The organism is Pseudomonas sp. NPDC098747 (assembly GCF_044760045.1).
GTDB lineage: Bacteria > Pseudomonadota > Gammaproteobacteria > Pseudomonadales > Pseudomonadaceae > Aquipseudomonas.
Genome location: NZ_JBIWAL010000002.1, coordinates 154,717 through 211,908, shown reverse-complemented (window position 1 = coordinate 211,908; position 57,192 = coordinate 154,717). Strand labels below are relative to the sequence as shown.

47 protein-coding genes and 12 pseudogenes are annotated in these 57,192 nt (G+C 53.7%); 29 read left to right on the top strand and 30 right to left on the bottom strand.

Going from position 1 to position 57,192, the window contains the following annotated elements:
- Positions 1-150: 150 nt before the first annotated feature.
- The 4 genes from ACIQVE_RS01995 to ACIQVE_RS01980 form a co-directional block, all read right to left on the bottom strand.
- On the bottom strand, positions 151-687 hold the full coding sequence (locus tag ACIQVE_RS01995) for a bacteriocin immunity protein (protein WP_402803992.1): 537 nt from the start codon (positions 685-687) through the stop codon (positions 151-153).
- A gap of 174 nt (positions 688-861) precedes the next feature.
- On the bottom strand, positions 862-1,353 hold the full coding sequence (locus ACIQVE_RS01990) for a transporter suffix domain-containing protein (RefSeq protein WP_402803990.1): 492 nt from the start codon (positions 1,351-1,353) through the stop codon (positions 862-864).
- 625 nt (positions 1,354-1,978) lie between these two features.
- Complete coding sequence (locus ACIQVE_RS01985; protein WP_402803988.1) at positions 1,979-2,977, bottom strand: glycosyltransferase family 2 protein; 999 nt, start codon at positions 2,975-2,977, stop codon at positions 1,979-1,981.
- A gap of 456 nt (positions 2,978-3,433) precedes the next feature.
- Complete coding sequence (locus tag ACIQVE_RS01980; protein ID WP_402803986.1) at positions 3,434-4,054, bottom strand: DUF1120 domain-containing protein; 621 nt, start codon at positions 4,052-4,054, stop codon at positions 3,434-3,436.
- Positions 4,055-5,131: 1,077 nt separating this feature from the next.
- On the opposite strand from ACIQVE_RS01980, the gene ACIQVE_RS01975 reads away from it, so the two are divergent.
- From ACIQVE_RS01975 to ACIQVE_RS01945, 7 genes and pseudogenes are all read left to right on the top strand, one after another.
- A complete protein-coding gene (locus ACIQVE_RS01975; protein ID WP_402803985.1) occupies positions 5,132-5,482 on the top strand; it encodes a YgiW/YdeI family stress tolerance OB fold protein in 351 nt (116 codons plus the stop codon).
- Positions 5,483-6,266: 784 nt separating this feature from the next.
- Positions 6,267-6,863, top strand: coding sequence for an IS66 family insertion sequence element accessory protein TnpB (gene tnpB / locus ACIQVE_RS01970; RefSeq protein WP_402803983.1), 597 nt, complete (start codon positions 6,267-6,269; stop codon positions 6,861-6,863).
- 201 nt (positions 6,864-7,064) lie between these two features.
- Complete coding sequence (locus ACIQVE_RS01965; RefSeq protein WP_402803981.1) at positions 7,065-7,196, top strand: hypothetical protein; 132 nt, start codon at positions 7,065-7,067, stop codon at positions 7,194-7,196.
- 332 nt (positions 7,197-7,528) lie between these two features.
- Positions 7,529-7,861, top strand: coding sequence for an IS66-like element accessory protein TnpA (gene tnpA / locus ACIQVE_RS01960; protein ID WP_402803980.1), 333 nt, complete (start codon positions 7,529-7,531; stop codon positions 7,859-7,861).
- A complete protein-coding gene (gene tnpB, locus ACIQVE_RS01955; RefSeq protein WP_402803978.1) occupies positions 7,858-8,193 on the top strand; it encodes an IS66 family insertion sequence element accessory protein TnpB in 336 nt (111 codons plus the stop codon). The genes tnpA and tnpB (ACIQVE_RS01955) overlap by 4 nt, the downstream gene beginning before the upstream one ends.
- Before the next feature lie 68 nt (positions 8,194-8,261).
- Positions 8,262-9,846, top strand: a pseudogene (gene tnpC, locus ACIQVE_RS01950) (IS66 family transposase).
- 21 nt (positions 9,847-9,867) lie between these two features.
- A complete protein-coding gene (locus ACIQVE_RS01945) occupies positions 9,868-10,053 on the top strand; it encodes an IS66 family transposase zinc-finger binding domain-containing protein (protein ID WP_402804047.1) in 186 nt (61 codons plus the stop codon).
- A 405-nt stretch (positions 10,054-10,458) separates the two neighbouring features.
- Here the strand turns inward: ACIQVE_RS01945 and ACIQVE_RS01940 are convergent, their stop codons facing one another.
- From ACIQVE_RS01940 to ACIQVE_RS01925, 4 genes are all read right to left on the bottom strand, one after another.
- Positions 10,459-12,762 (bottom strand): hypothetical protein, encoded by a 2,304-nt coding sequence (locus ACIQVE_RS01940; protein ID WP_402803976.1) that lies wholly within the window; start codon positions 12,760-12,762, stop codon positions 10,459-10,461.
- Positions 12,763-12,786: 24 nt separating this feature from the next.
- The gene (locus ACIQVE_RS01935; protein WP_402803973.1) at positions 12,787-14,091 is read right to left on the bottom strand and encodes a hypothetical protein; all 1,305 of its coding nucleotides are present in this window, start codon (positions 14,089-14,091) and stop codon (positions 12,787-12,789) included.
- Between the two features lie 533 nt (positions 14,092-14,624).
- A complete protein-coding gene (locus tag ACIQVE_RS01930) occupies positions 14,625-15,263 on the bottom strand; it encodes a DUF1120 domain-containing protein (protein WP_402803971.1) in 639 nt (212 codons plus the stop codon).
- A gap of 475 nt (positions 15,264-15,738) precedes the next feature.
- The gene (locus ACIQVE_RS01925; protein WP_402803970.1) at positions 15,739-16,395 is read right to left on the bottom strand and encodes a DUF1120 domain-containing protein; all 657 of its coding nucleotides are present in this window, start codon (positions 16,393-16,395) and stop codon (positions 15,739-15,741) included.
- 389 nt (positions 16,396-16,784) lie between these two features.
- Here ACIQVE_RS01925 and ACIQVE_RS01920 point away from each other — a divergent pair, with 389 nt between their 5' ends.
- Positions 16,785-17,015, top strand: coding sequence for a DUF6500 family protein (locus ACIQVE_RS01920; protein WP_402803968.1), 231 nt, complete (start codon positions 16,785-16,787; stop codon positions 17,013-17,015).
- A 225-nt stretch (positions 17,016-17,240) separates the two neighbouring features.
- On the opposite strand, the gene ACIQVE_RS01915 is transcribed toward ACIQVE_RS01920, so the two are convergent.
- A complete protein-coding gene (locus ACIQVE_RS01915) occupies positions 17,241-17,522 on the bottom strand; it encodes a hypothetical protein (protein WP_402803966.1) in 282 nt (93 codons plus the stop codon).
- A gap of 144 nt (positions 17,523-17,666) precedes the next feature.
- Between ACIQVE_RS01915 and ACIQVE_RS01910 the strand changes: the two are divergent.
- A pseudogene (locus ACIQVE_RS01910) lies at positions 17,667-17,996 on the top strand (IS3 family transposase); the annotation flags it as partial.
- A gap of 1,208 nt (positions 17,997-19,204) precedes the next feature.
- On the opposite strand, the pseudogene ACIQVE_RS01905 reads toward ACIQVE_RS01910, so the two are convergent.
- From ACIQVE_RS01905 to ACIQVE_RS01895, 3 pseudogenes are all read right to left on the bottom strand, one after another.
- Positions 19,205-19,715, bottom strand: a pseudogene (locus ACIQVE_RS01905) (TniQ family protein); the annotation flags it as partial.
- Positions 19,712-20,618, bottom strand: a pseudogene (locus ACIQVE_RS01900) (TniB family NTP-binding protein). The pseudogenes ACIQVE_RS01900 and ACIQVE_RS01905, both read right to left, overlap by 4 nt.
- 101 nt (positions 20,619-20,719) lie before the next feature.
- Positions 20,720-21,912: pseudogene (locus tag ACIQVE_RS01895) on the bottom strand (transposase); the annotation flags it as partial.
- A gap of 186 nt (positions 21,913-22,098) precedes the next feature.
- Between ACIQVE_RS01895 and ACIQVE_RS01890 the strand changes: the two are divergent.
- The 8 genes from ACIQVE_RS01890 (at position 22,099) to ACIQVE_RS01855 (ending at position 24,930) form a co-directional block, all read left to right on the top strand.
- Positions 22,099-22,746, top strand: a complete 648-nt coding sequence (locus ACIQVE_RS01890; RefSeq protein ID WP_402803964.1) for a DUF1120 domain-containing protein — start codon at positions 22,099-22,101, stop codon at positions 22,744-22,746.
- A gap of 296 nt (positions 22,747-23,042) precedes the next feature.
- Positions 23,043-23,468 (top strand): hypothetical protein, encoded by a 426-nt coding sequence (locus tag ACIQVE_RS01885; protein WP_402803962.1) that lies wholly within the window; start codon positions 23,043-23,045, stop codon positions 23,466-23,468.
- Positions 23,408-23,755 (top strand): IS66 family insertion sequence element accessory protein TnpB, encoded by a 348-nt coding sequence (tnpB, locus tag ACIQVE_RS01880; protein WP_402803960.1) that lies wholly within the window; start codon positions 23,408-23,410, stop codon positions 23,753-23,755. The genes ACIQVE_RS01885 and tnpB (ACIQVE_RS01880) overlap by 61 nt, the downstream gene beginning before the upstream one ends.
- The gene (locus ACIQVE_RS01875) at positions 23,694-23,939 is read left to right on the top strand and encodes an IS66 family transposase zinc-finger binding domain-containing protein (protein WP_402803958.1); all 246 of its coding nucleotides are present in this window, start codon (positions 23,694-23,696) and stop codon (positions 23,937-23,939) included. The genes tnpB (ACIQVE_RS01880) and ACIQVE_RS01875 overlap by 62 nt, the downstream gene beginning before the upstream one ends.
- A gap of 12 nt (positions 23,940-23,951) precedes the next feature.
- The gene (locus tag ACIQVE_RS01870) at positions 23,952-24,152 is read left to right on the top strand and encodes a transposase (protein WP_402804045.1); all 201 of its coding nucleotides are present in this window, start codon (positions 23,952-23,954) and stop codon (positions 24,150-24,152) included.
- On the top strand, positions 24,079-24,375 hold the full coding sequence (locus ACIQVE_RS01865) for a transposase (RefSeq protein WP_402803956.1): 297 nt from the start codon (positions 24,079-24,081) through the stop codon (positions 24,373-24,375). The genes ACIQVE_RS01870 and ACIQVE_RS01865 overlap by 74 nt, the downstream gene beginning before the upstream one ends.
- Positions 24,376-24,603: 228 nt before the next feature.
- Positions 24,604-24,795 carry a transposase gene (locus ACIQVE_RS01860; RefSeq protein WP_402803954.1) on the top strand — a complete coding sequence of 64 codons (192 nt, stop codon included), beginning with the start codon at positions 24,604-24,606 and terminating at the stop codon, positions 24,793-24,795.
- Positions 24,796-24,798: 3 nt separating this feature from the next.
- Positions 24,799-24,930: a transposase domain-containing protein gene (locus ACIQVE_RS01855; protein ID WP_402804043.1), complete on the top strand. Its 132-nt coding sequence runs from the start codon at positions 24,799-24,801 to the stop codon at positions 24,928-24,930.
- A gap of 781 nt (positions 24,931-25,711) precedes the next feature.
- Here the strand turns inward: ACIQVE_RS01855 and ACIQVE_RS01850 are convergent.
- The 3 genes from ACIQVE_RS01850 to ACIQVE_RS01840 form a co-directional block, all read right to left on the bottom strand.
- Positions 25,712-26,038, bottom strand: a complete 327-nt coding sequence (locus tag ACIQVE_RS01850; RefSeq protein WP_402803952.1) for a hypothetical protein — start codon at positions 26,036-26,038, stop codon at positions 25,712-25,714.
- A gap of 6 nt (positions 26,039-26,044) precedes the next feature.
- Complete coding sequence (locus tag ACIQVE_RS01845) at positions 26,045-26,353, bottom strand: DUF1120 domain-containing protein (protein ID WP_402803950.1); 309 nt, start codon at positions 26,351-26,353, stop codon at positions 26,045-26,047.
- 894 nt (positions 26,354-27,247) lie between these two features.
- Positions 27,248-27,886 (bottom strand): DUF1120 domain-containing protein, encoded by a 639-nt coding sequence (locus tag ACIQVE_RS01840; protein ID WP_402803948.1) that lies wholly within the window; start codon positions 27,884-27,886, stop codon positions 27,248-27,250.
- 398 nt (positions 27,887-28,284) lie between these two features.
- On the opposite strand from ACIQVE_RS01840, the pseudogene ACIQVE_RS01835 reads away from it, so the two are divergent.
- Positions 28,285-28,449: pseudogene (locus ACIQVE_RS01835) on the top strand (IS5/IS1182 family transposase); the annotation flags it as partial.
- Between the two features lie 1,498 nt (positions 28,450-29,947).
- On the opposite strand, the pseudogene ACIQVE_RS01830 reads toward ACIQVE_RS01835, so the two are convergent.
- The 5 genes and pseudogenes from ACIQVE_RS01830 to ACIQVE_RS01810 form a co-directional block, all read right to left on the bottom strand.
- Positions 29,948-30,331: pseudogene (locus tag ACIQVE_RS01830) on the bottom strand (transposase); the annotation flags it as partial.
- Positions 30,310-30,480 (bottom strand): annotated as a pseudogene (locus ACIQVE_RS01825) (IS3 family transposase); the annotation flags it as partial. The pseudogenes ACIQVE_RS01825 and ACIQVE_RS01830, both read right to left, overlap by 22 nt.
- Before the next feature lie 181 nt (positions 30,481-30,661).
- Complete coding sequence (locus tag ACIQVE_RS01820) at positions 30,662-31,294, bottom strand: DUF1120 domain-containing protein (RefSeq protein ID WP_402803947.1); 633 nt, start codon at positions 31,292-31,294, stop codon at positions 30,662-30,664.
- Between the two features lie 344 nt (positions 31,295-31,638).
- The gene (locus ACIQVE_RS01815) at positions 31,639-32,250 is read right to left on the bottom strand and encodes a DUF1120 domain-containing protein (protein WP_402803945.1); all 612 of its coding nucleotides are present in this window, start codon (positions 32,248-32,250) and stop codon (positions 31,639-31,641) included.
- Between the two features lie 889 nt (positions 32,251-33,139).
- On the bottom strand, positions 33,140-33,424 hold the full coding sequence (locus tag ACIQVE_RS01810; protein WP_402803943.1) for a hypothetical protein: 285 nt from the start codon (positions 33,422-33,424) through the stop codon (positions 33,140-33,142).
- Positions 33,425-34,030: 606 nt separating this feature from the next.
- Here ACIQVE_RS01810 and ACIQVE_RS01805 point away from each other — a divergent pair.
- Positions 34,031-34,285: a hypothetical protein gene (locus ACIQVE_RS01805; RefSeq protein ID WP_402803941.1), complete on the top strand. Its 255-nt coding sequence runs from the start codon at positions 34,031-34,033 to the stop codon at positions 34,283-34,285.
- Here ACIQVE_RS01805 and ACIQVE_RS01800 read toward each other — a convergent pair.
- Positions 34,269-36,524 (bottom strand): putative bifunctional diguanylate cyclase/phosphodiesterase, encoded by a 2,256-nt coding sequence (locus tag ACIQVE_RS01800; RefSeq protein ID WP_402803939.1) that lies wholly within the window; start codon positions 36,522-36,524, stop codon positions 34,269-34,271. The genes ACIQVE_RS01805 and ACIQVE_RS01800 overlap by 17 nt on opposite strands.
- Complete coding sequence (locus ACIQVE_RS01795; RefSeq protein WP_402803937.1) at positions 36,505-39,456, bottom strand: chemotaxis protein CheB; 2,952 nt, start codon at positions 39,454-39,456, stop codon at positions 36,505-36,507. Before ACIQVE_RS01795 ends, ACIQVE_RS01800 begins: the two co-directional genes overlap by 20 nt.
- Before the next feature lie 434 nt (positions 39,457-39,890).
- Here ACIQVE_RS01795 and ACIQVE_RS01790 point away from each other — a divergent pair, with 434 nt between their 5' ends.
- From ACIQVE_RS01790 to ACIQVE_RS01765, 6 genes are all read left to right on the top strand, one after another.
- Complete coding sequence (locus tag ACIQVE_RS01790; protein WP_402803935.1) at positions 39,891-40,133, top strand: AbrB/MazE/SpoVT family DNA-binding domain-containing protein; 243 nt, start codon at positions 39,891-39,893, stop codon at positions 40,131-40,133.
- Positions 40,130-40,525, top strand: coding sequence for a PIN domain-containing protein (locus ACIQVE_RS01785; RefSeq protein ID WP_402803933.1), 396 nt, complete (start codon positions 40,130-40,132; stop codon positions 40,523-40,525). Before ACIQVE_RS01790 ends, ACIQVE_RS01785 begins: the two co-directional genes overlap by 4 nt.
- Before the next feature lie 207 nt (positions 40,526-40,732).
- Positions 40,733-40,915 carry a hypothetical protein gene (locus ACIQVE_RS01780; protein WP_402803931.1) on the top strand — a complete coding sequence of 61 codons (183 nt, stop codon included), beginning with the start codon at positions 40,733-40,735 and terminating at the stop codon, positions 40,913-40,915.
- A 13-nt stretch (positions 40,916-40,928) separates the two neighbouring features.
- Positions 40,929-41,189: a hypothetical protein gene (locus ACIQVE_RS01775; RefSeq protein ID WP_402803929.1), complete on the top strand. Its 261-nt coding sequence runs from the start codon at positions 40,929-40,931 to the stop codon at positions 41,187-41,189.
- Positions 41,190-41,305: 116 nt separating this feature from the next.
- The gene (locus tag ACIQVE_RS01770) at positions 41,306-41,557 is read left to right on the top strand and encodes an antirestriction protein ArdR (RefSeq protein WP_402803926.1); all 252 of its coding nucleotides are present in this window, start codon (positions 41,306-41,308) and stop codon (positions 41,555-41,557) included.
- Positions 41,558-42,059: 502 nt separating this feature from the next.
- Positions 42,060-43,091, top strand: a complete 1,032-nt coding sequence (locus ACIQVE_RS01765) for an ion channel (RefSeq protein ID WP_402803924.1) — start codon at positions 42,060-42,062, stop codon at positions 43,089-43,091.
- Positions 43,092-43,361: 270 nt separating this feature from the next.
- Here ACIQVE_RS01765 and ACIQVE_RS01760 read toward each other — a convergent pair.
- A pseudogene (locus ACIQVE_RS01760) lies at positions 43,362-44,614 on the bottom strand (IS256 family transposase).
- Between the two features lie 89 nt (positions 44,615-44,703).
- On the opposite strand from ACIQVE_RS01760, the gene ACIQVE_RS01755 reads away from it, so the two are divergent.
- Entirely contained in the window at positions 44,704-44,910 is a 207-nt protein-coding gene (locus tag ACIQVE_RS01755) for a hypothetical protein (RefSeq protein ID WP_402803921.1), read from the top strand.
- A 672-nt stretch (positions 44,911-45,582) separates the two neighbouring features.
- Here the strand turns inward: ACIQVE_RS01755 and ACIQVE_RS01750 are convergent.
- The 3 genes from ACIQVE_RS01750 to gltS all read right to left on the bottom strand — a co-directional run bounded on the left by ACIQVE_RS01750 (position 45,583) and on the right by gltS (position 48,403).
- Positions 45,583-46,230, bottom strand: a complete 648-nt coding sequence (locus tag ACIQVE_RS01750) for a DUF1120 domain-containing protein (RefSeq protein WP_402803919.1) — start codon at positions 46,228-46,230, stop codon at positions 45,583-45,585.
- Between the two features lie 531 nt (positions 46,231-46,761).
- Positions 46,762-47,046 carry a hypothetical protein gene (locus tag ACIQVE_RS01745; protein ID WP_402803917.1) on the bottom strand — a complete coding sequence of 95 codons (285 nt, stop codon included), beginning with the start codon at positions 47,044-47,046 and terminating at the stop codon, positions 46,762-46,764.
- 151 nt (positions 47,047-47,197) lie between these two features.
- Entirely contained in the window at positions 47,198-48,403 is a 1,206-nt protein-coding gene (gene gltS, locus ACIQVE_RS01740; protein WP_402803915.1) for a sodium/glutamate symporter, read from the bottom strand.
- 2,701 nt (positions 48,404-51,104) lie between these two features.
- Between gltS and ACIQVE_RS01735 the strand changes: the two are divergent.
- Together ACIQVE_RS01735 and ACIQVE_RS01730 are read left to right on the top strand one after the other, a co-directional pair.
- A pseudogene (locus ACIQVE_RS01735) lies at positions 51,105-51,590 on the top strand (IS3 family transposase); the annotation flags it as partial.
- 124 nt (positions 51,591-51,714) lie between these two features.
- Positions 51,715-51,927: pseudogene (locus tag ACIQVE_RS01730) on the top strand (IS3 family transposase); the annotation flags it as partial.
- A gap of 192 nt (positions 51,928-52,119) precedes the next feature.
- Here ACIQVE_RS01730 and ACIQVE_RS01725 read toward each other — a convergent pair.
- Complete coding sequence (locus ACIQVE_RS01725; protein ID WP_402803913.1) at positions 52,120-52,659, bottom strand: DUF1120 domain-containing protein; 540 nt, start codon at positions 52,657-52,659, stop codon at positions 52,120-52,122.
- Positions 52,660-53,695: 1,036 nt separating this feature from the next.
- On the opposite strand from ACIQVE_RS01725, the pseudogene ACIQVE_RS01720 reads away from it, so the two are divergent.
- Positions 53,696-54,498, top strand: a pseudogene (locus ACIQVE_RS01720) (IS5 family transposase); the annotation flags it as partial.
- Positions 54,499-54,888: 390 nt separating this feature from the next.
- Here the strand turns inward: ACIQVE_RS01720 and ACIQVE_RS01715 are convergent.
- The 3 genes from ACIQVE_RS01715 to ACIQVE_RS01705 form a co-directional block, all read right to left on the bottom strand.
- The gene (locus ACIQVE_RS01715; RefSeq protein ID WP_402803911.1) at positions 54,889-55,041 is read right to left on the bottom strand and encodes a hypothetical protein; all 153 of its coding nucleotides are present in this window, start codon (positions 55,039-55,041) and stop codon (positions 54,889-54,891) included.
- Positions 55,042-55,299: 258 nt separating this feature from the next.
- Positions 55,300-55,941: a DUF1120 domain-containing protein gene (locus ACIQVE_RS01710; protein WP_402803909.1), complete on the bottom strand. Its 642-nt coding sequence runs from the start codon at positions 55,939-55,941 to the stop codon at positions 55,300-55,302.
- Positions 55,942-56,308: 367 nt separating this feature from the next.
- The gene (locus ACIQVE_RS01705) at positions 56,309-56,935 is read right to left on the bottom strand and encodes a DUF1120 domain-containing protein (RefSeq protein WP_402803907.1); all 627 of its coding nucleotides are present in this window, start codon (positions 56,933-56,935) and stop codon (positions 56,309-56,311) included.
- Between the last annotated feature and the right edge of the window lie 257 nt (positions 56,936-57,192).

Below are 57,192 nucleotides of genomic sequence, written 5' to 3'. Positions count from 1 at the left end.
TTTGAGACATCTTCACGGTATAAAGTTGCGCTCCTGGTGCATTTGTATGCCTCCTCTCAGGTCAAAAATGGCGGTGCCAGCTCTTTAAGAGGTTTCATGCGCGATACATACCGGCTCGGCGATGGACTGAGCCAGCTAATATCTCAATGGTTAGATTTCGGATAACTCAAATCCCAGCAAACCATTTACACGGCAGAAGGTTTTAATGGTCTCGATGATTTCTTCGGCAGAGCCCTCGGCTTCATCTCCCGGGTAGAAAATAAGGTTAATGCCTCCGGGGTGCTCAGTTGATTTATCAAAGTGAAATACGAGCGCATCTAATCGGCTGCCTGAGGTGAAACGGTGGCTAATGCTGTTCAGGTAGTTTACAAGCTCAGTTTCAGTGTGTTGCGAAACTTGAGTATTCATATCGGTCACCTTGCACGAAGGTTGATTGCTGCGCCCGTTGAGCCTAAATTCGGAAACTTGAAGCGACACGATCCGAATTGGATGCGAAATTAGACGTCGGTATGCGATGCATCCTCGGAATACCGTCCGGTTGCGCTGCGGCGCTGTCGAGTTGGCAGTACAGAAAAGTGGGGCTTGCAGATAATACGGATAAGCTTGGTCGCGGTCGGGTCGTTGTGATGAGGCCTGATAGGACCAGGTATAGGGCTCGGCGCGACAACGCTGCGGTTTATTGTCCATCTAGTTGGGTCCATTGATGATCGCTGGCCTGGTGGATGTCGATGAGAGCTCGACGGTAAGGAGCCCCGCGTACGTACCTGGCGACTATCGAGAGTGTGACTGTTCCACGCTCTTTTCACGCTCTTGATGCGGAGGAGGGGGCGCTACATTTTCCGCAGACCCCTTTCCAATTTTTCAGTGGTCGGCGCGCTCTGTTCGAATAAACAGTGTACGAATTTTTTCCCAGAAGTCAGGCCCCAGAACAATAAAGCTAGCTATGAGCATCACGTCTCCCAGTAACTGAAGCTGCCAAAGCGCCGGCCGTAGCCCGGGCCAGAGCGTGTCGACGTAGGGCTCCAGAAACCCGCTTATCAGCGGCAGACAAAACATCACGATACCAATGCGATGTCTGATTGGTCCCACTCGGGTTTCTGCATTGGGGATGAATGAAGACAGGAATCCAAACATGCTACGTTTGAGTTGCTGGAAGCCTGCTTTGCCCATGACTGCGATGACAATGAGCAGCAGAACCTTGTTGCTGATAAACAACGTGCCTGTCAGCGCTGCGACCATAGAGGCTGAAACCCCTACCCAAGCGGCGATGGGTACCAAGAGCCAGCAACCAAGCATAAAGCCAACAATGGCAATGCCTACTTTGAAACGCCATCCAACAGTATGAGACACCATTTTTTCCTCGTGGCAGTGTGGTTATTGAGCCTGTAGCTGCAGATATGGAGCGTGCTTCCAGCTTAGCACTCGCTATTTGTCTGAGTGACCCCTGCATCGTAATTTTGGGGTTGGCCGATCCTGATGGGTGCACAGTGGGTCGTATTTTTCCTAATAGGCAGCGTTTATGATCCGGCTGTGTCGCTGAGGGTTGGTGGCCGCTCACTCAGGATCATGGCAGCGGCTGTGAGAAGGAACGGTTTAATCACCTCCTGCACGAAGGTCATTTCTGCTAAGAGACGGCGGGTTGTATTGGTGGTCAGAAAGATAACGACCATGTTTAGTAGGGCGCTGGATCTAGCCATCGAGCTTTGCGAGTATGTTGATTACCACGGTGCTTAGGAGCATTACCATGCCGATCCACATCGCGAACACGGCGATATTTTTTTCGCGAAAGTTGAATCCGATTAGAAGTAAGGCCATTCCGAGCAGAGTCGGAATGAGGAATATTGAGAGGGGTAAAATAGAAAGCACCGTGAAAACCTTGTAAAAAATTAAGCCTGGATGGCAAAAAATTGATGCATTCAGCGAGGGGCGCTAACGTCTGAGCCGCGGCTGAATGCGCCAGCCAGGAAAATGTCGGCCATCAATTGGAATGTCTTCGGCGAAAAATGCGTTTCAACTCAAAGCCCACTTTTTTGGCGAAGTAATGCCATTCGGGCAGGATCAGCAGCATACAGTCCTTGTTTCCCACGCCACATTCGCGCGAATCTCGGCGTGTGAGCGCAAAAAATTCACCAGGCAATCTCACTCGGTTGCGCACACATCCTTTGGTAGTCCAAGTGACTCCGCGCCGCATGTAAGAAGTGGCTACTTGATGTCGTTGAGGGAAACGATCAAGGTGAGCCTTGAGCACTGCCAAGGTTTCACGATAGGTTGCGTAGCTGCTAAGCACATGATGCTCGTCTTTTACACTATTGGTGATGGAACCTTGACGTATTCTTTGAAAATATCGATCTGACCGCGTTGCATAACAGAGTCTGCTGTGCAGGTATATGTTCATGCTGAACAATTGGTCCTCATGCGCACGCCCTTTAAAAGAGACGTCAAAACGGTCTGTCAGGGATTTTCTAAATATGTACTGCCAAGTCGCAGCTTTGTATTTGTTGTTCACGATGAGATCTTCGAGTAATTCACTGCGTTCTCGGTACCAGCCCTCTCGTGTGGGTGCCGTATCACGCCGCATATAACGACGCTCTCCTTGCGCATCAATAAACGATCTTTTGGAAAAATAATACAATTCTAAAGCGTTGTTCTGAATGAAAACATTTGCGAAATCATTAAACAGAGTGCGGCTGACAACGTCGTCCGGGTCGCAGAAAAAAATAAAGTCACCAGTAGTCGCCTTGAAACCAGCCGTCCTGGCCGCACCTACTCCCTGATTTTCTTGCGTTATAATCTTAATTTTAGGGTCGTGACCGTATTTCATATTTATCAGTGACAACGTCCCATCGGTTGAGCCGTCGTCAATTATTACGATTTCCCACGGTTGGACGCGCTGACCCAAGATTGAGCGCATTGTCTCAGTAATATAGTTTTCGACATTATACGCAGCGATGACTACTGATATCTTGGGCGTTAGCATATGGTCCATTCAATATTATGGTAGAAATAGGGGGGTATTGCTCAACTTTCAGTTAAAGGGAAAGATCACTGATGTGCGTTCGGTCGGTATTGCGGCCGTCCCATTCTCCGTCCGACTATTAAGCTACGCTGCGTAACGCCAATCGAGCCAAAGACCGAGGCTTGCGCCAATAACCATAGCCGAAGTCATCGCAGTTCCAGATCCGTTCAGCCCAAAGAGTTCGAGAAGAAGATTTCCAAGAAGTGCCCCGCCTATTATGGCTATCATTATATTTGGCTTCTTCAAAGTCACACCTAGATGGGCACAAAATTGTGCCATGGAAGAGTTAGCCATGACACGAAGTCCTGAGCCCTTCTCTCAACACTCAATCGCCCGTGACGACGTTATTCATGAAGCGTATTGCATTAAGCGGCCGGTATTGCACGCGGCCGCTCAACTGCTACATAAAGAAACGAATTACAGGTAAACCAGTTCGATGGTGGCGGAACCATTCAGAGTGATTTCACTGCTGGTATCGAAGGTTTTTTCCGGAAAGATAATGGGCTTAATCACGATCGGCTGATTCAGAAGGGTGACTGTTGCCGGGGCCACGCCTCCACTCGTACTCCATGAAGTTACGCTGGTGGCGTCGTGGAAAAGCACATCAGGGTTAGAAGCTCCCCACGTCACACCTGAGTCGGTACTGCGCAATACTGTCCCGGGAGCGCTATCGAGCGTCGGCGTCTGCAGTTGGACGTTGAACCAACCATACGAATTACCGTTAGCGTCCTGACCGAGACCGAAATCGTCGCCTTCCAGATCAGTAGAGACAGTGTTGTTAATCGCATTGATACCGACGAGCGTTGCGCTGGAGCATTGAACGGTCAAGTTTTTATTGACGGTAGGGAGGTAGGTCCGCTCAGTGGCCGAAAGATCTTTGGCGCTGATCGAGCCCAGATCGATATCGCCCCCGTCAATAGTGATATTGCACGCAGCCGGGGTAATGGTGCCGGTCACACGCAGGTCTACCGAGTTGGCGGCATTGGCGGCGTTGGCAGCGAAGGTCAAGGCGAGGGGCAGCAGCAAAAGCTTTTTCATGTGGGCTCCATCAATAAGCAGTGGTTTTGATGGGCCTATTGTGGTCGGCGTCCTGCCGGTGATGGAAATCAATCAGGCTTAAGAAGTATCAGCCGTAGGCGGTCAGAAAGACCATCTCGGCAGCTCTATGACGGGGCTGCAGTGCATTCGCGGGCGGGTAATTTTTATCAAAACTAGATTTGCCAGTAAATAATTCCACGCGAGCAGAGGTAGCGGAGGCTGATAAGGGGGCCAGGGTAATTAATCTGTCCAACCACGGCCGCATTTTTTAAAAGGGCTGTCGACTCCTTTTCGGGGGCGAGGGTTGGTGCTGCCCATCTGAGGCATTTATCACTTAGTAAGGTAGATGAGGCGCGTCCTATCATGCGGCACTTGGCGAGAAAAACACGGACACTAGGTTCACCTTGTTATGGAGTAGAGAGTCGCCTTTCGGGTGTGCCGGATAGTGCACATCTACTGCAACTTTGGTATGCGAATCCACATAGCGTTCCGAAAGGCATGGCCGGCGCGTGCATGGGCTATGGCCCTGGTGGCTTTAGTATTGCTGCGCATGCAGTCTTGATAACACTGGCGGCACCATTAGACTTGCGAAACGCCTGAAGGCCCTGCCTCCTAGACATATCCCTAGCGTGACGCCAGCTGAGCGGTGTGATGCCGTTGACGTTGTGGTAGAAGCAATCTCCGTCGCGTTGTCGCGCGACGGCCTGTACTTGCTCCAAGGTGTTGCACCGCGTCGCCACGATACAGGCTGGGTATCTACGGTGTTTCAAGCTGGCCGGGACCGCTTTCGAAAGATGCCCTGTCTCCACTGTCACTCCAAGAGGGGGCGACTGGATTCGCAGTGCGTTTCTAGCATCGCTCCTCGTCCCCAGCAATAAGCTCCGCCCTAGACTCAGTGTGTCTCCGTTACACGCGGGCTTCCAGGGACAATACGGTAAGGGACTGCCAGCTCCGGAACCATTACTAATTCAGGTTCCTTCGCAGTCTTGTTATTTATTCTGGTCGGAAATTGAATTTAAGCAACGGTTAAGCTTCGGCGTGCAAGCTGGTGGCTCAATTGATTACTGGATGATCCATGTGAAACGTTCTTACCTTGCTTTGCTAGTGTTGCCTCTCTTTGCCTCTGCTGCATTTGCGAATGGAGGCTACTCGGGGCCTAGCGCGAAGATGCCAGTGAACACCGCTGCGGAAGCATCCGCAGCTCGCGATGATGAAAAAGTTGTATTGGAAGGCAGAATTGTTAAGCAACTACGTAGTGATTTATACGAATTTAAAGACGCTACAGGCTCTATTACAGTAGAAATCGACGATGATCTGTGGCCGATGGCGGCTATCTCAGAGCGTAATCAGGTTCGTTTAGTCGGTGAAGTAGATCGCGAAGTTTTCGACCGACAAATTGATGTCGATCATATTGAGTTGATCAACTAAAACTGTTAGCGCATCGAGCGGAATATAACGAATATACATCACTCGGCCAGCGAATTACTGATTAAAGATCACGATGGCTATTTGTTTTATACATATTGGCTCGGTGCGCTCTAACTACCCAACTCTGCAAGCTTCTAATAACGCCAAAGGCTGGCACTACCCTGGCTCGTCACTCTAGAGGGTTGGTTCGCCAAGCCTTTATTACATTCAACGATAAATTCCCTCTACGCCGATGCTTCCCTCGCCACATTAGGGTGCGTTTTGCTGACGAGTCTACATTGTCGATCTTGTCTCGCTGAGATTGTTACGAGGCGCACCCCAAGGTCTTATATTAAGCTTCGACAGCTCTGTCCCTTCGGAATAAATATTAGTGTTCTTTAGCCTACGCACAGGGGGATATTTGTCTACCTCCTCCAGCAGAGCTGGTGTGTTCTGCTGTCCGCTGACCAGCAGTGCATTTTCAGATAATTCTTAGCGGTGAATAGTCTCGCCGGGAGCTAGCCTTTCCGTAGACATCTTCTGCTTTAAAAAGGATCGTATCGTGAGAGCATCTTGGCTGCCGCAGTAGTGACCCTGACCATGAGGTTTTTGGTACATGCAGCTGAAATTCAAGTTGGCGTGCGCGTTGTTGTACAGCCCGGTTGCGAAGTCATCGGACCTGTAGGCCCCTTGGGGGCTGCACACTCCGGGTTAATGGACTGTAAGCGCATGAGAATCGACGTCCTAGCAGCCCCTTTTAGTAGGTGACACGATTGCGTCCACAACCATGATTGCGGACGCATTAATGACCTTTATTGACCAGACCTACCTACCACTTAAAGTGGTCAAGGTCGGAGGCCGCGGCAAGCGGACCTTTGACCCTGATGGTAAGCGCCGCCTAATTGCCGCCTGCCGCCAACCCGGCGTATCCATCTCTTACATGGCGTTGCGGGCGGGAATCAACGCAAACCAACTGCGCAAATGGATCGGCAAATCTCCACCCTCGCGGGACTCAGCGTTTGTCCCCGTCAGCAGCATCGATAATTTCATTGATTCGGCGGGCAACCGTCTCAGCTTATCCCGAAAAGGCCAATCCATCACGATCTGCTGTAAACCCAGCATACCTGACGGCGCAGCTCCCCAATGGGGAATCCATCCAGCTCGAATGCGGCGAACACGATGTTGGCCTGGTCACGGCGCTTATCCAAGCGCTTGGAGCCATCTGATGCTGCGCTTGGACGAAGGCCTGAAGGTCTACTTGCATCGGGATGCCGTCGACTTCCGCAAAAGCATCAGTGGCCTGTCGGCATTGGTCGAGCAATCACTGGGATTCGACCCGTTTGCGCAGGCGGTCTACGTGTTTCGCAACCTCCTAGCTGACCGCATCAAACTGCTGGGCTAGAACCGTAAGGGTTTTTGTCTGCCGCTCAAACGACTGGAAGCTGATCGGTTTGCTTGGCCAAGAAGGAGGCCTTCGCGATACTCTCTGTCGAGCAACTGCACTGGTTGCTCGACGGCATCGATATCAATCCCGTACGTCGCCATCAGCCCCGGCATTATCAGCGGGACGTGGACCGATTTAATCATGGAGGTCTAATTCGCCATGATTTCGACGCCGATCACTATCTCTCCTAAAGAGCTCCTTCTGTTGCGTAACGCCGCCAACGAGCGCCACGCGCTCAAGAGCAAACTGCGCGTGGTGACCGTTCGCCAAGCGCGAGGTGCGAAGCACTGAGCAAAAGGATCTGTTCTTCAACAAAGCCGAAGCGCTGGGCCCTACGATAGCCACGCACCGGCGCAGGAGGAGTCCAGAGACATTAATGTGCCCGGCCATAAGCGCAAGAAGCCTGGCCGCAAGCCGCTCGATCCCAGGACCGAGTGTAGCTATTCGCCACGAATTGCCAGAAGCGGTACGCACCTGCCCGCGCGACGGCCATGCTTTGACCGAAATCGGCGTTGAGATGTAAGCGTCCGGCAAAGACATCTGTTTCCGCCCGCAAAGTCCGGAGATGGTGTGCACCTAGTTTAGGTGGACACCCTGTCTAGCACCAAATAAGCGGGTTTTAAATGCAGCGACAACGCCGTTCCTTCTCTAAGACCTTCAAGGCCCAGGTGATTTCCGAGTGCGCCCAGCCCGGTGCCTCGGTTGCCGGTACCGCTATCAACCATAAGCTCAATGCCAATCTCGTCCATAAATGGATTCGGGCGCAGGCCAAGAAAAGCGTGGCATTGCAGGCAGCCTTTCTACCGGTGAAACTGCCCCCGAGCGAGGCCCCGCCAGAAACACCGGCAAGCACTATTCGAATTGAAATCTCACATCCACGCGGCTCTGTCATCTTGAATTGGCCAACCGAAAGCTCTGCCGATTGCGCGAGTTTTCTTCGAGGCTTTTTACAATGATCCGTATCGATTCGATCTGGCTCGCAACTGAGCCCATGGACATGCGTGCCGGCACAGAGACTGCGTTGGCTAGGGTGATCGCGGTGTTCGGTGCGGCAAAGCCGCACTGCGCTTATCTGTTTGCTAACCGCCGCGCCACTCGTATGAAAGTCTTGGTACATGACGGGTTTGGCATCTGGCTGGCTGCTCGCAGGTTGAATCAAGGTACGTTTCACTGGCCAGGCATTCGGCATGGCGCTGAAGTGGAGTTGGATGCCGAGCAGCTGCAAGCCTTGGTGCTGGGCCTGCCATGGCAGCGCGTGGGTTCTGGCGGTGCGATCAGTGTGCTGTAAAGCGCTGCGACACAATTAGCCCCATCAGTCTATCGCCGCCCAAAGCGCCTTCAGGCAAAATCCACGGCATGACTTCCTCGCCCAACCTCGATCAAATGCCCCCCGACCAGCTGCGTGCATTCGCTGCGCAGTTGCTGTCGCCAGTCGAGATCATGGGCAAGACGGTCGAAACGATGGGTAAAACCGTTGAGACGATGAGCAAGAAGATCAACCGCGACCAAACGGTGATCGAGAAGCTGACCCACGAGATCGCCCAACTCAAGCGTTTGAAGTTTGCGAAGCGCAGCGAACAGATGAATCCCGAGCAGGCCAGCTTGCTCGATGACTTGATCGATACCGATATCGCCGCGATTGAAGCCGAGCTACAAGCCTTGCAAACAGTGCCAGCGGCGACCGAGAAAAAGCAAAAGCCCAAGCGCACGGCGTTGCCGGCTGAGTTTCCACGCACACTGATTCATCACGAACCGGACAACACTCACTGCCAATGCGGCTGCGCCCTCAAGCGAATCGGTGAAGATGTCAGCGAGAAGCTGGATTACACGCCGGGCGTGTTCACCGTCGAGTGTCATGTGCGTGGCAAATGGGTCTGCGATGACTGTGAAACACTGATCCAGGCACCGGTTCCAGCACAAGTCATCGACAAGGGCATCCCGACCCGCTGGGCTGCTGGCCCACGTCATGATTGCCAAGTTTGCCGATCACCTGCCGCTTTACCGTCAGGAGTCGATTTTCGGTCGAGCGGGTTTGGCGATTCCACGTTCAACGTTGGCTCAATGGGTTGGCATGACGGGCGTGCAATTGCAGCCTCTGGTCGATGCGCTGCGCGACGTAGTGCTGGGGCAGCAGGTTATCCACGCCGATGAAACACCGGTGCAGATGCTCATGCCGGGCTCGAAAAAAACTCACCGTTCCTATGTTTGGGCCTACGCCACCAGCCAGTTCTCGGACGTGGCGGCGGTAGTTTACGACTTCAGTCCCAGCCGCGCCGGGGAGCATGCACGCAACTTCCTGCAAGGCTGGAAAGGCAAGTTGGTCTGCGATGATTTTGGCGGTTACAAGGCAAGTTTCGAACTGGGCATTACCGAAATCGGCTGCATGGCCCATGCGCGGCGCAAGTTCTTCGAACTGCACGCTACAAATAAAAGCACGCTCGCCGAGCAGGCCCTGCGCTATATCCAGTTGTTGTACGAAATCGAGAGCGAAGTCCGTGAACTGGAGCCGGATTTACGGCGCCGAATACGGCAAGAAAAAGCCGTACCGGTGATAGAAATGCTGCATACCTGGATGATCGCCCAGCGTGACCTCGTGCCCGAAGGTTCTGCGATCAGCAGGGCGTTGGATTACAGCCTCAAACGTTGGGCAGCGCTGTCGCGTTACCTCGGCGACGGCGCCGTACCCATTGACAACAATTGGTGTGAGAACCAAATCAGGCCATGGGCTCTTGGGCGCAAGAACTGGCTCTTCGCAGGGTCGTTACGCAGCGGAAAACGGGCGGCTGCGATCATGAGTTTGATCCAGTCTGCGCGGCTGAATGGTCATGATACGTATGCGTATCTGAAGGATGTTCTCACGCGCCTGCCGACGCAGCGGGCGAGTGAAATCGATCAGTTGCTGCCGCATAAGTGGCAACCGATTTCATCACGCAAGACGTGATGCCCGGACGCATACGTTGAGATCAGCGAGCAACTGGATATCGTGCCGCAGCAGATTCGCGTCATCCAGCATCCGCGTGTGAAGTATGCCTGTCCGTGTTGCGATGGCGGAACCAAGGTCACTCCTGCCCCGGCTTGTATCATCGCCAAGGGCTTGCTGACTGGAATGCTTACTTGCGTAATTGAAGTGGAATTAATTCCCGAATAGTCAGAATCCAATTAGTCAGAAAGTGAACGTTCCGTTCACTTTGCGGTGTTCACTTTTCCATCGGCGAGAAAACTCTCTGTCTCACGGGCCTTGCGTCCGCGCCATCAGTGCTTCGTGCGCTGATTCGGTAATAGTGCGTCCAAACAACGAAGGCCGTTTTTTCTGCTAACCAGTCTGCTAACCAATTGCGTAACGCCATTTTCAGGATGAAATGCAATTTTGTGGGAGCGTGGGTGCCGCTACGGTTGTTTACTCGGCTGAGGATTCCACTGCTTTATCCGGCTGGCGCCCGGTGGTGTTTTGCTTGGGAAATTTCATCAGAGCTGGTTTTTTACAGCAGGCGTACGAATGGAGGCGGCGTGAGAACCTTCAAGGCCTTCCCGCCGCCAGAGCCCTATTCTTGGCTCATCGTTTAATACAGGCCACGTAAAAGGCATTCCCGATATACGTCTGCGACACAGCACCGTTACTGAGATTGACGTGATACGCCTCTTTGCCCGCGCTGGTCTTATCATCGGTCCAGTAGCGCGATTCGGTGCCGTAACCAGGATTCGAACACTGGCCATTCACAGGCCAGTCATGTTTGGAACACATGCTGGTATTGGAGCCTCCGGACACTTCATCCCGGAACAAGGTAGTTAACTCATTGGCGGTGGGTAACCGAGAGCCATCGCCATTGGCCAAGCACTCCATCTCAGCAATATCGGTCCCCGAGCCCAACGGTGGGTCTATTCGTGGGTATTTCTCTTTGTCCGGTTTTACGAACTGCTTGAAGATTGACACGCGCTTACTGGCCGCGACACCTTGGGTGTTGCCCACAGTTCCGGAAGCGTTTTTGGCGGTGACTTCAAACGTCAGGGTTTTGCCCCTGTCGGCCTTTGTCAGCTTATAAGTACGGCTGGTACTGGCCGTGGCGCCACCCAGCCAGCGATAGGTCGAAGCGTCGGCGCTGCCGCCATTGGCCTCATAGGTGTATTCGCCTTTCAGGGTACCGTCGATTTGTGGTGTCCCCCATTGGTCATAGCCACTGATACTGACATTACTGACCAGAGCAGGTGCTGTACCGGCCACACACAATCCGCGCTCACTGGCCCAGTCGTCTGGGTAGTTGTTCGACATTTCCCCTTTACCCAAATGGACGATCTGATGCGTGCCCTGAGTCGCGCCAATGGTGCCTGTCCAATAGCTATTGCTGGTATTTACCACGTAAGCGGCCATGTTGCCCAATGACGCATGCAACGCCTGAAGCTCGGCGGTGGTGCCGGGGCGTTTGTTGCCATTGCTCTGCCTGGCACAGGTTTTCGCCATGTCGTACCAGGTGCCTTGGTCGAACGGTGGGTTCCAGGCAATCGAACTCTTCAACCCCAGCGTGGCGGTGGCCAAGGCGGCTTTTTCTTCAGCGACCCGATTAAGCCGATTCGCTACAGCGGGACGTTTTGAGACTTCCACTTTTAGTTCTTCCGCCGCGCTGGCCGAAGGAATGGTCAGGCTGGAGAAGGCAAAGGTTTTTTCGGTAGCGCCGTCCACAGCATTGCCTTTCCAGTACCACTGATAAGTCAGGTCGGCTTCGGTGCCACCGATGACGGTGTGGTTAGCCTGGAAGCTGGCACGCTCTGCGGTGGGTTTTTCAATGGCCAGCCCGGTGATGGTCAGACTCGATACGATTTGCGCACTGACCGCCGAGACCATCGTGCCCACCACGGTGTCGTAACTGGCCGGGGTGATTTCGACCATCAGGTACTTGCCCGCATCAGCGGCGACGGGGGTATAGGTTTTGGTCGTGGCACCGGCCCCGGTAGCGAGGACTTTGCCGCTGCCATTGGTGGCGGTGGCGGTGTACCACTTAAAGCGCGAGCGATCGGGAATGGTGGCATTGCCGTTGTAGGTATAGACCGCCGTGACAGGTGTACCGACCGTGGCGGCGGGCACGCTGGCGACTGTTACTGAGGGGACCCCCTCTGGAGCGCCAAATTTGGCGCAGGCAAACCTGTAACTGTTGGTGATGACGTTGCTGGAGCTGCGGCCATTTTCGCCCAGATAGACATATGTGCCTCGGTCGACGGTAGCAGAGCTACTCCAGTGAACGTTGCCCCACCCATAAGTTTTATTGATATCGTTTTCAGAATCTTCACCTGCTGTATTGGCGCGGGTATAAGTCGTAAACAACGTTTGTAATTCAGTCACAGAAGGCAAGCGAGAGTTCAGCCCCGCACAATGCATGTAGGCATCCCCCCAGCTCTTGCTGCTTGATACTTCGGTATATTCACTGGCCAGTTGCGCCCGCGGCGGCAAGACCGGCGCTAACGAATCTGGACTGGTAACCGGTGCGGTCGCCTTGAACGGATCGGCGGGCGGCAGAGACGCCGGGGTCACGGCGAACTTCAAAAACTTCTTGTTCTGCGCCGCCGTCGGGGTGAAGGTCTCTGCCGTGGCGCCACTTATCGCCGCGCCGGCGGCGGACCAGCTAAACTCACTCCTGGTCGGGTCCGCCAGGTCATTGTCGGGGTCAGCATAGGTGTAGGTGGCCTTGAGCACATCGCCTTGCGCCGGATTCTTGCCGGGCACGGTAACGTTGGTAATGACCGGGGCCGTGGCGATTGGCACACGACCGATGATCGGGGCCGACAACGGTGAAGAGCTGGGGGCCGCTAGCAGCGACGAGCTACACAGCGCCCCGGCACACAAAAAGGTCAATTTTGCAGTACGCATAGTTAGGTCCATTTAATGTCGGGGTTAGTGCTGGGTCGCTTGCACCGCATGGTCAGCGGTCACTTTGAGGCCTCGGCCTTGATGCGGGCCGGTCGGGGTGTAGCGCTGGGCCTTGGCCCCGCTGATGTTCTCGACCTGCCCCGAACCCGGCGCGGTTTCCACTTGCCATTGGTAGGTCAGCGGGCCGCAGGTGCCACCGCAATCCACGTTGGCGACCAACTCTCGACCGACTTCCGGGCGCCCTGATACAGGGGAGCCATCGGCGTATTCCAGGGTAACGGTGAGCGGCGACAGCAGCGGTTGTGCACTGACTGCGGGGACCATCGTGCCGACGACCGTGTCGTAACTGGCCGGGGTGATTTCGATCATCAGGTACTTACCGGTGTCGGCGGCTACCGGGGTGTAGGTTTTGGTCGTGGCCCCGGCGCCGGTGGCGATGATTTTACCCGCCCCGCTGCTGCTGGTGGCGGTGTACCACTGGAAGCGCGAACGATCCGGAATGGTCGCGTTGCCGTTGTAGCGGTAGATCGCGGTGACTGGCGTGCCTACCGCCGCATTGGGAATGCTTACGCCGGTGACTGTGGGCAAGCCTTCGGCAGCCCCGGCTTTGATGCAGGCATACGAGTAGGTGTTGCTGTTGCTGTTACTCGCCGCACGGCCATCCTCGTGGACGTACACATAGCTATGCTTGGTTTCATCCCCCGGCCCCTGGCTCGACCAGTAAACATTGCTGGCCCAGTTGTAGGTATTTCGTAAGTCGCCTTGAGCGTCGTCTCCGAGTGTATTGGCGCGGGTGTACGTGAGATAGAGCGATTGCAGCTCGCCGATATTGGGCAAGCGCTCACCGCGCCCGGCACAGTCCATGTAGGCATCCCCCCAGCGCTTGGCGCCACTCCCGGCGAGATATTCACTGGCCAGTTGGGCACGCGAAGGTAATACGGGGGCCGTCAGCAATCCGCTGCTGACCGGGGCTGTTGCCTTGGACGGGTCAGTAATCAGGTCGTTCGTGGCCGGGGTGACCTCAAAACTCAAAAACTTGTCGAGATCGCCGGTTTGCGGGACATAGGAAAGGGTATTGCTGGTGCCTGCGGCGGCGGCATTGTCGGCCTTCCAGAGACGGACCGTCGCTGCGGGGTCTTCGAGGTCGCCGTCGGAGTCTAGAAGGGTGTAGGTCGCGTTCAGGGTATCATCGACCGCAGGGTTCCTGCCGGGAGCGGTGGCGTTGCTCAAGACCGGGACAGTGGCCGTGGGAGCATGGCCGATCACTTCAAGTGTGGCGGGGGAGGTAACGTCGGCAGCGAACGCAGGAAAAATAGGCAGCGCGATCATCAGAAGAGGAGTACACGCCATTGCGAGGCGGCTTTTGACGAGTGCTTTAGCGTGGAGCGGCCTATATTTGACTGTCATTTCAGATTCCATATTGTTACGCGGACCAATCCACGGGGTTACACCTAGGCCGCTGATGGGCTGCGGGCTCTGCCAAGACGAGATTAAAAATAAAGTGGGGCGCTGTTATCACTGAATGGGCAGGAGCCTTCTACGCACGAACCCATTCAGTGACAAGCGCCCTGCAAAGGGTGCTTTCGACTGAGTGCAGTCATGACGCCCGTGACTCAACCAATGCAGGAAACAGGTGGGCATTGCAGCAATGGGAGGGGGCTGAAGCTCCTCTTGGGGGGGAGTGCGCTCCCGTTACTACATCGCCCCGCGAAGCGGTGTGGCAAAAGGTGGGGGCGTCGCCATCGATCCCATGAAGAGCTATTAAACTTAAACTCGGCGACGACTTAACCCCATAAAAAATTGTTGCGATTGAGCGACCGGTATTGTATGCGGTCGCTCAAAAAGTTCAGTGGCAACGTGAATTACAGGTACACCAATTCGATAGTGGCAGAGCCGTCGAGTGTAATGGTCTGGCTGGTGTCAAGATTGTTGGTGGGCTGAATCTCCACATATAGATCCAGAGGTATACTTACCGAAGTCACACTTAGCGGGCCGTCGGTAGCGGTTGTATTGTTCCAAGAATGGACATCATTCGGTCCGTTTTTCAAACCGTTGGCTGCGTTACTTACCCACGAAGTGCCATTATCATTGGATCGGATGAGAGTGCCTGTCGAGGCTCCGATATTTACTTCGTTTGAATCACCCCCTAAGTGAACCCAGTAAGTGCCGATCTTGTTTTGGATATTATCAAAACCTAGACCGTACTCGCTTCTGTTTGGGTTAGCAGTAGCGGTTGAGTCTGCGCGATTATCTATGCCTTTGATACCGACCAACGTATCGGAAGAACACAAGATATTCAACGTTTTAGTAGATGTAGTGAAACTAGTAATAGTTTCTTTATTGGCATTAATAGTTCCCAAGTCAAAGTCTCCACCAGACATGGAAATATCACACGCAGCCGGGGTAATAGTACCGGTGACGCGCAGGTCAACCGAGTTGGCGGCCATGGCGGCATTGGTGGCGAAGGTCAGCGCGAGTGGCAGCAGGATCAATTTTTTCATGACGGACTCCGCAGTTATTCCTTAACGTTGATTGTAGGTTGTTTCGTTGGGCCTATTGTCCTCCGCGACTGATGGCAAGCAAAATCAGAAAGGCTCAAATGTTCGCTGCGCCGAAAAACATTTTTTGCCCCGCGCGGGGCGTCTATGTCGCGGTACAGCGCCTTGCCAACCTGTGCAGCCCCCGCTAACAGGCGTCAATTGTTATTAAGGGGGTGGTAGTGGGTTGCTCAAATTAGCAATCGGCGGGAAGGCGCAGCGGAATATGGCGGGACGCCGTTGTCACTGAATGGTCAGGAGCCCTCCGAACCCGGTCAGTGACTGTATAGCTCGCAATGTGGTGAAGCGTCGTAGTAACGGGGGCTGTTGAAGCTCTTTTGGGGGAAGAGATGCCCTGTTACTACGCTGCCCCATAAAGCGTATTGCATAACGCGACCGGCATTGCACCGGTCGCTCAACAAGTTCAACGGTCAGCGAATTACAGGTAAACCAGCTCGATGGTCGCGGAGCCGTCGAGAGTGATTTCAGCGCTGGTGTCGAGAGTGTTTGTCGGTTGAATAGTCGCCACCACTTTAAGCAATGCGCTAGCGTTGGTAGTTGGCACCGGCTGAGATACAGGTCCAGCGAAACGCTTATCCAAGGCAAAAATTCGTGGGTACTTGGTGTAAGACAACAGGCCTAAATCGGTGGCGCTGAACCCCATCCAGCTGGTGCCCTCGTCGTCTGACGATTTAATCTGGCCTGCGGCGCTATCCACCAAAATCGAAGGCTGGTTCACCAAGATTTCATAGCTCCCAATCGGAGCGTTTTGGCTGTCAGTGCCGAGGCCAAACTCATCACTGTCATCAAAGGGAGCGGAACTCTTTCGGTTATCGATAGCTTTGAAAGCGACCTGAGTGGCACCGCTACAAGTAATCGATAACGTTTTTCCAGCCGACTCAGGGAGTTTGACGCTCGTCGATGCTGACAAGGTTCCAATGTCAATGTTGCTCAAATCGAAATCACCGCCGGCCAGCGTGATACCGCATGCAGCCGGGGTAATGGTGCCAGTGACGCGCAGATCGACCGAGTTGGCAGCCATGGCGGCGTTGGATGCGAAGGCCAAAACGAGAGGTAGCAGAATCAGTTTTTTCATGGGGTGCCCCGAAGGTATTCCTTCGCGTTGAGTGTATTTTTGATTCGATTGGCCTTTGTATGCTTCGACTGACGGCAAGCAAAATCAGAAAGGCTCAAAAATTGTCAGGGCGCACACAGCTGTTTTCACAGGAGAGGCGTTTATTCAGGGCTTGCTGGTGTTTAGCTGCTGTTAGGCGCGAGCTGGTACGCCTCAATCGTGATTACATGTTCGGTTGGGCTCGCTCAAGTCGGCCAGCCAGCGACGTTGAGACGGTCGTGATTGAGCCCCACGGTTTACCCGTCCAGGCAAATGGCTCTGCACACTCTGTGCGCCCCACACAAGGGGCGGCATGGGCTCGTAACGCGATATCCTGAATATTAGACATTCACCCGCCGAGAGGTTAAGCAATGCCGCCAGAACTGATTAACAAGATCCTTGACGTCTGCACTCGAAAGATTGAGCAAAAAGGCGAAAACGTAGGACTTTCGTTTTATGCATTTTTTGCCAATAGAAACGATAACCCGCCGTTGCTCATGCAGCCGCGAACTGGTGAATCATGGAAAACCAATTCGACCATTTTGAAAAGGCAGTCAAAATCAACCAAACGGTACTGGCTCTTAGCGAGCAGCGACAGATAAATTAACTAATTTTTGCTCGGCACTGATTTACGCCTTCATGGGGGAAAGCCAGTTGCTTTATTGCCGCGTTGCCTGCTGACTCAATAGCGGGTTTTACTTTTGTGCACGAGTGGCGCGATATCCGGTATTTCACAAAATAAAGTGCAATGAGCCGCAATGAGCCGCAATGAAACGGGGTGAAGTGCAACGGGCACTACTCGCGATACACCTCCTAACGGCTATTGATTAGTTTCGGCAATGATAGGGGCGGCGGTTTATACCGCCGCCGTTGGATGTGACTACTGATGTTTCAACCTTCGCCAACTGCGGGGCCGACTGACGCGCCACCGGCGCCATTAATTGATAGTCGCCATTGCCTTTAATCCATTCGCGGTACTGTTTGCGGGCCATTGCCAGCACAAACCCGTCCGATGTATCCGGGCGAACCTGTCGCGTCATCGCCACATCACTAACGTGGCTTCGGTCCAGCCGAGCAACGCCGTTCGACGAAACGGACACGGTAGCCATGCATTGAAGGCGTCCGCTGCCCTCGAAATTTGGTAGGTGGTATACACAGGGATGGGCAGGCTCATGGTTTTATTCTCCGCGACGAAAAACAAAAATGCACCACTGAGGAAACAGCGTAGTCATGACTGGCTGGCCGTGCAGGCCCTGATCGCACACTCGGATCGCAGTAGCCCAGTACGCGAGCGCAAGCTACAGATCTCTGCTGGCAAGAAATGACATGCAGCAAAGCAAGAGCCGTAAAGGTAATTGCAGGGATACTCGGTGATGGAACGCTCCATCCTGTGTTTGAAAGTGGAGCGGGTCTGGGGACGTGACTACGCCAATTATGCGGAGGCGATACGCGACAGCACGGAATACATCGTTGGATTTTACAACAGCGAGCGGCTGCACTCGAAACTGGGATATCTACCACCGACCGTTTATGAGCGGGCGATGGCGTCAAAACCACCTATCGAGGTGTCCGGAATTAGTTGACCACCACAGTTAGCCTGCAGCGCCGCAATTCGCTCCGGCGAACAATCAAGAGATGTGTCTCTCAGTAGATCGCTGTTCACAACATCTGAAAGTCTCATCTTGTCCCCTTTGCGGTAACGATGAGGCTCCGCAAGGTCAAATGACTCTTTGCATGCTCCGATGGAAGAAATGAGAGCCGCAATGCCTGGTGTACGCTTTGTTTTGGCGCGCTCCGCCTGGCGATGAGGATGTGAACAAAAAACGCAATACGACGGAGTGGGCAAGAAAATCCCCGCACTGTTTGGGCAGCGCGGGGAGAGATGTGCTGGCTGTTCGCAGGGAGCTGCCCCTACCTGCGAGCGGGTGCGACGCTGTCAATCTTGTGCCAGCATTCCTCGACACTTATTAGAGCGATCGGAAGCTTAGATGAACAGCGAATAAACATCAGAAATGCATTTTCAGCCCGTGCGCCGCCACAACTCGCAAAAAAAGCACTGTCTGCGGCTGTGCGTGGCAAGGAGAACCAGTAATAAGGAAAGCCCCACAAGATAGGAGCCGACTAATATGTAAGCACCAGATCATAAGTCGTCCCCGAAAATCATATTGCCTTCGCCATAAATATAAAATGCGCCAACCTCTGGAAATTAATCATTATCAAAACATATTCATGCGGTAGGGGGGCATGGTTGTCCCTATCTTTGCAATACTGATTAAGGGGTGGAGTGGTGGCTTGCTTGAATCGATCTGGCGTCTATCTAGGGCATACCCGTGCGCCACAATGAGGGGCGTGCCTGACGATCCTGAAAAAAACCGTGGCCTTTAAGGCCATTCTTATCTACAGATTCTGCGCCAGGTCGATGGGCCGTCACACCATCTGTTTTTCAGTTATCGAGCAGCAGGCGATGAGGTTCTTGTCCGCAGGTTTGCAAATCCCCAGTTAGTTTTGGCGCTTTCGTTCAAATGCGCTCGCATTATGGCTGGCCAGGAGCTGGGGATGGTTCCTTGTTAGAGATGTGTTAACAGATGCTGATACCGCCTGTTAGGTCGATCATTACATGTCGCATCCTTTCCCCCGCTTTCTTGGCAGGCAGCGCCGGGACTGTAATGAGATGGTCACCTCGACGCGCTGCGAGTGCTACGCTTCTCCATCTCTATCAGGAAGCGCTCGCGGCGGGTCTGCTTACGTTTGCCGGCGTATTCGGCATCGGCAAAGGACATCTGTGTCATTGGGGCACGCCCCAATAGGACTCCAGCCAGCAGCCGTGCAGGGGACAGCTCACCATCAAGGGGCTTCCAGACGAGCACGAAGGTTTGGTCCTCCGGATCGTTCAGGCAAAGTGGGCACACCCGGCTGATCGGTAATCTGGGCAACCAGGTACGCCAAGGGGTGAAAGATCGTGTCTTGCGTCATCTTGGCAGTAACACCGAGAGCTAGAAGGCGTAGGTTTCCAGAGCGGACGGAGCCGAATCGTCGAGGCTGTCCAGAAGCCACGGGATCCAGCCCGCGAAGCTCATGGCGCGCAGGCCATGCAGCTCCAGACCGCTACGTTGAGAAAGCGTCATCAGCAGCGACATCGGCGGAGGGGCATCCAAATCATAGACCTGATCGTGACCGAAATCGTGTTCCAGCAGATCGCGCAAGTCGATCTGATAGCAGGCGGCGACACGGCTCAGCCACGAAGATAAGGCTTCTCCTTCCTTGAGGGCGGGATGTAGCGGCCAGCGTTGTGCGGTTTTCACATCAGTTCCCGCTCGAATTGGCGTCGCCGTTCGCTGGGGCCGGTGTGATCGGCCATGCTATGCGTACGATGGTTGATCGCTTCTTCGCCGCTTTCCACGGCGGCAACGGCCGCCTCCATCAGCAGGTGAGCCAACTCCCCGATGGTGCCCTCGCTGCGGGCGAGTAAGTAGCGGGCCATGTCCAGCGCCGAAATCGGGAAGAATCGCCGCAGCGGAAGCGAGGCGGCGAAGCTGGCCAGTAGCGAGCAACAATCGTCGTTTATATCCACAGCGGCAATATCATGGGTTCGAAGCAGTTTTCCAACTGCTCATCCAAGCGGATGGCCAAGTAGGCATCGCGTGCGCCAACCCCGACTAACGGAATGCGCAACTCGTTTCCCAGGAAACGCAGCAGGTTGAGGAATTCGGGCCGATTGACACTGTTGCCCGCCAGGACATTGTGCAGTTCGTCGATCACCAGTATTTGCACGCCGACCTTGCGCAGCAACGCCAGTGCTAATGGCTGTATTCCGGGCAGCCGTGGGTGTGGACGCAATGGCGCGCCCATCGCGGCCAGCAGCGCCACGTAGAAGCGGATTACGGACGGTTCGGACGGGATCTGAACGCTCAGTACCGGGATGTGCTCTTGCTCCACGTCGGCGCTGGCGGGGTGACTGCGGCGGAATTTCTCGATGATCATCGACTTGCCATTGTTGGTCGGACCTATCAGCAGCAGGTTCGGCACGCGCTGCTTGTTCGGCCATGCATACAGGATTTCCGACCGGCTCAAGGTCTCTACCGCTCGCGGTAACCAATCCCACGATCGGCGCGAATACGCTGGATACGCTCTCCCGCCGGTAGCCGGGCCAGTCCCTGCGCGGCGGGTATCAGGTGGGATAGGTCAATAATGGGGTATTCGTCCACGGCTTCCACTTCAATCTGCTCAAACGGCCGGGCCAGCGACTGGGTGTCGTCTCGTTCGGCAGTAATTTCCACCTTCGGCGGCAAAGCCCTGCCAAGTGGTGCCTTGAAATGCTGACGGCGCTCTGCGTCGCGCCGCGGCCTACGGGGGCCTTCTGTGCGGTGGTCACAATCTCGCGCATCTGCCCGATCATGCGGAACAGCGCCGATTCGTCCACCTGCTCACGCCCGAGCTGACACAACCTTACCAGCGCCTGTCGCTGCTCCCATAGAGTGACGGCCGGGTGTGAGAGGGGGCGGTAGGGAATCTCCAGGGAGTGCTGCCCCTCAGGTACCAGCGCCCAAATGCGACTGATGTCGCGTGGATCGCGCCTAGGGAAACACAGGCAAACGGCCACGCCGTGCAATCCACGGTTTGAGCGCGTCGTATAGTAGTGAATGTGGTGACAAAGCCGGTTCGGGTCAGGGGGCGGCGGATGACGGGTAGGAAATGGACCAAAAAAGCGGTAGGTCGGGTTACAACGGCGGGGACACCAATCTGCGCAATGGCCTCAGCCCAACGTGTAGCCGGCGGTTGCAACAGGCTAGCGTGCACCGAGGAATGCTAGGTCCCCACCGCCAGGGAAAACCATCGTTCCAGCTCGCGCAGCGTCAGGGCCGCCATTTTCTCCGAGGCGTACTCTCCGCGCTGATTGGGATTGGAAAAGGTTGTCCCCGGCAGTTCGTCGTGGATTCTATGCATTGCCGTACCGATGATCCGTTCCACGATGCCGCCATAGTGCGGTTGCCCAGGCGGTCGATAGTCGAGCAGGATGCCATGCTGTTCGCAGCCTCGGCGCAGCGCTTCACTCTTGAATTCAGCCGCGTTGTCCAGGTAGAGCTGCCTTGGCTTACCGCTCATAGGCCAATCCATCTCCACATCTGACCCTTTCAGCCAAAAGCGCTTGTCGCAGGCGGCATGCTTAAGCGAACAGGCTCACCGAGACTGCGGACGGCGCCTCCAGCGCGACCACAATGCCGAGCACACAACTCGTGAACCCGTCGATGGCGATAGTCAGGTCTGGGCGACCCATCGATCGTCGGTCGCGCTCATCAACGATGGCCAGGTCGACGACCGTATAAACGATTTGCACCTGCTGCAGTGGTGCGGCAACGGCAGGAGGACGCCTCCGGCGCCTTGCAGATCGCGGGAGGCATCCAGGCCTTCCCTACGACGAATAGTCTTCGCGGGGTCCAAGCGAGCGATTCTCAAGGCCACAGTGTTGCGCGAAGGTACTCGCAGCTTGTGGGCTTGGCACTCTATTGCGATTACGCGATAAAAGGATTAACCACTCATGGTGGGGGAAAACGGTTCTGCCTTGGGCATGACCGGATCATCAGAATTTTCGTTTGACCAACGCCCTGACGGCGCAGTCGATTACTTGTTTAGCTCCTCCAAACTGAGGCATCATAGACGAAGGCTTAATCGTGCAAAGGATTTTTTGTGTTCCATCGACTGCTTAAACGTTTGATTTTGTTGCCTATTTTTCTGTTGTTGGCCACCCGCACTACCTACGTTTTAAGTGCCATAGATTTACGTATGGCCGGGTCAGTCATTCCAAGCGCGTGCTCCATGGCTATAACAGGCGAGGGCATATTCAACTTTGGCTCCATCAGTGCCGCCAACCTGCGAGCCGCTAACTATAACGATTTGCAAAGCATGCGTCAGACACTCAGCATTTCATGTTCTGCTCCTGCATTAGTTGCAATAGGGATCATCGACAACCGTTCAGGCACGGCGTCTTCCAGCCTTGTTGACGACGAAAGCTTATTTGGACTGGGTCGAGATGCTTCTGGCAATGCCATTGGTGGATATTATCTTGCAACAAGCGGACACATCCTCAATGGGGGGCCGGCGTATGCGTCATCTAGTTCTGATGCTGGTGAAAGTTGGAGCAGTGAAAATTTTCTGAAAAATGGCGCGTTTTACATGCATTCGTGGACCGATAGTTTAGGGAGCGCGCCCTTGCCAATTTCGACAGCCATGGTTGAGGTGATTGCCGACCCTGTCATCGCCCCGCTTAACACTCTGGACGTCACTCAGGATTTTATGCTGGACGGCTCCGCCACCATCGAATTGATCTATTTATAAAAGCCATTTTTTTGCCGTCGAAAATGGAGCCGTTTGGGGCTGGAAGCTATTCAGTTTACCTCTCGAATTTGGCGTTCATGCGCTTACCCTGCTACCTCCTTCAACAGGACGCATTGCACGGCAGGGGCGAGTTCGCCACTTGGGTTGTATCACCGCTTTGTGTGGCGGCCCTCTACTTTGGCGAACATCCAAACGGTGGCAGCCCGAGCTCTGTAAGTGCATGAGAATCGACGTCCTAGCAGTCCCCTTTAGCAGGTGACACGATTGCGTCCGCAACCATAATTGCGGACGCAATAATGACCTTTCTTGACCAGACCTACCTACACTCAAAGTCGCCAACGTCGGAGGCCATGGCAAGCGGACCTTTGAGCCTGATGGTAAGCGCCGCCTCATTGCGGCCTGCCAACAACCCCGGTGCATCCATTTCTTACATGGCGTTGCGGGCGGGGATCAACGCAAACCAACTGCGCAAATGGGGCGGAAAATCTGCACGTTCGCCGGTCTCAGTGTTTGTCCCCGTCACCAGCATCGATAATTCCATTTATTCGGCGCCTATCGCAGTAGCCTCGGTCTATCCCGAAATGGCCAATCCATCAAGACCTGCTGTAGAGCCAACACACCTGATGGCGCAGCTTTCCAACGGAGTGACCATCCGGCTCGAATGCGGCGAGCACGATGCTGGCCTGGTATCGGCTATGATCCAAGCGCTTGGAGCAATCTGATGTTGCGCTTTGACGAAGGCCTGAAGGTCTGGCTGCATCGGGATGGCGTCGACTTCCGCAAAAGCATCAACGGCTTGGCAGCATTGGTCGAGCAATCACTGAGACTCGACTCTTTTGCCCAGGCGGTCTACGTGTTTCGCAACCGCCGCGCTGACCGCATAGCGCAAGAAGCCTGGCCGCGAGCCGCTCGATCCTGCACTACCGCGTGTAGCCATTCGCCACGAATTGCCAGAAGCGGAACGCACCTGCCCGCGCGACGGCTATGCTTTGACCGAAATCGGTGTTGAGATCAGCGAGCATCTGGATATCGTGCCGCAGCAGATTCGCGTCATCCAACATCAGCGTGTGAAGTACGCCTGTCCGTGTTGCGATGGCGCAATCAAGGTCGCTCCCGCCCCGGCCCGTATCAGCCCCAAAGGCGTGCAGACTGAGTCAGCGCTCGCCTGGAAGTATTACCTCCAAGTACCGTGACGCGCTGCCGTTATACCGTCAAGCAGCATTGTTGCGAGTTTCGGTGGGGTGCTTTCTCGGGGGACGCTGGCCGCCAGTGTGGTGCGTGTGGGCCAAGCGGTACAACCAATCATCAATCTGCTGCGCGATCACCTGTTGGATGCCGACGTTGTCTACGGCGATGAAACCACGGTGCAGGTACCTCAAAGAACCAGGGAAGTCAGCCCAGAGTAAAAGTTACCTCTGGGCGCAGATGAATGGCTCTGGGCCACCCGTGCGACTTTTTACATACAGTCCGACGCGTAACACTGCAAAGGCTCAGGTGCTTTACGCTGGCATCATGCCAGGCTCTGTGTTGATGAGCGACGGCTATGCCCCCTACGAGACTATCGCCAGTCTACTAGCTTGTTCATCGTGGCTGCTGGGCGCACGCCCGACGCTACATGATAGAGGCTGAGCAAGCCCTGCCCAAAGACAAGCGTGCTGATCACCCGGTAACTGATTTTTCAGCAGATCGGAAAGTTATTCGCCCTCGAGGCCAGCACGCGTGAAATAACTTCAGTGCAACGCCAAATTGTTAGTACAGAGCAGAATCAAGCATTTTGCTGGATCATATCAAGGCAATGCTGCTACAGCACTTGCACACGGTGTTGCCTGGGAGTGACTTCGGTAAGCGTCAGTACCGGTGTTGACAGGTAAGGCGTTGCACTACCTGCATGGCCAGTGGCCCAAGCTCATACGCTACGTGGAGAATGGGAGCTGGCCGATATCAAACAACGCCTGTGAAAATGCAATCAGGCCGTTCGTCATCGGTCGACTTAACTTCCTTTTCTGCGATACCGTGGCCGGCGCGAACGCCAGTGCCAATCTGTATTAGCTCATTGAGACCTGCAAGGCCCACGGCGTGGATGCTTATCGGTACCTCATTGACTCGCTCAAGGCACTGCCGCTTGCCACCACTGTCGAAGACTACGAAGCGCTACTGCCTTGGAGCTTCAGCACGGCTGAATAACAGTATCGGCCCCCACCCGCAAAAGGCGGTGTCAATCGACCGCTACCTTGGATCTATAGAGAAGTTAATAGGTATCAGAAATATTTTTTGACCGCACCAGAGGGTGAAATGGACAGATTGACCTGAGACTGATGTATTCGCAGACGAAGTGTCCGTCCGTACCTAGCGCCGATGGCCTTGCGTATCTGTGTCCAACTTACGCGAATGCGCCGCGTCGACGAGGTGCTAGTTAAATTCTGTACCCGATGTTCACCAAAGTCGAACTCGTCACCGCCACCCGTTTGATCCTGGTCAGTCAGTGTTATTCGCGGCGGTCTAGAACTGACTCGTGCCTGCTGGCGGAGGATTGCACCAGCCGTCCACGTCACTTGTGGAAGCCGTTAGGGACGCTTTCATTCAAGCAATCAGAAATTGCCGAATAATGACGATTTAGGTATAGATCAGGCGGTACCGTTTGAGTGGACGGTTTTATTGGCTGAAACCGTACCGATATGTCGTGTTTTACGAGGCTAAACGGTACAGGGAGTGTTGGGCACACTCAAAACGGTACAGGCTCTGGCCTGTTTACTCGGGATTGTCTGCGTGTATCAGGGATTACCTGAGGGCGTGGCGGGGTGTTTGAGGCGAGGGGGCATGGGGGGATAGGTCGGAAACATCGCCGTCTAATCCATGAAAAAGCTATTGAACTTAACCTCGGCGGCGACCTACCCCATAGAGCGATGTTTCAAGTGAGCGACCGGTATTGCACACGGTCGATCAACTAACTAAGCAATAAAACGAATTATAGATAAACCAGTTCGAAAGTGGCGGAACCATCAATGGTGATGTCGGTGCTGGTATCGAGAGTGTTCATCGGTTGAATCATTGCCTGGATCTCAATCGGCGTGGAGGCATTGGTAAACGGTACAGGGGTATCGTTAGGGCCAGCGACCTGGATATAAATCTCGCCTAAATTATGGGGCGCGAACCCGCCGTCCGGCATTAACCTCCAGTTGATGCCGCCATCATTGGAAGCCAAAACTTTCCCGGTGCTGCCGTCGACGGTGGAGGTGCCGGCGGCAAAAAGGAAGTATGTGCCAATTGCGGCACCCTGGCTATCTGTCCCCATGCCATATTAACCCAATGCTCCATTAACTGGGTCATTCGAATCGCTGCGGTTATCGACGGTTCTAAAGGCCGCCAACGTCGCGCCGGAGCAGGCAATAATCAGGCTTTTACCGCTCTGCGTGGGCAGTTCCGTATGCGATAACTGGTTCATTTCCTGACTTGAGATATCACCAAAATCTAAATCACCACCGGATAGCGAGATATCGCAAGCTGTCGGAGTAATGGTACCCGTAACGCGTAGGTCAACTGAGTTGGCTGCCATGGCGGCGTTGGAAGCAAAGGCCAAGGCGAGGGGCAGTAGCAAAAGGTTTTTCATGTGGGGCTCCATCATGAGGTAAGTAATTCGATGTACCTGATATTGCCGGCCTGCTGCAGATGAGGAAAATCAATAGAGATCAAAAATAATCAGCCACAGAACGCCGTGAATCCGGCGCGAAGGCTTTAATTCAGATCTGCGCGACGACATGCCGTGAGTAGAGTGTGTGGATGTTGAGATCGGAGGAGGGAGCGCCCGTAGTCACTGAATATTATCGTAACCCTGCTCAGGATCCTTCAATGAGCGCATCGCCCCTACAGAGCGTGCTGGCGGTTGAGCGCTATTCACGAATTACAGGTAGACCCGTTCGAGAGTGGCAGACCCGTTGATAGAGACTGCAGAGATGGTATTGAGCGTTTTTGCGGATTAATCGATTCTGAGCGTCCGGTCATAAGGTGCCCACACGAGCTAGCCAGCCCAATAAGGGACTGAGATCGGATGATTGCTTTGGCCCGCAAAGCGTATTTGCAGAGTGTGGGCATTAAACCGTGACTCAACGATGACGGGAAATAGATGGGCTTGTAGCCGAGGTTTGGACCTCTCAGGAAGAGCACCATTCAACGACCACGCAGCCCCGTAAAACATTGACAGGTACAGCTGAAACTGGGCGGGGACCGTAGCCGCTGAATGAGAAAGTCTCTTACTCTTTCCGTTCATTGACAACAGCGCCCCGCAAACCAACTTGTGAACGAATAACTGGCGTGCCCCCTTACTTAATCGCTGGAGTAATAAGGTGGAGCTTTTTAACTATTTGAATACGGGGGGGGGCGTCTCATGCGGGAAAATGTCCTCCAATAACAACATCGCCCTGCAAGAGATTTTGCCTTGAACGACCAGAATTCAAAGCTGTCGCTCAACTACGAAGCCACCTGAATTCAGGCCAAATAAAACGAATCACAGGTAAACTAGCTCGAGAGTGGCGGAACCGGCGATAGTAATTTCAGAGCTAGCGTCCAAGGAGTTAGTAGGTGCGATAGTCAGCTCCAAATGGAGCGGGTGAGTTACGTTCGTCACGTGTAGCGGGGTCGTATCGCCGTTGCTCCATGAATACAAATCGCCATCGTGTGACATATGCGAGAAGTTGCTTAAAAGAGTCCATGCTTGGCCTCCATCGTTACTATTAATATGCTCTATACCTACACCGGAGCCGTCTAAGAGTGGTGCATTGTCATTCATGATCGTATAGTAACCAATTGGAGCGCCTTGGCTATCTATCCCTAAACCATATGAAGTGCTGCTAGCGCTACCCATAGCCGTTCCAGCTTGATTGTCCATAGCTCGTATTGCTACTTGCGTTGGACCTGAGCAAGCAATACTTAGGTCCGCTTGAAGAGCGTCGACGACTGTACTTGTATCGATATTTAAACTAGAGAATGGGATTTCGCCAAATGCAAACTCACCGCCATTACTACTAGATATGTTACATGCCCCTGGGGTAATGGTGCCGATAACGCGCAGGTCAACCGAGTTGGCAGCCATGGCGGCGTTGGAAGCGAAGGCCAAGGCGATGGGCAGCAGCAACAGCTTTTTCATGAGGGGCTCCTGAGATGAGAGGTTTCGTGATGTTGAGTTTAGGTTATTTCGTTGGGCCCATTGTCCGCCTCGACTAATGGCAAACAAAATCAAAAAGGCTCAAATGCACGTCTCGGCGAAAAACTCTCTTTTTCACGTCCAAGGCTTCTATCTCAGGGCCTGGCGCCTCTTCGCCCTGTTCAGCGCGCTTTGACAGACCTCAATCGTTATCAAAGGCATGGTGTGGCTCGCTCAAACCGACCAATAGGCGATGCGTTGACGACCCACCAGCGCGGACGATTAGCCCTGACCCTACCGACAGATCGGCATGTGCTGTCTGCCCACCTAAGGACACTCTCAAAAAGACTTCAAAATCTGGTGAAATACCCGCCTGACACGAAGCTGACTGTTGAGCCCCAATGACACAGATGTCCTTCGCCGATGCTGAATACGCCGGCAAACGTAAGCAGACCCGCGGTGAGCGCTTCCTGATAGAGATGGATCCGGTGGTGCCCTGAAAGGGTTTGATTACCTTGATTGAGCCGCATTACCCGAAGGGCGAAGGTGGTCGTCAGGCGTATCCAAACCTCTAAACCCGGCTTGACCGTCTATAGGTCGCCGCCATAAAGCGCACACAACAGACCAACGTCATGCACCGTTTTGAGTGTACCGATAGGGTGCCGTTTACCATGCTAAGCGGTACATGTGCTGTCGGCACACTCAAAACGGTACAGGGCTGTTATGTTTATCAGGGATTACACGAGCGTATCAGGGAATGCCTGAGTGCGTGCGCAAGGCAGCGGAGAGCGTGCTGGCGGTTGAGCGCTATTCACAATTACAGATAGACCAGTTCGGGAGTGCAGACCCGTTGATAGAGATTGCAGAGCTGGTATTGAGCGTTTTTTGCGGATGAATCGATTCTGAGCGTCTGGTCATAAGGTGCCGACACGAGCTAGCCAGCCCAATGAGAGACTGAGATCGGATGATTGCTTTACCGAGCGCGCTGCGTCGAACACTGTCGGGCGTTGCTAGGTTGAGCGGGGCGTGGAAACGCAGCGAGGGATATTTGCGTCGAGGTTAATGCAACTCGGTGCGCATCATGGGGGAGGAGGGGGTGGGGTACTGTTGCCAAAAAATGGGGTGGAAGTCTCACGCGAAGAGATCCATCAAATGGCAACAGCGGCCCCGCAAAGCTGACTTACAAGTGTGGATGTATAGCGTACCGTTGATTTCCCACCGATCACAATAAGAAAAGGTAAGGCAATGTCACGCTCAATTTGAGATGAAAATCTGAACAAAGCACTGTTCAATCACCACACTGCCTGCAAACCACAAAGCTAAAACTGAAATAGGGTGGGGGCTGTGGCAACTGAACGGACCGGGAGCTTCGAACTCTTTCCATTCAATGGCCCCAGCACCCCGCAAAGCAATCTGCGACTGGCTACTGGTACCGACAAGCGACACATGTTACTCATAAAAAGGGGCTAAGTAGTGACTGGAATAAGTGGGGGCGTCTCACACGAGAGATTTCCTTCAATCCCTACATCGCTTCGCAAAGGGCGATCAGCAACGGTTTTCTACAAAAGTGCTATCGCTACGCACTGATAAGCAACGTTGTTTGCATGGATCCATTTTCTGCGTCGGCAGACGTTAAGAGAAATCAAAAAAAATTAAAAAAAAGCGTGTCGAGAACAACCTGGAACCCTGATGCTGTGGTTAATCGACGTCAATCGCTCTCTTGTCTGACGCAGCATGAGCGCTTCACGCTTAAGACTTTACCGGATGGTAGGGCTGACGTTGATGATGATTTGTAGTGGTCTAATCAAATCTATGGTCACCCCCATTTTTGCAATGCTGATTAACGGGTGAAGTGGTTGGCTTGCTTAAATCTATCCGGCGTCTGTATGAGGCATGCCCCGCGCCATGATGAGAGTCGCGCCTGGCAATCCTGAAAACCGGAGCGGCTTCTAAAGCCGTTTCATAAGTCAGGTTCTTCGCCAGGCCGGTGTGCCGTTCGCGTCATCCATTTTTCAGCTATCGCAAAACCTGAAGGTGCCTCGTGGTACTGCAACAACAATAGGGTCAGGCCGCCATAGCGTCTGACCCTGCTTCAAACACTGTATGGTGAGCAGATATTGCCCAGGCAATTCGCGCCAGTTTATTGGCCAGAGCGCACGCCACGACATTGGAGTGTCGTCGCTGAAGCAATGAGCGCACCCAAGCAGCCAGTGCCCCTTTTTGACTATCGAGCCTTTGCATATAAACCCTGGCGCACTGTACCAACAGGCACCTGAGGCTCTTGTCTCCTCGCTTGCTGATCCCCTTCAAGTTAGACCTGCCACCCGTACTGTACTGTCTGGGAACCAGCCCTATGGATGCGGCGAAGTCACGACTGCATCTGAATTACTTGCCGTTTCCCATTTCGACAGCCAGCAGGCTGGCGGTGATCGGGCCGACGCCGGGCATATGGCGCGACGCACTTCGGTGTATTTATCCGCGACCTGCATTAGGGCTCGATGATAGAGATAGGAGCTTCGGGCCAAGCTCAGTGCTTCAAGCAGCTCTGACAAGGAGTATGTCTGCCTCAGGGCATCAGCCAGCAAAGTCTTTTCCCTAATCGAGATCCACTCAGTGACCACTTAGCCCCATAAAAATGAAAGGCGGGGTCACGTCGCCGTCGAGGCCATGAAAAAGCTATTAAACGCACCTCAGCGACGACGTTACCCCATAAAGCGGTGTAGCGTTAAGCGACCGGTATTGCACGCGGTCGCTCAAGTAACTAAGGCATTAACCTAATTACAGATAAACCAGTTCGAAGGTCGCGGAGCCGTCGATAGTTATTTCAGCGCTGGTGTCCAGTTCGCTTAACGGCCGGACAGTCGCGCTCAACAACAGCTGGACATTGCCGGAGGTCATCGGAAGCGGTGTTGCGGTATTGCTGGAAGTGGCGGTATCAAATGCGTAGACCACCGTGGAGCGATTATTAATAGGGGGTAAGCGCGACACTTCTTCCCAAGAATTCCCGCTATCCCATGACTCCTTTAACTTACCGTTCGTAAATGCTGTGGTCTCATTCATATGAAGAACATAATCCCCAATGGGATTGTTCGCACCGTCACGACCCAGCCCGAAGCTGCCCGTGCCGCCGTTTTCGTCACGGCGGTTATCGATGGCTTTAAAACCGACCTGGTGCGGACCGGCGCAGAGTATATCCAGCCTTTTACCCCAAAGCGTGGGAAGGCGAGTGAATTCGCTATCGGACAAAGCGCTGGCGGCAATGGTCCCCAAATCGAAATCCCCCCCGTACAGCGAAATGACGCAGGAGTTAGGTGTAATGGTGCCGGTGACGGAAATATCAACTGAGTTGGCAGCCATGGCGGCGTTGGAAGCAAAGGCCAAGGCGAGGGGTAGCAGGAGAAGCTTTTTCATGACGGACTCCGGAGATTGAAAATTTTCCGTTGAGCCCATTATCCGCTGGGGCCAAGAGTGAGAAAAATCAAGAATGCTTAATAAAGATTAGCTTTTATCAGTACGACCGGCTGGCGAGGCTTGGCGTTTAGGTTGGGGCGAGTCACTGAATGAGCTGGAGCCCAATCGAGACCGATTCAGTGACTGCATAGCCCCATAAAGGTGGTGGGACGTTGTAGCAGCAAGATGGCTGTTCGGAGCTCTTTGGGGAAGCTCCATCCTGCTACTACGCCGCCCCGCAAAGCGGTGTTGCGTTAAGCGACCGGCATTGCACCGGTCGCTCAACAAGTTCAGCGGTCAGCGAATTACAGGTAAACCAGTTCGATAGTGGCCGAGCCGTCAAGCGTAATATCGGTGCTGGTATCAAGCGTGCTAGTCGGAGCGATAGCGAGATCAATTTCAAACTGTTGAGTAACTGAAGTGACCGGCACTGGAGCGTCTGTTCCTGTAGCCGCCCACGAAATAATTTCCGTCGGTGCGGGGTTAACCATGGCGTCAGCCACTTTAGTCCATGTTGTACCGCTATCCGTGCTTCGAGTCAGCTGGCCAGCAGAGCCATCAACCGTCTTATTTCTCAAATCAATATGATAGGAGCCGATTTTGCCGTCAGCAGAGTCCTTGCCAAGACCGAAGGCGCGGCCAGTATTGGTACCTTGACGGTTGTCGATAGCTTTAATACCAACTTGCGTTGGCGCAGAACATAGAATGTTCAAATCTTTAGTTGGGGATGTAAAGCTGGTTTCTTCGGTGCTACTTAGGTCTTTAAGCGAACCGAAATCCACATCCCCCCCCGTCAAAGTAATATCGCATGCTGCTGGGGTAATGGTGCCGGTGACGCGCAAATCCACCGAGTTGGCAGCGAGGGCGGCGTTGGACGCGAAAGCAAGAGCGAGCGGCAGCAGTAAAAATTTTTTCATAGGGCCTCCTGAAGAAGTTCCGTGATGTTGAGTGTGGTGTGCTACGACGGGCTTATTATCCGTCTCGACTGATGGCAAGCAGAATCAAAAAGGCTCAAATGTTCGCTGCCGCCGAAAAGCATTTTCGCCCCCCACGGGGCGTCTATGTCGCAGTACAGCGCCTTGTCAGCCTGCGCAGCCCCCACTAACAGGCATCAATTGTTATCAAAGGCGCACTGGGGCTCGTTCAGATGGGCCAACAGGCGACGTATCGAGGACACTCCAGAGCAGGCAACTTGCCCTGACACCTCCCGACCTATCGCCCCCCCTATCTGATCCCACACGCGGCGGCTCTGTACCCGATGCGCGTCAATTGATTTAACCCGGAAAGGAGGGTACACCGGGGACCGCCAATACATACCGACCATCCGCACCATGGACGTATGCCTCAATGAATTACAGAGCGGCGAACATGCCGAGTGGTCGCGTATCTTCGCCAATAAAAAATGGCGACTCAGTATGACTTACAGGTGGCGCACGATTGACATTAAGCAACACACATTCGGTCACTTGAATGCCGTGAAAGTTAACAGTCATGGTGCTGGTCGATTTAAACAAACGGTTCTTTGAATCATTATGAGTTTCGTGCGCCGCTTTTTATTGCTGTCATCACGACACCAAATTATTCGTCAGTAGTTGGCACGCATCGTCCGTACCATCACCGTTTGAGTTAGTTTTTCTATCGCGGACTTTCACGGTATTAGGGCAAACAAAGTGGGGTGAAGCGCAATGAGCCGGGGTGAAGTGCAATGAGATTCCCCGCGCCAGACTTTCGCCGCCCAAGGATTAGTTGATGAAACGGCGGTGAGCGGCGGATTACCCGCCGCCTTTGGATGCTGTTAGAAAATTATTAACCCTTTGCCGACTGAGTGGCCGACTGTCGCGGCATGGGCGCCACTAATTGATATTCGCCGTTTCCGTCAATCCATTCGCGGTACTGTTTGCGAGCCATTGCCAGTACAAACCCGTCGGATAAATCCGGGCGAACTTGTCGCGTCAACGCCCACAACGTCAACGTCGCTTCTGTCCAGCCGAGCAACGCCGTTCGACGAAACGGGCACGGTAGCCATGCGTTGAAGGCGTCCGCTGCCCTTGAGATTTGTTGAGCGTTATAAACGGGAATGGACAGGGACATGGTTTTTCTCCGGAGTGAATACAGAACACACCACCGTTAATCAGCCTAGACGTCACCTGCCGTCAGCGCATGAATTTGCCCCGGCCTGTCGGGGCGCATGGGTAAATTTTGCTAAACCGGTCACACCTGAAAAGGCAGGCCAGTTCAAAAGAAGCTCGGGCTGAGCGCTGGAAAAATGCTCTGTACAGGTGGCCTTATCTTGGGTTGGTGCTGTGATTTTGGTTCAAGTCATTGGACATCTTCGAGAACAAGTCGAAGCAATAGACCGCGATAGCGACACGCGTAACACTGCGTGATGGCCGATTTTCGGAAAGCACTCAGGCTGAATGGCTGAGTCTTCGCGATGCTCGATCCGGACGAACTGGAAGTCTTCGACTTCTTCCGTAAGCAAGGTCGCAAATACGGTGTAGTCGCCACCATCGTCAGCGCGGTAGATCTGCGGAGTTGGCCAAGCTAGTTCGCAGAGGCAAGAGGACGAGATTATGCGTCGTGTGAACAGCACCGTATCTGTAGTCCTGAGTAAGGGGAAATCCCGCAACACTACATCCTGTGTCGCCGGCAGATCCGATCGACACCACATCTAGTGGTACTGAGGAAATCCCCGCGTTGACTACCAAGCTCAGTGAGCCGATGCAGAACGTACTCATAAAGTTGGAGGATGGTGGGGATGGGAACGATTTCAGCGTCCATGGGCTGCTGACTTATGCCGCTCGGGAACGTACATGCAAAGCCTTGGCAAAGCTCGGGCTGGTTGCTCATGCTCTCGGGGACTACGACCTGACGGAAGCAGGCGAGGCGCTGGTAAAACAACTGAATGACCAGGCTAAAGCTGTGCAGCCCCCCATCAGTCGAAGTTATTAACTGATTGAGTTCCCTTTGGCTCTTGCCACAGGCATCCAGGCTGCCATTGGGCCATCCAGTCGACCACGGCCTCAGCCGGCATCGGTTGAGCAATGCCAAATCCCTGACCCAATTCGCATCCTAACTGCAGTAAGCGCGCTCCCTGAGCTGCGGTTTCTACACCTTCGGCAATCGCTTCGTGTTTGAAGGCGCTGGCCAAGCTAAGAATAGCTTGCAGGATAGAGTCATTTTCCGGGTCGTCGAGCATGGCTTGGACGAAGCTACGGTCAATCTTCAATTGAGCCACCCGAAGACGTTTGAGGTAGGCCAATGAAGAGTAACCTGTACCGAAATCATCCAACGCAAAACGCACGCCCATTGCTGCGCAGGCTCTGATCGTACCAGACACTCCCTCTATATCTTCCAGCGCGCTAGTTTCGAGAATTTCAATCATCAGCAGCGAGGGTAAGACTTGCGGATGAATGTTCAAGCGTTTGATCAAGTTGCTAACAAAGTCCGGCTGTTGCAGCTGCCGAGCGCCAACATTGACGCTAACCGGTATCCGTAACCCGACGCTCAACCAGGCTTCAATCTGCATCAGTACACACTCGATGACCCAGTCGCCGATGGCTTCGGATAATTGATTGCCTTCGATCAGGGGCAAGAACAGATCTGGAGCTACCAATCCCTGCTCCGGGTGCTGCCAGCGCACCAATGCTTCAAACCCTACCACTTCGCCGGTGCGCATATTCACCTTGGGCTGGTAATGCAGCACCAACTCGTTGTCACGTATAGCGTGATCCAAACGATCCAGCCGGGCGTTGTGCCCGCGCAGGTCTAAGTCATGCTGGGCGTCAAAGAAGTGAAAGCGGTTCTTGCCCTCCAACTTGGCCTGGTACATGGCTTGGTCAGCCTGACGCAGTAGTTGATCCGCGCCCACCTCACCCTCCTGGGGAAAATAGCTAACGCCAATGCTAGTGGAAATCTGGATGTATTCGCTGTTGAGCTGCATGGGCTCGGCGACAGCAGCCAATAAACGCTCCAAGGTCGGCACGCAGTCACAAATCTGTTCCAGCCCGATGATGATCACCACAAACTCGTCGCCGCCTAATCTGGACAAGGTGCAGCCTTCGCGTAGCGCCTGCTTCATGCGTTGAGCGATCGTACTCAACACTCGGTCGCCTGTCTCGTGACCAAGGGCATCGTTTACGATCTTAAAACCGTCGAGATCCAAATAGGCTATGGCTACTTTGCGTCCTTGAAGCAGAGCTACGCTCATGGCTTGTTGCATTCGTTGGGCGAACAAAGTCCGATTGGGTAAGTGGGTCAGCGGATCATAATGGGCGATGTATTCCAACTGACGCTGATGCTCATGCCGCTCTGTAACATCGGTAAATAGCGACACATAGTTTTGCACAACGCCCTCGGAGTCGAGGATCGCCGTAATGGTCTGCTGTGCAGAAAATATCTCGCCATTGCGTCGCCGATTCCACATTTGGCCTTGCCAATGCTGGCTCTTCCGCAAGCTGCGCCATAGTTCGCTATAGAGCGCGGGCTCTGTCATGCCAGAGGCTAGAATACGCGGATTTTTACCAATCACGTCTGCACGACAGTAACCAGTGATAGTGCTGAATGCATCATTGACTTCGATCAGATTGCCCGCCGGGTCAGTGATCATGATGCCCTCTCGGGCATGAGTGAATACGCTGGCGGCCAGCACCAAGCGCGCCTCGACTTTCTGTCGTGCGCTGAGGTCGGTCAACGTAATGCGCATTGAGCGGTCTGCGGTGTCGGGCTGAATACAATCCAGTCGCGCGTACCAATGGCTACCGTCGGCACGCACGAGTGTCAGATGACATTCATGATGTGCATGGTCGCGGTAAACTCGCATGAACACCTGCTGCCAACGTTCGCGGTCCTGAGTCGCGATCCGGGCGCTGAAGCGCCGCCCCAATAACCGTTCACGTACCTGCCCCAACAGCTCTGTTCCCGTCAGATTGACCGCCCTAATTACACCGCTCGCCGCCAACGTCAAATATCCCACGGGAGCGTGCTCGTAAAGATCCTGATACGAGTCACGAGAGGCTTCCAGCGCGGTATACGCCGCGCGCAGATCCTCGTTCTGCATTTCAAGCTCGATCTGATGCACTTGCAGTTCGTGCAGCAGAACGGCCTGACGGTCATCAATATGAGCGCTGCCTGCCATCTGTTCTGCCTTAATTCTCAATAACTTAGCATCATCAGTAGGCTCGGTGCTCATGAGGGCCTCGGGGCGTTTGAGGGTTAATCTGCATGGCCAGGAGGATCAGGTGTGGTCGTGCGCCTGCCCCGGTTACACGCCGTGCATTCAGCGTGATTGTACGTACCCCGCAACCGGGAACCTCCTGTTCCACAACGAAGCCTTCAAAACTGGTGTCCCCCTCAAGGATGGTTCCTAACTGCTCCCTCAAGGCGAGAATATTCCATTGTCCGTGACCCAACTCGTAGAGTGTGAGGCCCACTGTAGCCGTGGCCGTGGTGGGGAAGTTTTGATAATAGGACCGACTGGCCGAGACCACATGCAATTGGTCATCAAGCACCAGTAACGGTTCGATCACCGTATCAATGATCGCCTCGGCCAGTTCCCGAGCAGCCTGGGTAGCTAGTTCATTGGCGACACGGGTATTGATGTCATGAAACGTCAGCACAACACCGTCGATTACGTTGTCGAAGGTTCGGTAAGGCAATAGCCGTGCCAGAAACCAGTTGCCAGAAGTGGTACAAACTTCAACGTCATAGGGAATCAGCGTATCGATCACTTGTTGGGCGGGAACCAGCAAATCGGTGCCATCCAAACAGGATGTAATATCGGCTAAAGGTCGGCCTACATCGCTGGGAATCAGGCTATAAATTTTCGCTGCATCCCGTGTAAAGCGTCGAATAGTCAGCTGCGCATTAAGAAATATAGTTCCTATGTGAGTACTGTCGAGAAAATTTTTCATGTCATTCTGCATATCGCCCAACTGCTCGATTTTGTCCTGCAGTTCGGCGTTGACCGTCACCAGTTCTTCATTGATCGACTCGAGCTCTTCTCGTGAGGTTTCCAACTCTTCGTTGGATGATTGCAGTTCCTCATTGGTGGATTGCAATTCCTCGTTCGTCGAACTCAGTTCTTCGTTGGTGTTTTGAAGTTCATTAATGGACGCTTGAAGGTTCTCGCGGGTATACGTCAAATCCCGCTCCAGTACCTTGATACGTTCATGAGGCAGGGTGGCGGGGGAAGCGGGCTTCAGCTCAACCCCAGCAGCGACATAATCCAATAACGGCTCGCCAAAACTAATCAGCAGCAGGCGCTCACCCTGAAGGCTTTCGGAGAGCCGACGCACGCTCAAGTGAATGTCACGCGTAAGCCCATTCCCGGTAATGCTCACTTTACGATGCAGAGTGGGTTCCCCGTGGTCTACAGCCAGACGTATCGCGTTACGCAAATCCATTTGTAGGCCTTCGCGGGCCATGTCGATGATATTCAACGTCGCCTGCCCCGGCGCGGGACGTAGGTAATTGCCGGTGTCTCCATGAATGTAGACGATATTTCCCAGCAAATCGGTGACTACTGACGCCGGGACGAAGTCTTGCAACAATATGCGTCGAGTCAGTTCGACTACGTTGAATTCCTTGGTCATTTTTTCAGCGCGATCCGGTAATTTATTGACACGCTCCGGCACCCAGGACAGGGGGCTGTTGAGTGTCATGATTTTCGGGATGGGGAGGTTATGGGCCTGATAGAACTTCCACTTGCGGTGCAACGAGGTGAACAAGGCCCCATGATTTCCGATGCTTTCCGAGGGCGACAAAAATAGCACGCCGTTAGGCTTGAGCGCGTAATGAAAGGTCGGAATCAAACGCATCTGCAACTGCGGCCCCAGATAGATCATCAAATTGCGACAACACAACAGATCTAGTCGGGTAAATGGAGGGTCCTTGATAACGTTTTGCACCGCAAACACTATCATCTCGCGAATTTCTTTTTTGACCAGGTACCCCGTTGGCTGCTGATAGAAGTAGCGCTGCAGTCTTTCTGCCGAAACATCCTGAGCGATACTGAGCGGGTACAAGCCGTAGCGAGCGGTGCGAATCGCATCATCATCTAGGTCTGTGGCAAAGAACTTCACGATTAATTGCGACTGATGCTGTTCCATCAGTTCATGCAATAGAATGGCTACCGTGTAGGCCTCTTCGCCGCTAGCACAGCCGGCCACCCAAACCCGGAACACATAGTCTGGTGGCTTATTGGCCAGCAAGCTTGGCAAAATAAGGCCCTTCATCACCACAAACGCCTCCGGATCGCGAAAGAAACGGGTGACATTGATCAGTACCTCGCTGAATAAGAGGCGAGTTTCTTCAGGATGGCTGTCGAGAAACTTGGCATAGGCCCTCGCATCACTGATTCTGTGCAGCTGCATACGACGCTCGATACGTCTCATCAGCGTACTCCGTTTATACTGGGTAAAGTCGTGCCCGGTGACCTGACGCAGATGCGACAGGATTTGGGGAAAGCCTGCCGTGTCAACGATTGGAATATCAGCAACATCGTCTAATTTAGCCCGCCTTCGCTCCAGCAGAGCTTCAACCATGCTGTGCACAGGTAGTATTTGGCTAGCGTAACCGGCTTTCATAACGCTAGTTGGCATGCCGTTGTAGGCTGCCTCGTCCGGCGTTTGCGCCAGTGTTAGGCCCCCATGCTCAAGAATTGAGCGGCAGCCCTGAGTGCCATCTGAGCCAGTACCGGACAAAATGATGCCGACGGCCCTCGGTCCTTGTTGTTCGGCCAGTGAACTAAAGAATCCATCTATTGGTAATCGCTGGGGCGACGGGTGCTCCAGCGGACTGAGCAATAATCGCGACTGTTGCACCGAGAGGCTGTGGTTAGGCGGGATGACGTACACCTGGTTGGCGCAGACCCGCACTCGATGACTGATTTCCTGAACAGGCATGTTCGTGGAGCGGGCCAAAATTTCTGTAAGCAAACTGGGATGGGCCGGATTAAGGTGTTGAATGACCACAAAGGCGTACCCAGAATCGACCGGCATGCTCCGCAGAAAAACCTCTAATGCCTCAAGACCGCCAGCAGACGCTCCCAGGCCAACAATCGCCGCGTAGCGGTTAGATTCTGCTTTTACGCCTGTAGCAAGCGAGAATTTTTTTGAAGTCACAATGGGCCATCCAGTCGTACAGAAAAGGCAAAATTAATCGCAGTTTCCTATCAGTTTAGTGTGAGTCCGGTAAATCCGGGGTTACGCACTTATGTGTTGATTTCAGGGCGGCGCAGTGGGGCGATCTCTGAACGGGTCGATCATAAAATTCGCCAATGGTCAAAAACATGTTTTTGGATTCCCTTTTCAACATCAGCTCATCAACGCTTAGTATTGTTAGCGTCTAGGCAGCTTTTCTTCGGTAAAACGCGCGATTGATAATCAATGATTTCTCAGGTGTGCGCGCCAGTTAATGCCCCGTAGAGCCCCCGCAAATACTCCGAATTTGCAGTGAGCCAGTTAAGGGGAACGGCCCTAACAACGGGGGCATCAGTTGCTCTGTATGACGCCTTACTATAATGTAAGGAGTATCGAAAACATACAGGAGTGTCCTCATGGCTACTGCGACTGTTACCTCTAAAGGGCAGGTCACGATCCCGGCCCAGGTTCGGGCGTCACTCTGTCTAGGCGCAGGGGATCGCATCGAATTTGTTGAGTTGGAGAACGGCCAGTTCGCCATCATGGCGGCTGTTCACTCTGTTCAGAGTCTCAAAGGGTTGGTTCGCAAGCCAGCGTCACCGGTAAGTATTGAGGACATGAACGTGGCTATCGCTGTGCAAGGGGCGAGCGCTCGATGATTGGTCTGGATACCAATGTCTTGGTGCGCTATGTCGCTCAGGATGACCCTGTGGAATCAGCCAAAGCGACAGATCTCGTTGAGTCGCTGTCTGTTGCTTCCCCGGGCTTTATCGCCATGGTGTCAGTCGTTGAGCTGGTATGGGTTCTCCAGTCTTGTTACGCCTCTTCGAAAGGGGAGATCGTCCATGTAATAGATACGCTGCTGCGAACCAAAGAGCTGACTGTCGAGCGCACCGATATCGTTTGGCAGGCGCTGCGCCGTTTCACCAGCGCCAATGCAGACTTTGCAGATTGCCTTATCGAGCGCAGCGCACATGCGACAGGGTGCGACTACCTCGTGACGTTTGATCGTGAGGCCGCTAAAACGGCGGGCATGCGTCATCTAGCGTGAATTGCAGGAATTCACAGGTACACCGCTTCTCGCATACGAGAAACACCCAATGCCCCGGCCCTCACGAGCCGGGGCCCAGGACATAGGAACAGATTCAGTCAACACAGAAAACACCAAAATACAGGCTGTACCCGCACTAATCGCCGTCGGCCTGTGCGTCGCCATACCCCTCATGGCGGTACGAAGGTAAGGGGACGTGGTGAACCGATGCGTTACGCGTTTTTGTTGCTGCCAGTCGCCGCCATTGTTTTCTGGCTGTTCGGCAAGGCTCGCGCTGAAGGGCGGCATCCAGTTCTGCTTTACGTACTGTTCATTGTTGGTGTTCTTTCGTTCGGTGCGGCCCTCAAGTGGCTGTTATGGAACACCGTTACTGCGCTGATGCAAAGTTAAAGGAATTTGATCAATGAATAGCATGAGTACCGCTAAGCGTCCGCTGTTTGAAGCCATCGAGCTGCCGACCGCCTTGCGCGCTCAGGCCGATAAGCTGCTGACCGCCATCGAGCAGGCACGCACGGCGACCGACTGTACCCGTGCAGCCGACCGCGCCGAAGGGTTTGTCCTGGGCGTGGAAACCCTGCGCGCCTTGCGCACGTTCGACACCGAGTCGTTGTACATGGTGTTTGAAGACGCTGCCCAGATGCGCCGGTTGGAGCTGGAGCTGTGACAGTTGGGACGACGTGACGGGCTGACGTGCAAAGAACTAGCGGAGCGCTTACGGTCGAATCTTCGTGATTCCACAGCAGCACCCGAGCAGGCCACCAGTTAAGGGAAAATACGACGATGAGTCAGTTTATCGAAGTGCTACGCGCAACCGCCACTCGGCGGCGAGAAGGCAACCGGGAACACAGCGCTGGCGTCGTATCGGTTTGGCAAGGCTCGGTATATGGCTGGAAGAGTTCGTTGCGTGATGCGTCCCACGAACGCCCTGGCGTGTATGCCGTAGACGAGGCGGGTCACGTCTTCATTGCCGAGGGCGGCGACGACTACAACGGCGCAAAATGCTGGGTTGCGACCGACCCGGCCCATACGTAGGAAATTTGTTAATGCAGTATCACGCGCCCAGTAAGCAATTCACTGTCTCACTAGGCTGCCTGCAAAGCAGTGCGGCCTGCATGCGCTTTGCAATTAAGAAGATTCGGCAAACAGCAGGCCTGCCACTTGAAGGTGGCGAACGACCTATCCAAATGTCTGATACTTGCCATGCAGAACGAGTGGTGCTCGATGCATCTCGGATGCTGGGCATTGACCTGGGCGCGACAGTTGGACGTTCAAAATACTGACTGAGAAACGTTGAAGGAAATTCGTAGCACCACCATCTCGCCAATTGTCGCGGGCTTCGCCAGTCGTCCCTTCGCCCATTTTAGCGCCAACCGGATTCCCTTTGTTATTATCGGAACGCTAGTCATAATCGACGGGCTCAACGGTTCATATACGTCACGCAGCAGGTTTGATGCCGCCCGGTAGCTGCAATCGAGCATGCAGACGCCCGGGCGATACGCCGCCACGAATGAGCCCTCTCAGAATCAGGGACGAAATGTCGATTTTTCTTATACTGCGCATGTACGCTTCTTCGCTCTTCCACCGGTTCGGCTGGGCAGGACTGATCATTATGTTAGCCGTGCACTTGACCACGGCCTGGCTGGGCCTGGCATTGCTGGGTGAACAGCACCTCACCACCGCCGCCACGTTTATCTACTTCTACCTCACGACCACGCTCACCGTTGGCTATGGCGATCTGTCGCCGCAAACCTCGGCGGGCCGTATTTTCGTGGCTACCTGGGTCATGCTCGGGGGCATTGCGCTGCTGACGGCAGCTATCGGCAAAACCACCAGTAGTGTCATCGATGCATGGAGAAAAGGCATGAAAGGCAAAGGCGATTACACCGGCAAGACCGGGCACACGGTGCTCATCGGCTGGGAAGGGGCGTCCAGCGAGCGGGTCATCGAACTTTTGCTGCTGGACGAAACCTCCAACGACAACCTGATCGTCATTTGCGATTGCACCTTAGAAGAAAATCCCCTGCCGGGCAAAGCGGCCTTCATCAAAGGGGAAAGCCTGTCTTCTGTGGCACTGTTGTTACGCGCAGGCGTGCCCGGTGCCGAGCGCGTGCTGGTGCGCACCCCTTCGGACGACCTGACCCTGGCCACCGTGCTGGCGGTCAATCAACTGAGGCCGGTAGGGCATGTGGTCGCTCACTTCAATGACAGTGAAGTCGCCACGCTGGCCAGTGCCTACGCGCCGAGCCTGGAATGCACGTCGAGCATGGCAATTGAAATGCTGGTGCGCGCGTCTCAGGACCCGGGTTCGTCGGTGGTTATCAATGAATTGCTGTGTGTAGGCCAAGGCGCTACCCAATACGTGATGAAATTGCCGGAGACGTATTCGGCGAGTTTCGGCGATCTGTATGTGCAGATGAAAGAACACCACAACGCCACGCTTATCGGTTACCGCGCCAAAGGCGCCCAACAACCGTCGATCAATCCACCCGGCGCGACGCGCATCGAGGGCGGCGAACTCTTCTACATCGCTTCCACTCGCCTCAAGAATATTGCCGGGATGGGTTAAGCAATTGGTGGGGCTTGAAGCCTCGAAGGCGAATCCGGGTTCGAATGGATTGCCAACGAAACCTGCCAGCACCGGCCCGCTGGGACTGGCGTTGGGTAAGTCGTCCCTCGTGCCGACATGCCACAGAAACTTCTGAGTAGCATCACTGCGCGCCAGCGCAGGTCAAGGGAGGCGAGTTGTACTAACGACAACCATTTGCCCGCTTCGTCGGGACTGTCAATTTTTTTGTGTGCGGGCCGGTTACGGCCTGCCGCCAGGCAGGCCGTGCTTTTACCAGGTAGGCCTGATAAATCGATCTCCGTACAGAATCGCAAATTGATTCATTGCACTTTTCCAGTCATGGGCCGCTGATCCCCAATTTGCAGTGATATTCGCGCAGCCCAAGCCAGATCAGTTCTGTTGCCGCATCTTCGGTCGGGAAGTGGCCGCGAGTTTTGATGATCTTTCGTAGCTGAGCATTGATGCTCTCGATGGCGTTGGTCGTGTATATCACTTTTCGGATCGCGGGCGGGAAAACGAAAAATGGAGTCACTCGCTCCCAAGCCCGTCGCCAGGCAGCTACTACCGTTGGATATTGCTTGCCCCATGGCCCGATTTCAAACGCATCCAGCGCCTGTTCGGCCGCTTCGGCGGTAACTGCCTGATAAATAGGTTTAAGCGCCTTGGCCAGTTCGCGCCGCTTATCCAAGGCCGCGTAATCAAGGCTGTTACGGATCAGATGAACGATGCAGGTTTGCAGTGTGGTGTCTGGAAAGACGGCACCAAGGGCTTCCGGCATACCTTTGAGCCCATCAGTCACCGCGATCAGTACATTTTCAACCCCGCGTGTCTTGAGGTCGTTGAAAACTTTCATCCAGAATTTAGCGCCCTCGGTATTTTCGATCCAGATGCCGAAAATATCGCGTGTGCCGTCAGGCAGAACACCGAGTGCCAAGTCGATCGCCTTGTTGCGAACCAGTCCTTCTTTGCGGATTTTGACCCGCAGGGCGTCGAAGAAAATAACCGGATACATCGGTTCCAGCGGCCGCTGTTGCCACGCACCGATCTCTGCCATGACCTCGTCGGTATCAGAGCTGATGAAGTCAGTCGAAACGTCCGTATCGTACTGCTCGGAGAGGAACGCGCGGATTTTTCTGACCGTCATTCCTCAGGCATACATGGCGATAATCTTGTCGTCGAAACCGGTGTAACGGCGCTCGTGCTTGGGAATCAGAATGGGCGAGAAGCTGCCATCCCGGTCGCGGGGGATATCCAACCGGAGCGGGCCATCCTCCGTTTAAAACAGTTTTGCCGCTTTTGCCATTACGCTGGTTGGTTTCATCCTCTGGGCGCTGCGCGCCCGGCGGATAGCCCAGGTGATGACCGAGCTCGGCATTGAGGGCTCGCTCGATCAAAGCCTTCTTGAAGGCTGCTGAGGCGTCTTCGATGGCTTCAGCGGTCATCAGCCGGCCGCCGAACTGCTCAAGCAGCTCTATGGGTATTTTCGGTAGTTCGCGTAGAACAGGTTTCTTTTTGGTTGGCATACATGCACCTCTTACTCATGTTATGCCCGAACACAAAATTTCTGACACCCCCGGTTCGCCGGGCTACTTCACTACTCAAGGGATGATCAATGACCAACCGTAACGTACAGTTTCTTTCAATGATCGACAGCAGGACAAAAGCCGTGATCCTTGAATCCAGCTCCGCTCATTACGGGATTACTCCCCAAGAGGCCTATGCAGAAGTTACTGACGCGCAGGCCGAGCATTTGCTGGATTACATGATTGAGCCACCCGCCACGTCGGCTCTGATGCGGCGGCACGGAATACACCGATGAATCACTATCAGCAACTGATCGCAAACGAAATCCTCTCGGTTCAAGCTCAGAAAGGTTACTGCCGGGACGTGTTGGAGGCTGGTGGATTGGAATGCTGGCAGTCGAAGGAGTAAAGCGCGCTGGTTGAGCAGTATAACCAACAGCTGATTGAGCTGAACAGCCGCTTGCCGTTGGCTGGCTAAAGGAGAAAGGCCGCTACCTGTCAGTACCGGTGCAAAACTGACCCACCGGCATGGCTGGGGGCTTCGACGAAAACGAAGGCAGGACTACGTCGCACACATGCCCGAACTTGGCTGGGAAACAGCGTCGCTGGCGATTGTCTTCGAGCGCTACAACGAGGATTATCCGCCCAGCGCGCTGAACTACCGTTCATCTCGAGATTTAGGTGCTTGGCAGCGGCATCAATTCAACGGGGAAAAGTGTCCGGTTTGGCAGGGGCCAGTTCATGCAGTTGCCGGGGTGCCGGGGCGAAGGTCGTCCGAACAGTCTAGGCGGTGCGGGCCTCTTGAAGTGAGAGTGTATGACGCGGATTTAGGAGGGGAGACGTCGCCATCGGACCCATGAAAAGCTATTAAATCTAAATTCGGTGATGACGTGCCCATACACCAGTATTGCGATTGAGCGACCGAAATGCGGTAACGTCGCTCAATACGTTCACCGGTTTGAAGTGAGTTATAAGTAAACCAATTCGAAGGTTGCGGAGCCGTCGATGATTATTTCGGTACTGCTGTCAAGAGAGTTTGCTTTTATAACCGTATTTGCTTTGAATTCGACAGTGCCGTTCATGATTGGCAACGGTTGACCACCTAAATTGCTCGGCAAATCAAATGCATAAAGTCTGGGAGATTTATTGTAATTTACCAAATTTTGCACTCCGCTCCAGTCCCGCCAGGTAACACCGTTATCATCGGAATAGTCGATAGCGCCAGCGACGGAGTCAGTGGTAATACTGTTTCCAGTGATATCGAGCAGGTAAATCCCGATTGGGTTTTGAGAATTATCAAAGCCCAAGCCAAATGCCGCGCTTCGAGTTTCGCCTGCAGGTACAGAGTCTTGTCTATTGTCTATCGCTTTAAAAGCAATCTGAGTAGAGCCAGAGCAGGTAATATTTAACGAGCGAAAGACGTTCTGGCCGATGCCGGCAGTACCGTTGGATACACTCTGAAAATCCAACTCGCCGTAATCGATGTTTCCTCCAAGCAACGTAATGTTACATGCTGCTGGTGTAATGGTGCCGGTGACGCGCAGGTCTACCGAATTTGCGGCTACGGCGGCGTTGGAAGCGAAGGCCAAGGCGAGGGGAAGCAGAAGCTTTTTCATGATGGGCTCCGATTGAAATTTTTCGTTGAGTCCATTCATCGCCGTGACGGGCAACGAGAAAAATCAAGAATGCTCCAAGATAATAGCTCACATTCCGCGCGGATGGCGGCGAGGCGTTTACTGTGGAAATTTATTTCAGAGGTCGGAGCGTGCGTCGCCTGGAGCCGCCGTCATCCGAGGACATCGGTGAAACGAAGGCCGTGATCTGTCCAAAGGGTGCCCGGTAGATCAAGGGGGGGGCGCATTACGAAAGGCCTGAGCATTCGCAAGGCAGCGGCGACCGTGCGCTGTTTGGTCTTAATTGCTGCGGGTAAAAGGCGTCAGAGAGGATCTGATTGTAGCGAAAGGGGCCTAAAGTTTGAAACGTCGGCGTGGAAGCTCTGAAAAAATTATTAAACGTATCTAAAAAGTTTAAAACACAGTGTCCGAAACGATATAGGAAAGTTGGATTATTAAATTTTCCCGCGGGGGGGGGGGGCGGCTGCATGCTTGTACGCGTTACAGTTGGTGAGAGGCAAACGCCGGTAAATTTTATCGATGCCCGCGTTCATTTATCCAATGCCGCTGCGCCGAGATAGCTTCACCGATGGTTTGCACGGACTCGACAGACTTGCCAAAGGCCGCAGCCGTTATAGATCGCACTGCGTAACCGCCAAACAATTGCTGTTCCTCCTTAGTTAATCTGGCAATGGCGGCTTTAAGCTGCGCGTCATCAGTAATAGGGTTGTACGCGTACCCTAGTTTGAAGTCCTTCGGATCGGAGCACCCTGTTAGGGCAGCACAGGCGAGTAATCCCAATAATATTTTGATATTCATGGATAGTGTTCCTAAACCAGAGGTCTCTTAATTTTTGACCGCGTGCGATCGGTGACGGGTTGTACCGGAATTCCAACGGGCGTCCCCATTGCTCGAGGCCGCGCCCATTGGTCATTTAGCCAGAATCCAGCGCGAGTGCAGTGGTCTAGTTTCAGGTCGCGACGAAAAACGGCAGCGCCAGGTATAACTTGATCACTACGACGTTAATCAGGTCGATGAAAAAAGCTCCCACCATTGGTACGACTAGGAAGGCGATGTGGGACGGGCCGAAACGTTGTGTAACTGCTTGCATGTTGGCGATGGCAGTGGGAGTGGCGCCAAGTCCGAACCCGCAGTGACCCGCTGCTAATACCGCCGCATCGTAGTTACTACCCATGACTCGGAACGTCACAAATACGGCAAACAGCGCCATCACTAACGTCTGTGCAGTCAGAATGATGAAAAACGGCAGCGCAAGTGCCGCTAGGTCCCACAGCTTAAGGGACATAAGCGCAATCGCCAGGAACAGCGACAGGCTAACGTTCCCCAGCACAGAGACTTCACGTTCAAACACTTGATACAAGCCGAGAGCCGAAAGACCGTTGCGTATCACGACGGCTACGAACAATACGCAAACGAACGTCGGCAGCTCAAACGCGGTTTCAAGAAGCGCGCCACTGAGCATGGTGCCTCCCATCAAACTGACAGCGATCAATGCGATCGTTTCGATAAACGAAAACGGTGTGATTGAACGTTCTTTGTTAGGCTGCTCGAAACCCTTCGGCAAGCGCGGTTTTTCTTGCTCGAGGCCGGGTGTCTGGACGCGTTTTAAGAGTAAACGGGCGACCGGGCCGCCAATCAGACCACCGAGCACTAAGCCAAACGTAGCGGACGCCATCGCCAGTTCAGAAGCGGAAGCCAGGCCGTACTTCTCGCTAAACGTCGTTCCCCACGCAGCACCTGTACCATGGCCGCCTGACAACGTAATGGAGCCTGTCAACAAGCCTACTAAGGGGTCCAGACCTAGTGCTTTTGCAAGTCCAATGCCCATGGCATTTTGAACGACCAAGAGGCCGGTGACCGCCAGTAGAAAAATACCTACCACGCGTCCCCCTTTCTTTAGGCTGGCGAAGTCAGCGCTCAAGCCAATGGTGGCGAAAAATGCCAGCATTAAAGGAGTCTGTAAGGAGGAGTCAAAACGAACTTGTATGTCGACATAGCGCAACGCCAAGAGAAACAGGGCTACTACCAAGCCGCCGGCAACAGGTTCAGGAATGTTGTAGGTGCGTAAAAAGCCAACGCGGGCTACCAGTCCGCGCCCCAGTAGTAGGACCACAGAGGCGGCCACAAGTGTTCCGTAAAAATCAAGCTGAATCATCAGAATTTTCCAGGATATATCCAGAGGCAGGCTTTTTGACATGCCTTTTGAGCAGGCGAATTGTTCTCTGCCAGGACTGTTTATTTGTTTTTTTGAGGAGCCATTGGTCTAAGTTTTGAGAGTGATCAGGGTGAGTTGTCAAGAGTCAAGTCAAAATCGTGGGCATTTTTATCGATTATACAGTCCTCCGATCTCGCGATTGATATTTAAGGTGACCGTCAGACTTGTTAAAAAATAGACGGTGGCCGATAATTTAATTGTTACTCGCTCGTCGATTATAACGCAGGGGGTTAGCACTCAGTTTTCGGTAATCGCGATTAATAGATCAATCACAAAGCTAGCGTCGACCGCAGCAGGATCGTTGTTTACGGGTGTGAGTCGTGAATAAAATTGGATAGCGTTTTGGATTGAAAACTCCATTATTTCTACAATCAATTTTCTCCGCTACCTGTACTCAGAGTCGACTCCCCCGAGTGTTTGTTAGTCGTCTTCCTCTCAGTTTTAAGTCAAGTTGGCACTAGGTAGATATTCGCTCTGCAACACGCTAAAACCAATCGAATGTTTTAGTGTTGATTTGTAACTAGCATGTCCTGTTATCGATTTGCAATGCATCAAACTGCGACTGAGTTTTTTCCGAATAGAATATATTTGCTTTTTTCAGAGCGAATTCATAGCCGAAGGCTCTCGGCGGTGCCTAGAGTTTCTACTAATCAGAGTCGAAATTAACTTCGCCCCCACCCAGCAAAGCTACTATCACGCCGTGTTAGAGCGAGCGAGTCGGCGCCACGCAGGCCGGCGGCATTCGCAGCTGGGGAGGTGGGTGACAGCGTTAAGGTGACGGGCAGCGGGAGAGTTTTTTTCACAGGGGCTCCGAATGCATTAGTTGTTTCTTGAGCCATCATCGGTTTGGCCTGACCGTGAGAAAAATCAATAATAATTAAGAGAAATTATCAATGTTCATTTTTGTACGGCCAAGTGTCAAGTTCGGGGGGCTGGAGAGATGGAGGGGCAGCTGCGTGACCTAATAGGCCAAAGCTCTCCTAGGCCATTCTCGTAACCGTTCATCAATGTTTCGCGCTTGAAGGGTCGGAGTCGTGCGTTCAAAAATGAGCGATTTATTCGATTCAGGCTAAACGACACTATGGATATAGCGCTATCATTTTGATTTGGGGTGCATAATCAGTGAGGTCCGGCGCTCAAAATGACCATAAGGGGAAGACTGGATCATAGCCATGCAGGATAGAAATGGCGCCCACCAGCATGCTGCATTGATGGCGTCAGGATTACCTGCTAACCCATTTAGGGGACGTCAAGATCTACTTCCACTGAAATATTTAATCAGAGCGAATTTTTTCTACTGCCGGCGAATCGGGGTGATAGTTTTTCGTTACGCAGTATATGCGTTTGCTATTCAAGCCAGGACTATCCAAGTCTCTAGGTCTACGATTTTGAGCCGAGACAGTTGTCGAATGCTCCATTTTTTGCTGAGGATTTAGTAACGAGACAGTCGCGGATTTGAAGTAAATCAACGCTCCATCACTTCCAAATTTCAAACTAAATGTCGCGTCTCTGCAAGGGAGTAGTACGCAGGACTGCAGTTATTGGGTCCGAACGCGCCAGTCAAGGAAGTCAACTGTGATTTTAGTTGCGGACATTGCAAAGAGACTGGGTAGAGCACGTCGGTCGCTGCCTGTTGAACCCGTTGGGCGTCCAATCAATCAATGGTTCGGACAGCATCCATCAGGTGTCTAACGCATGACCGGGGTGGCGCAGTAGCCTGAGCGGTATGGAAATGCCGAGAGGATTGGTGTCCTAGCAGTGACGGGTCAATACCAAGGGGGGAATCCTTAAAGGTGAAGTACCGGATCAGACTGTCCTGACGTTCGCATAAGCAACGTGGCGTGTTCTGGGCGAGAGTAACGTGAGTAGAAGCGTTGTCTCAGCCCTCCGTGCACAAATGTAGGTAGAAGGTTTCCCTGATTATGCTGACCTCGCGGCTCAACTGGGTCTTCTGCTCGGCAGCGATCCGTTGCCGGGGTGCGGCGTTCTATTCTTCGGACAGCACTTTATTACCCCCCCCTATCTGTATCGCGCGGCTAGGCAATGCGCTGACACTGACGCCCGTAGATGATGGCCGCTCAAGCTGGGCGAAGGCCCTCATAACCATAGCATCAAGGGCGGAGTTTCGGACTCCGGTAGTCGGCCTGCCGCATGACCAGTGCAGGAACTCACGGCAGCACCGCCATGCTGCAGACCTTCCCACGCATAGGCAATTTTCTGTGATCCCCTCCGTGACCCAGGGTCCGGAAGCGAAATCAATGATGCTCCGAGAATGGTTTGCTCGTAATTAGCGCGACTGGCTGGCGAGGCTTGGTGTTTGCGAGCTGGGCATTAGAATGGGGGCGAGCACTGAATAGTGCTGGAGCCCTCCGGGCCCATTCAGTGACCACATAGCCGCATAAGGGAAGGAGGGGCGTCGTAACAATGGGATGCTGCTGAAGCTCTTTCAGGAGAAGAGAATCATCCCCTTATTGCGCGGCCCCGCAAAGCGGTGCGGCATCAGGTGGGGCGTCGCCGCCGTAGGCATGAAACGAATTGCCTGGTTCGGCAGCTGCAACAGAAGGCTTATTCAGTGGCGTATGTCTGTCGACTGCTGGGCATCAGCCGATCTGGTTTCTATGAGGCCAACAAGTGCGCTGAAGTGCCGGCGTCGATTTGTCCCGTGTCTCTGCAACCCAAGGCATCATTTGCCGCGAGTGGTGACTGTTACGGCAGTCGCCCGTTGCGTAAAGCGTTACGCGCCCAAGGCATGAACATAGGCCTTTATAAAATTCGTCCATTGATGCGGGCCAATGGGCTGCATTCGGCCTGGAAACGTAAGTTTGTGCACACCACCGACAGCAAACATGACCCGCCGATCGCCGACAATGTGTTGAATCGCCAGTTTGAAACCGAGCGGTGACTAAGGCGTGGGTGGCTGACATTACCTACGTCTGCACGCGCAGCGGCTGGTTGTACCTGGCCGTGGTGCTGGACTTGTTCTCACGCAAGATAGTGGGCTGGTCGATGGCCCCCAACATGCCGGCTGAGCTGGTGCGCAGTGCCATGCAGCTTGCGATTGCTCAGCGTCAACCACCGTCCGGTCTGATCGCACACTCGGATCGCGGTAGCGCAGTACGCAAGCGCAAGGTTTGTCTTCCAAAGAAATCCAACGCTGTTTGAAGCGGTATATCGTCAGGGAGCTATACCCTTTAATCCTGGCGGATTTAGCAGATTCGGCTCGATCTTGTTGATATAGGAGCGTCAACTCGGCAATGGACCGCTTCTTCCTGAGTTTGAAAATGGAGTGGGTCTGGCGATGTGATTAAGCCAATTATGCGGAGGCGATACGCAACATCACGGAATACATCGTTAAATTTTACAACAACGAGCGGCTGCACTCGAAACTGGGATATCTACCACCGACCGTTTATGAGCGGGCGATGGCGTCAAAACCACCTATCGAGGTGTCCAGAATTAGTTGACCACCTCATAGAGAATCATCCCGTTACTACGCGCCGGCGCAAAGCGGTGGGGCATAAGGTACGGCGTCGCCAGCGAAGTCATGAGCCCTTCTCTCAACACTCAATAACCCGTGCCGACGTTACCCATAAAGCGTATTGCATGAAGCGACCGGTATTGCACGCGGTCGCTCAACTGCTACATATAGTAACGAATTACAGGTAAACCAGTTCGATGGTCGCAGAGCCATTCAGAGTGATTTCACTGCTGGTATCGAAGGTTTTTTCCGGAAAGATAATGGGCTTAATCACGATCGGCTGATTCAGAAGGGTGACTGTTGCCGGGGCCGCGCCTCCACTCGTACTCCATGAAGTTACGCTGGTGGCGTCGTGGAAAAGCACATCAGGGTTAGAAGCTCCCCACGTCAGACCTGAGACGGTACTGCGCAATACTGTCCCGGGAGCGCTATCGAGCGTCGGCGTCTGCAGTTGGATGTTGAACCAACCATACGAATTACCGTTAGCGTCCTGACCGAGACCGAAATCGTCGCCTTCCAGATCAGTAGAGACAGTGTTGTTAATCGCATTGATACCGACGAGCGTTGCGCTGGAGCATTGAACGGTCAAGTTTTTATTGACGGTAGGGAGGTAGGTCCGCTCAGTGGCCGAAAGATCTTTGGCGCTGATCGAGCCCAGATCGATATCGCCCCCGTCAATAGTGATATTGCACGCAGCCGGGGTAATGGTGCCGGTCACACGCAGGTCTACCGAGTTGGCGGCATTGGCAGCGAAGGTCAGGCGAGGGGCAGCAGCAAAAGCTTTTTCATGTGGGCTCCATTAATAAGCAGTGGTTTTGAAGGGGCTATTGTGGTCGGCGTGCTGCCGGTGATGGAAATCAGTAAGAGTCAAAAGCAATCAGTCGTGCCAGAACAGAATTCGCTGAACACGCCGTATCTCGGGGTTTGGGCGTATTTAAGCTGCGAATGTTGATCAAGGGGCGGCGATGACTCACTGCGAAGCGTGATTCGCGTGGACGGATGCAGGTCAGCATTGATTGAGAGATCGCGCCTGACGAAAACACGCGACCTTTGGAGTTGTGCGGCGCAAGGACGCAACAAAGTGGGGTATTGCGATAAGGGCAAAGCAAAGGTGATCCATGAAAAAAGGACGGCTAGCGCGGCCATGAGGGTCTAACTTTGCCAGTCCAGCCCCTCCTGCTTAAGGCTAACATCGACCTGTTGGCATACACACCGCGCTAGCGTCCGGTGCCAACCGTACGCAGCAACGTCGAAAATCACCAATCTACAATTGTCATTTATGGATCGGTAATGCCTGCGGTTTCAGGCTAAACGGTGCTTGAATGAGGCTCGTTATAGGTACACCAACTCTATGGTGGTTGAGCCGTCTATCACAATAGCTGAGCTGGTATCCAAGTCCTCTTGAGGAGCATTAACAGTTCCGCGCGAATCGGTTGAACAACAGTGGTGATTGCGATGGGTTTATCTGTCTCGGTCGTGGAGTTTCACGACGTAATATTAGGGCTTTTTAGCAAGTATTGAGCGCCGGGAGCTCCCTAAGTAATGCCCCGTCCGTACTTAGCGTGATAGCACCCGGGGGCCTACTGACTGTAGCGTTGGTGGTAGAGGAGAAGCTCAGCAAGCAATAGCCTACCGGGCTGTCGGCAGTATTGTGACTAATTCAATCTTTGTACGCTGTTTCTAGGGACGCTCTGAAAAAGACTTCAAAATCTGGTGAAATACCCGCCTAACACGAAGCTGACTGTAGAGCTCCAATGAAACAGATGTCCTTCGCCGATGCCGAATACGCCGGCAAACGTAAGCAGGCCCGCCGCGAGCGCTTCCTGATAAAGGTGGATCAGGTGGTGCCCTGTAAGGGTTTGATTACCTTGATTGAGCCGCATTACCCAAAGGGCGAAGGTTGCCTTCCGCCGTATCCGTTGATGGTGATATTGCGTGTTCATCTGATGCAGAACTGGTTCGGTTATATCGATCCGGATATGGAAGAGGCGCTGTACGAGACGACGATCTTGCGCCAGTTCGCGGGGCTGCACCTGGAGCGCATCCCGATAAAACCACGATCCTCAACTTTCGTCGTCTGCTGGAGAAACACGAATTAGCCGCCGGAATTCTCGGTGTGATCAATGGCTATCTGGGCGACCGAGGCCTGTCGCTCCGCCAAGGCACGATCGTTGATGCAAACCTGATCAATGCTCCGAGTTCGACCAAAAACAAGGACGGTAAGCGCGATCCAGCAATGCACCAAACGAACAAAGGCAACCAGTATTACTTCGGCGCGAAAGCCCACATTGGTGTCGACGATGAGTCGGGGCTAGTGCACAGCATAGTGGTCACCGCGGCCAATGTGGCCGATGTTACGCAGGTCGACAAACTGGTGCACGGGGAAGAGAACGTGGTCTGTGCCGATGCCGGTTACACCGGGATCGAAAAGCGTCCTGAGCATGAAGGTCGTCAGGTGATCTGGCAGATCGCCGCCCGGCACAGCACCTACCAGAACTGGGCAAGCGCAGTGCTCTGTTTGCGGGAGGATGAATTGCAAATGTTGAGGGCGCGCGTGGTGCCCGCAGACGGCTTTCCGTGTTTACCTTTCTTGTTTACTCGGACGTGTTTACTTTGGGCGAGTGCCGTCGGCGGTCAATTTTCCGGGCACTCACTGGAGCGGCGGCATTCCCCCGTTCGCAGAGAGATGTGCCGACCGGAATGACTTTGCGCGCATGGTGGCGCTGTGCTGAACATTCAGCCCGTGGAAAAGAACCCACGAGAGGTTACATGAGGGGCCCAGGTACAGTACCGCACGGACACAATCAGAATGCGGGTTGGTGCCCATAGCAGAAGAAAAGGTTAGGTTGTAACAGAATTAGGTGGGGCGCCGAGGCGCCGACTGATGAAAAACCGAATCAGCACAACCACTTAAGCCTTGCGCCCCATTAATGCCCAGATATCGAAATTACATGAAATGGATCATCGCTTGGGCAATGGTCACCTTGTTCGCTTTGGCATATTCCTCAATGGTCCGCAATCGTTTGGCCTTGCTCATTGCAGCGCCAGCATTTCGATTTTGCACCACGCTGTATTCTGCCTTCGCCTTTGAACGGTTCATATACTCCCACTTATAAAACGACTAACAAGGTGGGGCATTGCAGCAATGGGAGGGCGCTGAAGCTCTGCCCGGGGAAGAGTGCGCTCCCGTTACGGCATCGCCCCGCAAAGCGGTGTGGCAAAAGGTGGGGACGTCGCCATCGAGCCCATGAAAAGCTATTAAACTTAAACTCGGCGACGACTTAACCCCATAAAACATTGTTGCGGTTGAGCGACCGCTTTGCACGCGATAGCCCAAAACGCAGTGGTATAAAACGAATTACAGGTAAACTAGTTCGATGGTCGCGGAACCGTCGATAGTTATTTCAGCGCTGGCGTCTAGGTTGCTTAACGGCTGGACAAACGCGGCTAGCAGCAGCTCGACAGAGCCGGAGGTCAGCGGAAGCGGTGCTTCGATATTGTTGGAAGTGGCAGTATCAAATGCGTAGACATCCACGTCTGAATTCCTCATACCGTGAAGGGCCGTCGCTGTGTCCCAATCATTCCCGCTATCCCATGAATACTTTAACTTACCTCCCGTACCGTCCGCCAATACTGAGGAGATAATGAAATGAATATAATAGTTGCCAATGGGATTGTTCGCACCGTCACGACCAAGCCCGTAGCTGCTCGAACTGGATTTTTCGTCTTTGCGGTTATCGATGGCTTTAAAGCCGACCTGCTGCGCACCGGCGCAGTGTATCTCCAGCGTTCTACCCCGAATCAGCGGAAGTCGAGTCTCTTCGCTAGCGGACAAAGCGCTGGCGCTAATGGTCCCCAAGTCGAAATCACCGCCGGTCATCGTGATATTACAGGCTGCCGGGGTAATGGTACCCGTAACGCGCAGATCGACCGAGTTGGCGGCCATGGCGGCGTTGGTCGCAGAGGCCAATGCGAGGGACAGCAGGAGAAGCTTTTTCATCACAGACTCCGAGATGTTGAAAATTTTTCCGTTGAGCCCATCCGTTGAGCATCCGCAGGGGCCAAGAGTGAAAAAAATCAAAAATGCTTAATAAAGATTAACTTTTATCAGTACGACTGGCTGGCGAGGCTTGGCGTTTAGGGCTTGGCGATTAGGTGGGGCGAGTCACTGAATGAGCAGGAGCCCAATCGAGACCGATTCAGTGACTGCATAGCCCCATAAGGGAGGTGGAGCGTTGTAGCAGCAGGATGGCCGTTCGGAGTTCTTTGGGGGAGCTCCATCCTGCTACTACGCCGCCCCGCAAAGCGGTGCTGCATAACGCGACCGGCATTGCACCGGTCGCTTTACAAGTTCATTGGTCAGCGAATTACAGGTAAACCAACTCGATGGTGGCCGAACCGTCGAGTGTAATCGCCTGGCTGGTGTCGATAGTATCTATTGGTCGCATTTGGGTTGTTATAGAAATATTTTGGGAAACTGAAGTGATTTGCTCTGGCGGCGCAGAATTAGCAGAGCTATTCCAAGAGTTAACGCTGCTGGCATTGTTTTTAATAGAAGAAGGATTGGGAGCATTCCACGATACTCCACTATCAGCACTGCGCGTAACGAAGCCGCTAAGAGTATTAACTAGCAAATCGCTAATTGCGATCTTATAAGTACCTACTGCGTTACCATTGGCGTCGACCCCAATGCCAAATAAATCCTGATGTTTTTGTGACTCTGTGTTTGGTTTGTTATCCGCCGCTGTAATACCGACCAAAGTTAAACCTGAACATGAAATGTCCAAAGCTTTTTTCGCTGGATTCGTCAGGGAAATTTCCTCACCTGCGTTCATGGACACTTCTCCGAAGTCGAAATCCCCGCCGCCTGGCATCGAGATACTGCAGGCCGGAGGAGTAATGGTGCCAGTAACACGCAGGTCCACCGAGTTGGCTGCCATGGCGGCGTTGGAAACAAAGGCCAAGGCGAGGGGCAGCAGGAGAAACTTTTTCATGACGAGCTCCGGAGATTGAAAATTTTCAGGTGTGAGCCCATCTGTGAGCCCATCTGTGAGCCCATCTGTGAGCCCATCTGTGAGCCCATCTGTGAGCCCATCTGTGAGCCCATCTGTGAGCCCATCTGTGAGCCCATCTGTGAGCCCATCTGTGAGCCCATCTGTGAGCCCATCTGTTAGCCCATCAGTCAGCCCATCTGTGAGCCCATCTGTGAGCCCATCTGTGAGCCCATCGGTGAGCCCATCTGTCAGCCCAT

Bases quoted from the DNA above. Each gene is read 5' to 3' on its own strand.
- ACIQVE_RS01995 (WP_402803992.1), bottom strand. From the start codon at position 687: ATGGACAATAAACCGCAGCGTTGTCGCGCCGAGCCCTATACCTGGTCC.
- ACIQVE_RS01990 (WP_402803990.1), bottom strand. From the start codon at position 1,353: ATGGTGTCTCATACTGTTGGATGGCGTTTCAAAGTAGGCATTGCCATT.
- ACIQVE_RS01985 (WP_402803988.1), bottom strand. From the start codon at position 2,977: ATGCTAACGCCCAAGATATCAGTAGTCATCGCTGCGTATAATGTCGAA.
- ACIQVE_RS01980 (WP_402803986.1), bottom strand. From the start codon at position 4,054: ATGAAAAAGCTTTTGCTGCTGCCCCTCGCCTTGACCTTCGCTGCCAAC.
- tnpB (WP_402803983.1), top strand. From the start codon at position 6,267: ATGACCTTTATTGACCAGACCTACCTACCACTTAAAGTGGTCAAGGTC.
- ACIQVE_RS01965 (WP_402803981.1), top strand. From the start codon at position 7,065: ATGATTTCGACGCCGATCACTATCTCTCCTAAAGAGCTCCTTCTGTTG.
- tnpA (WP_402803980.1), top strand. From the start codon at position 7,529: ATGCAGCGACAACGCCGTTCCTTCTCTAAGACCTTCAAGGCCCAGGTG.
- tnpB (WP_402803978.1), top strand. From the start codon at position 7,858: ATGATCCGTATCGATTCGATCTGGCTCGCAACTGAGCCCATGGACATG.
- ACIQVE_RS01940 (WP_402803976.1), bottom strand. From the start codon at position 12,762: ATGCGTACTGCAAAATTGACCTTTTTGTGTGCCGGGGCGCTGTGTAGC.
- ACIQVE_RS01935 (WP_402803973.1), bottom strand. From the start codon at position 14,091: ATGATCGCGCTGCCTATTTTTCCTGCGTTCGCTGCCGACGTTACCTCC.
- ACIQVE_RS01930 (WP_402803971.1), bottom strand. From the start codon at position 15,263: ATGAAAAAATTGATCCTGCTGCCACTCGCGCTGACCTTCGCCACCAAT.
- ACIQVE_RS01925 (WP_402803970.1), bottom strand. From the start codon at position 16,395: ATGAAAAAACTGATTCTGCTACCTCTCGTTTTGGCCTTCGCATCCAAC.
- ACIQVE_RS01920 (WP_402803968.1), top strand. From the start codon at position 16,785: ATGCCGCCAGAACTGATTAACAAGATCCTTGACGTCTGCACTCGAAAG.
- ACIQVE_RS01915 (WP_402803966.1), bottom strand. From the start codon at position 17,522: ATGGCTACCGTGTCCGTTTCGTCGAACGGCGTTGCTCGGCTGGACCGA.
- ACIQVE_RS01885 (WP_402803962.1), top strand. From the start codon at position 23,043: ATGACCTTTCTTGACCAGACCTACCTACACTCAAAGTCGCCAACGTCG.
- tnpB (WP_402803960.1), top strand. From the start codon at position 23,408: ATGCGGCGAGCACGATGCTGGCCTGGTATCGGCTATGATCCAAGCGCT.
- ACIQVE_RS01865 (WP_402803956.1), top strand. From the start codon at position 24,079: ATGCCGACGTTGTCTACGGCGATGAAACCACGGTGCAGGTACCTCAAA.
- ACIQVE_RS01850 (WP_402803952.1), bottom strand. From the start codon at position 26,038: ATGGGGACAGATAGCCAGGGTGCCGCAATTGGCACATACTTCCTTTTT.
- ACIQVE_RS01845 (WP_402803950.1), bottom strand. From the start codon at position 26,353: ATGAAAAACCTTTTGCTACTGCCCCTCGCCTTGGCCTTTGCTTCCAAC.
- ACIQVE_RS01840 (WP_402803948.1), bottom strand. From the start codon at position 27,886: ATGAAAAAGCTGTTGCTGCTGCCCATCGCCTTGGCCTTCGCTTCCAAC.
- ACIQVE_RS01820 (WP_402803947.1), bottom strand. From the start codon at position 31,294: ATGAAAAAGCTTCTCCTGCTACCCCTCGCCTTGGCCTTTGCTTCCAAC.
- ACIQVE_RS01815 (WP_402803945.1), bottom strand. From the start codon at position 32,250: ATGAAAAAATTTTTACTGCTGCCGCTCGCTCTTGCTTTCGCGTCCAAC.
- ACIQVE_RS01810 (WP_402803943.1), bottom strand. From the start codon at position 33,424: ATGTCCCTGTCCATTCCCGTTTATAACGCTCAACAAATCTCAAGGGCA.
- ACIQVE_RS01800 (WP_402803939.1), bottom strand. From the start codon at position 36,524: ATGAGCACCGAGCCTACTGATGATGCTAAGTTATTGAGAATTAAGGCA.
- ACIQVE_RS01790 (WP_402803935.1), top strand. From the start codon at position 39,891: ATGGCTACTGCGACTGTTACCTCTAAAGGGCAGGTCACGATCCCGGCC.
- ACIQVE_RS01785 (WP_402803933.1), top strand. From the start codon at position 40,130: ATGATTGGTCTGGATACCAATGTCTTGGTGCGCTATGTCGCTCAGGAT.
- ACIQVE_RS01780 (WP_402803931.1), top strand. From the start codon at position 40,733: ATGCGTTACGCGTTTTTGTTGCTGCCAGTCGCCGCCATTGTTTTCTGG.
- ACIQVE_RS01775 (WP_402803929.1), top strand. From the start codon at position 40,929: ATGAATAGCATGAGTACCGCTAAGCGTCCGCTGTTTGAAGCCATCGAG.
- ACIQVE_RS01770 (WP_402803926.1), top strand. From the start codon at position 41,306: ATGAGTCAGTTTATCGAAGTGCTACGCGCAACCGCCACTCGGCGGCGA.
- ACIQVE_RS01765 (WP_402803924.1), top strand. From the start codon at position 42,060: ATGTCGATTTTTCTTATACTGCGCATGTACGCTTCTTCGCTCTTCCAC.
- ACIQVE_RS01755 (WP_402803921.1), top strand. From the start codon at position 44,704: ATGACCAACCGTAACGTACAGTTTCTTTCAATGATCGACAGCAGGACA.
- ACIQVE_RS01750 (WP_402803919.1), bottom strand. From the start codon at position 46,230: ATGAAAAAGCTTCTGCTTCCCCTCGCCTTGGCCTTCGCTTCCAACGCC.
- ACIQVE_RS01745 (WP_402803917.1), bottom strand. From the start codon at position 47,046: ATGAATATCAAAATATTATTGGGATTACTCGCCTGTGCTGCCCTAACA.
- gltS (WP_402803915.1), bottom strand. From the start codon at position 48,403: ATGATTCAGCTTGATTTTTACGGAACACTTGTGGCCGCCTCTGTGGTC.
- ACIQVE_RS01715 (WP_402803911.1), bottom strand. From the start codon at position 55,041: ATGAACCGTTCAAAGGCGAAGGCAGAATACAGCGTGGTGCAAAATCGA.
- ACIQVE_RS01710 (WP_402803909.1), bottom strand. From the start codon at position 55,941: ATGAAAAAGCTTCTCCTGCTGTCCCTCGCATTGGCCTCTGCGACCAAC.
- ACIQVE_RS01705 (WP_402803907.1), bottom strand. From the start codon at position 56,935: ATGAAAAAGTTTCTCCTGCTGCCCCTCGCCTTGGCCTTTGTTTCCAAC.